The sequence below is a fragment of the Gardnerella sialicivorans subsp. sialicivorans genome (assembly GCF_056746795.1).
In genome coordinates, this window is sequence record NZ_JBWPXA010000003.1 from 57,672 (window position 1) to 115,342 (window position 57,671).

General features: G+C 46.6%; 44 protein-coding genes and 4 tRNA genes (1 of these 48 only partly in view). 34 read left to right on the plus strand and 14 right to left on the minus strand.

Annotation, left to right across the window (positions count from 1 at the left end; translation table 11 throughout):
• Window positions 1-125 precede the first annotated feature (125 nt).
• On the plus strand, window positions 126-917 hold the full coding sequence (locus tag AC1EKB_RS02525) for a DeoR/GlpR family DNA-binding transcription regulator (RefSeq protein ID WP_481248762.1): 792 nt from the start codon (window positions 126-128) through the stop codon (window positions 915-917).
• Window positions 918-1,526: 609 nt separating this feature from the next.
• Window positions 1,527-2,678, plus strand: coding sequence for a hypothetical protein (locus AC1EKB_RS02530; protein ID WP_481248763.1), 1,152 nt, complete (start codon window positions 1,527-1,529; stop codon window positions 2,676-2,678).
• Between the two features lie 474 nt (window positions 2,679-3,152).
• On the opposite strand, the gene AC1EKB_RS02535 is transcribed toward AC1EKB_RS02530, so the two are convergent.
• Window positions 3,153-4,406 (minus strand): ATP-binding protein, encoded by a 1,254-nt coding sequence (locus tag AC1EKB_RS02535; protein ID WP_481248764.1) that lies wholly within the window; start codon window positions 4,404-4,406, stop codon window positions 3,153-3,155.
• Window positions 4,407-4,868: 462 nt separating this feature from the next.
• On the opposite strand from AC1EKB_RS02535, the gene AC1EKB_RS02540 reads away from it, so the two are divergent.
• From AC1EKB_RS02540 to AC1EKB_RS02555, 4 genes are all read left to right on the plus strand, one after another.
• A tRNA-Gly gene (locus AC1EKB_RS02540) sits at window positions 4,869-4,941 on the plus strand.
• A gap of 27 nt (window positions 4,942-4,968) precedes the next feature.
• A tRNA-Cys gene (locus AC1EKB_RS02545) sits at window positions 4,969-5,039 on the plus strand.
• A 31-nt stretch (window positions 5,040-5,070) separates the two neighbouring features.
• Window positions 5,071-5,142 (plus strand) — tRNA-Val (locus tag AC1EKB_RS02550).
• A gap of 40 nt (window positions 5,143-5,182) precedes the next feature.
• Window positions 5,183-5,255: transfer RNA gene (locus AC1EKB_RS02555), tRNA-Val, on the plus strand.
• Window positions 5,256-5,499: 244 nt separating this feature from the next.
• Here AC1EKB_RS02555 and AC1EKB_RS02560 read toward each other — a convergent pair.
• The gene (locus AC1EKB_RS02560; RefSeq protein ID WP_481248765.1) at window positions 5,500-14,385 is read right to left on the minus strand and encodes a Rib/alpha-like domain-containing protein; all 8,886 of its coding nucleotides are present in this window, start codon (window positions 14,383-14,385) and stop codon (window positions 5,500-5,502) included.
• 585 nt (window positions 14,386-14,970) lie between these two features.
• Here AC1EKB_RS02560 and AC1EKB_RS02565 point away from each other — a divergent pair.
• The 14 genes from AC1EKB_RS02565 (at window position 14,971) to AC1EKB_RS02630 (ending at window position 31,212) form a co-directional block, all read left to right on the plus strand.
• Window positions 14,971-15,264, plus strand: coding sequence for an ACT domain-containing protein (locus AC1EKB_RS02565; RefSeq protein ID WP_415694127.1), 294 nt, complete (start codon window positions 14,971-14,973; stop codon window positions 15,262-15,264).
• 19 nt (window positions 15,265-15,283) lie between these two features.
• Window positions 15,284-16,648, plus strand: a complete 1,365-nt coding sequence (locus tag AC1EKB_RS02570) for a DUF711 family protein (RefSeq protein ID WP_481248766.1) — start codon at window positions 15,284-15,286, stop codon at window positions 16,646-16,648.
• A 98-nt stretch (window positions 16,649-16,746) separates the two neighbouring features.
• Window positions 16,747-17,769: a ribokinase gene (locus AC1EKB_RS02575; RefSeq protein WP_115794137.1), complete on the plus strand. Its 1,023-nt coding sequence runs from the start codon at window positions 16,747-16,749 to the stop codon at window positions 17,767-17,769.
• Window positions 17,770-17,836: 67 nt separating this feature from the next.
• Window positions 17,837-18,853 (plus strand): ribose-phosphate diphosphokinase, encoded by a 1,017-nt coding sequence (locus tag AC1EKB_RS02580; RefSeq protein ID WP_481248767.1) that lies wholly within the window; start codon window positions 17,837-17,839, stop codon window positions 18,851-18,853.
• Between the two features lie 196 nt (window positions 18,854-19,049).
• A complete protein-coding gene (rpsF, locus tag AC1EKB_RS02585; RefSeq protein WP_004131822.1) occupies window positions 19,050-19,346 on the plus strand; it encodes a 30S ribosomal protein S6 in 297 nt (98 codons plus the stop codon).
• Between the two features lie 154 nt (window positions 19,347-19,500).
• A complete protein-coding gene (gene ssb, locus AC1EKB_RS02590) occupies window positions 19,501-20,142 on the plus strand; it encodes a single-stranded DNA-binding protein (protein ID WP_016806626.1) in 642 nt (213 codons plus the stop codon).
• A gap of 190 nt (window positions 20,143-20,332) precedes the next feature.
• Complete coding sequence (rpsR, locus tag AC1EKB_RS02595; protein ID WP_004105399.1) at window positions 20,333-20,581, plus strand: 30S ribosomal protein S18; 249 nt, start codon at window positions 20,333-20,335, stop codon at window positions 20,579-20,581.
• A gap of 15 nt (window positions 20,582-20,596) precedes the next feature.
• On the plus strand, window positions 20,597-21,043 hold the full coding sequence (gene rplI, locus AC1EKB_RS02600) for a 50S ribosomal protein L9 (protein ID WP_004112972.1): 447 nt from the start codon (window positions 20,597-20,599) through the stop codon (window positions 21,041-21,043).
• A 761-nt stretch (window positions 21,044-21,804) separates the two neighbouring features.
• The gene (gene mvk / locus AC1EKB_RS02605; RefSeq protein WP_422112749.1) at window positions 21,805-22,950 is read left to right on the plus strand and encodes a mevalonate kinase; all 1,146 of its coding nucleotides are present in this window, start codon (window positions 21,805-21,807) and stop codon (window positions 22,948-22,950) included.
• A gap of 21 nt (window positions 22,951-22,971) precedes the next feature.
• Entirely contained in the window at window positions 22,972-24,102 is a 1,131-nt protein-coding gene (gene mvaD / locus AC1EKB_RS02610; RefSeq protein ID WP_119529206.1) for a diphosphomevalonate decarboxylase, read from the plus strand.
• On the plus strand, window positions 24,095-26,575 hold the full coding sequence (gene fni, locus AC1EKB_RS02615) for a type 2 isopentenyl-diphosphate Delta-isomerase (protein ID WP_481248768.1): 2,481 nt from the start codon (window positions 24,095-24,097) through the stop codon (window positions 26,573-26,575). Before mvaD ends, fni begins: the two co-directional genes overlap by 8 nt.
• A 212-nt stretch (window positions 26,576-26,787) precedes the next feature.
• A complete protein-coding gene (gene rpmB / locus AC1EKB_RS02620) occupies window positions 26,788-26,982 on the plus strand; it encodes a 50S ribosomal protein L28 (RefSeq protein ID WP_004128912.1) in 195 nt (64 codons plus the stop codon).
• A gap of 540 nt (window positions 26,983-27,522) precedes the next feature.
• Complete coding sequence (locus AC1EKB_RS02625; RefSeq protein ID WP_481248769.1) at window positions 27,523-29,955, plus strand: ATP-dependent DNA helicase RecG; 2,433 nt, start codon at window positions 27,523-27,525, stop codon at window positions 29,953-29,955.
• Window positions 29,956-30,063: 108 nt separating this feature from the next.
• Window positions 30,064-31,212 carry a PfkB family carbohydrate kinase gene (locus AC1EKB_RS02630; protein ID WP_004574712.1) on the plus strand — a complete coding sequence of 383 codons (1,149 nt, stop codon included), beginning with the start codon at window positions 30,064-30,066 and terminating at the stop codon, window positions 31,210-31,212.
• A 221-nt stretch (window positions 31,213-31,433) separates the two neighbouring features.
• On the opposite strand, the gene uriT is transcribed toward AC1EKB_RS02630, so the two are convergent.
• Together uriT and uriH are read right to left on the minus strand one after the other, a co-directional pair.
• Window positions 31,434-32,855 (minus strand): uridine transporter UriT, encoded by a 1,422-nt coding sequence (gene uriT / locus AC1EKB_RS02635; protein ID WP_481248770.1) that lies wholly within the window; start codon window positions 32,853-32,855, stop codon window positions 31,434-31,436.
• 123 nt (window positions 32,856-32,978) lie between these two features.
• Window positions 32,979-33,926 carry a uridine-preferring nucleoside hydrolase UriH gene (uriH, locus tag AC1EKB_RS02640; protein WP_004131838.1) on the minus strand — a complete coding sequence of 316 codons (948 nt, stop codon included), beginning with the start codon at window positions 33,924-33,926 and terminating at the stop codon, window positions 32,979-32,981.
• Between the two features lie 242 nt (window positions 33,927-34,168).
• Between uriH and AC1EKB_RS02645 the strand changes: the two genes are divergently transcribed.
• Window positions 34,169-34,750: an RsmD family RNA methyltransferase gene (locus AC1EKB_RS02645; protein ID WP_410294012.1), complete on the plus strand. Its 582-nt coding sequence runs from the start codon at window positions 34,169-34,171 to the stop codon at window positions 34,748-34,750.
• Between the two features lie 380 nt (window positions 34,751-35,130).
• Here the strand turns inward: AC1EKB_RS02645 and trmD are convergent, their stop codons facing one another.
• The 7 genes from trmD to cysS all read right to left on the minus strand — a co-directional run bounded on the left by trmD (window position 35,131) and on the right by cysS (window position 42,332).
• Window positions 35,131-35,991: a tRNA (guanosine(37)-N1)-methyltransferase TrmD gene (gene trmD, locus AC1EKB_RS02650; RefSeq protein WP_481248771.1), complete on the minus strand. Its 861-nt coding sequence runs from the start codon at window positions 35,989-35,991 to the stop codon at window positions 35,131-35,133.
• 31 nt (window positions 35,992-36,022) lie between these two features.
• Entirely contained in the window at window positions 36,023-36,607 is a 585-nt protein-coding gene (gene rimM, locus AC1EKB_RS02655) for a ribosome maturation factor RimM (protein ID WP_032816753.1), read from the minus strand.
• A gap of 8 nt (window positions 36,608-36,615) precedes the next feature.
• Entirely contained in the window at window positions 36,616-36,849 is a 234-nt protein-coding gene (locus AC1EKB_RS02660; RefSeq protein WP_016636230.1) for an RNA-binding protein, read from the minus strand.
• Window positions 36,850-36,851: 2 nt separating this feature from the next.
• Window positions 36,852-37,325 (minus strand): 30S ribosomal protein S16, encoded by a 474-nt coding sequence (gene rpsP / locus AC1EKB_RS02665; protein ID WP_016636229.1) that lies wholly within the window; start codon window positions 37,323-37,325, stop codon window positions 36,852-36,854.
• Window positions 37,326-37,858: 533 nt separating this feature from the next.
• Entirely contained in the window at window positions 37,859-38,956 is a 1,098-nt protein-coding gene (locus AC1EKB_RS02670) for an endonuclease/exonuclease/phosphatase family protein (RefSeq protein ID WP_473413049.1), read from the minus strand.
• Between the two features lie 34 nt (window positions 38,957-38,990).
• The gene (gene ffh, locus AC1EKB_RS02675; RefSeq protein ID WP_473413050.1) at window positions 38,991-40,694 is read right to left on the minus strand and encodes a signal recognition particle protein; all 1,704 of its coding nucleotides are present in this window, start codon (window positions 40,692-40,694) and stop codon (window positions 38,991-38,993) included.
• Between the two features lie 51 nt (window positions 40,695-40,745).
• Window positions 40,746-42,332, minus strand: coding sequence for a cysteine--tRNA ligase (cysS, locus tag AC1EKB_RS02680; RefSeq protein WP_481248772.1), 1,587 nt, complete (start codon window positions 42,330-42,332; stop codon window positions 40,746-40,748).
• 166 nt (window positions 42,333-42,498) lie between these two features.
• On the opposite strand from cysS, the gene AC1EKB_RS02685 reads away from it, so the two are divergent.
• On the plus strand, window positions 42,499-43,908 hold the full coding sequence (locus AC1EKB_RS02685; protein ID WP_481248773.1) for a nicotinate phosphoribosyltransferase: 1,410 nt from the start codon (window positions 42,499-42,501) through the stop codon (window positions 43,906-43,908).
• 107 nt (window positions 43,909-44,015) lie between these two features.
• On the opposite strand, the gene AC1EKB_RS02690 is transcribed toward AC1EKB_RS02685, so the two are convergent.
• Window positions 44,016-44,300 carry a DUF3039 domain-containing protein gene (locus AC1EKB_RS02690; protein ID WP_414101494.1) on the minus strand — a complete coding sequence of 95 codons (285 nt, stop codon included), beginning with the start codon at window positions 44,298-44,300 and terminating at the stop codon, window positions 44,016-44,018.
• A 397-nt stretch (window positions 44,301-44,697) separates the two neighbouring features.
• On the opposite strand from AC1EKB_RS02690, the gene coaD reads away from it, so the two are divergent.
• The 6 genes from coaD to AC1EKB_RS02720 all read left to right on the plus strand — a co-directional run bounded on the left by coaD (window position 44,698) and on the right by AC1EKB_RS02720 (window position 50,122).
• Window positions 44,698-45,252, plus strand: a complete 555-nt coding sequence (gene coaD / locus AC1EKB_RS02695; RefSeq protein WP_415694107.1) for a pantetheine-phosphate adenylyltransferase — start codon at window positions 44,698-44,700, stop codon at window positions 45,250-45,252.
• Between the two features lie 156 nt (window positions 45,253-45,408).
• Window positions 45,409-46,353 carry a hypothetical protein gene (locus tag AC1EKB_RS02700; protein ID WP_481248774.1) on the plus strand — a complete coding sequence of 315 codons (945 nt, stop codon included), beginning with the start codon at window positions 45,409-45,411 and terminating at the stop codon, window positions 46,351-46,353.
• A gap of 1 nt (window position 46,354) precedes the next feature.
• A complete protein-coding gene (locus AC1EKB_RS02705; RefSeq protein WP_481248775.1) occupies window positions 46,355-47,005 on the plus strand; it encodes a YceD family protein in 651 nt (216 codons plus the stop codon).
• A gap of 405 nt (window positions 47,006-47,410) precedes the next feature.
• Window positions 47,411-47,605, plus strand: coding sequence for a 50S ribosomal protein L32 (gene rpmF / locus AC1EKB_RS02710; RefSeq protein WP_004113441.1), 195 nt, complete (start codon window positions 47,411-47,413; stop codon window positions 47,603-47,605).
• A 396-nt stretch (window positions 47,606-48,001) separates the two neighbouring features.
• The gene (gene rnc / locus AC1EKB_RS02715; RefSeq protein WP_481248776.1) at window positions 48,002-48,946 is read left to right on the plus strand and encodes a ribonuclease III; all 945 of its coding nucleotides are present in this window, start codon (window positions 48,002-48,004) and stop codon (window positions 48,944-48,946) included.
• A gap of 42 nt (window positions 48,947-48,988) precedes the next feature.
• The gene (locus AC1EKB_RS02720) at window positions 48,989-50,122 is read left to right on the plus strand and encodes a tyrosine recombinase XerC (RefSeq protein WP_481248777.1); all 1,134 of its coding nucleotides are present in this window, start codon (window positions 48,989-48,991) and stop codon (window positions 50,120-50,122) included.
• Window positions 50,123-50,131: 9 nt separating this feature from the next.
• On the opposite strand, the gene AC1EKB_RS02725 is transcribed toward AC1EKB_RS02720, so the two are convergent.
• Together AC1EKB_RS02725 and AC1EKB_RS02730 are read right to left on the minus strand one after the other, a co-directional pair.
• A complete protein-coding gene (locus AC1EKB_RS02725; protein ID WP_004113436.1) occupies window positions 50,132-50,392 on the minus strand; it encodes a Txe/YoeB family addiction module toxin in 261 nt (86 codons plus the stop codon).
• Complete coding sequence (locus tag AC1EKB_RS02730) at window positions 50,385-50,648, minus strand: type II toxin-antitoxin system RelB/DinJ family antitoxin (protein WP_004113434.1); 264 nt, start codon at window positions 50,646-50,648, stop codon at window positions 50,385-50,387. Before AC1EKB_RS02730 ends, AC1EKB_RS02725 begins: the two co-directional genes overlap by 8 nt.
• Window positions 50,649-50,823: 175 nt before the next feature.
• Between AC1EKB_RS02730 and sufB the strand changes: the two genes are divergently transcribed.
• The 6 genes from sufB to AC1EKB_RS02760 all read left to right on the plus strand — a co-directional run.
• Window positions 50,824-52,398 carry a Fe-S cluster assembly protein SufB gene (gene sufB, locus AC1EKB_RS02735; RefSeq protein ID WP_481248778.1) on the plus strand — a complete coding sequence of 525 codons (1,575 nt, stop codon included), beginning with the start codon at window positions 50,824-50,826 and terminating at the stop codon, window positions 52,396-52,398.
• Window positions 52,398-53,711 carry a Fe-S cluster assembly protein SufD gene (sufD, locus tag AC1EKB_RS02740; protein WP_481248779.1) on the plus strand — a complete coding sequence of 438 codons (1,314 nt, stop codon included), beginning with the start codon at window positions 52,398-52,400 and terminating at the stop codon, window positions 53,709-53,711. Before sufB ends, sufD begins: the two co-directional genes overlap by 1 nt.
• Window positions 53,712-53,722: 11 nt before the next feature.
• Window positions 53,723-54,499, plus strand: a complete 777-nt coding sequence (gene sufC, locus AC1EKB_RS02745) for a Fe-S cluster assembly ATPase SufC (protein WP_004131884.1) — start codon at window positions 53,723-53,725, stop codon at window positions 54,497-54,499.
• A 244-nt stretch (window positions 54,500-54,743) separates the two neighbouring features.
• A complete protein-coding gene (gene typA / locus AC1EKB_RS02750) occupies window positions 54,744-56,669 on the plus strand; it encodes a translational GTPase TypA (protein ID WP_004574694.1) in 1,926 nt (641 codons plus the stop codon).
• A gap of 21 nt (window positions 56,670-56,690) precedes the next feature.
• Entirely contained in the window at window positions 56,691-57,125 is a 435-nt protein-coding gene (locus AC1EKB_RS02755) for an alcohol dehydrogenase (RefSeq protein WP_481248780.1), read from the plus strand.
• 84 nt (window positions 57,126-57,209) lie between these two features.
• A protein-coding gene (locus AC1EKB_RS02760) for a prephenate dehydratase (protein ID WP_481248781.1) crosses the window boundary here: on the plus strand, window positions 57,210-57,671 show its beginning. It continues 537 nt past the right edge of the window; 462 of the gene's 999 nt are visible here — the first part of the coding sequence; its start codon is at window positions 57,210-57,212; its stop codon lies off the right edge, out of view.

Below are 57,671 nucleotides of genomic sequence, written 5' to 3' on the forward strand. Positions count from 1 at the left end.
GCGTTTTACAAGCATTTGTTCGTTTTGCCAAATTTTATACGTTTTTTGTTAAATACCTAACGTTTTGAGCCTAGAAACGCTCATTTGCGTTTGTTTTTTGCGTTTACTTGTGCGATAATGTTCACATGATTTCTTCACAGCGTCAACAATTGATTTTGAGCCGCCTTCGCACCAGGGGGGCCGTGCGTATTACCGCTCTTTCTAAGGAACTCGCCGTTTCTGCAATGACAATTCGCAGGGATATTGCGGAGCTTTCGGATCGCGGTCTTCTAAAGCGCGTGCATGGTGGTGCTGTTACAACTAACACGCTTCTTTCGGAGCCGCTATTTTCCGTAAAGTCGCAGATGGATATGGGTCTTAAGGATGCAATCGCCACTAAGGCGGTGGATTATGTTCAGCCAGGAGATGTGATTGCAATCGGTGGTGGCACAACAGCGTACGTATTTGCGCAGCATCTGCTTGAGTCGCGCAGGGCGTCTGGAATCACGATTCTAACAAATTCGATTCCAGTTGCGGAGCTTGTTCAAGCGCTTGAATCCAAAGATATTGAGGTTATTGTTACGGGCGGTGTTATTACGCGTTCCAACTCGTTGGTTGGCCCTATTGCCGATAAAGTTGTTTCGTCTTTGCGCGTAAACACAGTATTTTTGGGCACGCATTCCGTTAGTTTGCCTCGCGGATTCCTTATGCCGAATTCGTTGGAAGCTGCTACAGATATGGCTTTGATGGATATTGCGGATCGCACGATTATATTAACGGATCACACAAAGTGGACTTGCACGTCGCTTTCGCTTTTTGCGCGATTTGATCAAGTTGACACGGTTATTACAGACGATTGCTTAGATGCGGATTCGCAGCTTCGCACTCGCGAGTTGGTTAAGAATTTGGTTCTTGCGTCAACAGTTACTGGTGAATAAGCTTGCGCGACGACCTGCCTTTTCGCTTAGAGCGTAGCGCGAAAAGGCAATTCGGAGCGCTGAGCCGCTCAGGGCAGAAGCACTGCTTATGCGTGGCAAAGCGCTTTGACTGAGCTTGAAATTGCATAACGCATTTCAAGCTCCTTCAAAGCGTGATTTGGCTCAAATGTAAAGTCCAGTGGACTTTACATGCCAAATCAGCCGAGCGGCTACTAATAGCCGCGAGGAATAGCGCGCTTAGACCGCGCTCACAATATTCTTGATTCTTTTCCCATCATTTGTTTTGCGACACACCCGAAAAGTCTTTCCTTAAAAAAACCTGGGAAAATTCTTCAAAAACCTTGAAATGCGTATTTTTACGGTTTAAGTGTTGTTTATCCACAAATTTTACGGCAAGTGTGGCCTAATTGTGGATTAGTTTGCGTATAACATCATTTTTTTCGGTTTAGCATGTGTGGCTGGTACTTGACTTTTTCAAACGGGGGGGGGGTATGTTAATAGCAAACATGGCCGCACCTAGTTTGGCTGTGTACCACGATCCGTTTTGGATTGTGGAGCAAATTTTTCTATGCGCCCCTAACGCATAGGAGAAGAAGAAAGGAAAATAAAATGATGAATAAGAAGGCTATCGCCGCTTTCGCTGCTGGCGCAACTTTGCTTGCCGGCTTCGCAATGGCCACCCCAGCATTCGCTGAGGCTCCTAAGGCTCCTGAGGCTGTAAAGACTCCAACAACTGCTGATTTGAAGAAGCAGTACGAGGATGCTAAGACGGCTTTTGAAGGAATGTCTGCTGGTAAGGATGCGCCAACTGAGCCAACTTCTGATGCTGTTAAGAAGCTTTATAAGGAAGTTGATGGCAAGCTTGAGCTGAAGCCTGCAACTGATCCTGATCGTAAAGATGCAAAAGAAGCGGATGTAAATTCTGCAACCGATTATGTCACGAAGTACAACGCTCATGCTGCTTATGTTGCTCAGGAAACCAAGGTCAATGATCTTCATGCTAAGTATCTTGCTTCCTTGGAGAAGGATGCTAACACTCCAAAGGCTGAGGATCCATCTGATGCTGATTACACTGCTGCTTTGCAGTCTGCGTCTACTAAGCTTCAGGCTGCCGATAAGAGCGTTCGCGACGCTTTTGCTAAGGCTAACAAGCTTGACGGTGAGTTGAAGGCTGCTAAGGCTAAGGCTTCTGCTGCTGCTAAGGCTGTTACCGATTTTAAGAATGAGCATGACGATATGTCTAAGCGTGATCAGGCTACCCTTGGTCGCTTAGAGAAGGCTCAAGCAGATGCTGACGCTGCTGTTACTAAGCTTGAAGGTAAGACTACTGAAGCAAAGGGCAAGTTTGATGATGCTTTCGGCAAGTATGAGTCTGCTTTCACTGCTTACTCGGATGCTTACGCTAAGGCTAAGGATCATAAGGAGGCTTTGGTTCTTGGTTTTGCTGCTCCAGAAGCTGTTAAGTTGCTTAAGACTGACTTCCAGTATGGTGTTGGTTTTGTAGGCTCTTCTGACCCATTCGTTGCTCCTGGTGCTCCAGCTGGTCAGCCAGGTGCTAAGCCAGGTCAGGCTGGTAAGGCTGGCCAGGCTGGCGCTAATGGCTCCGCTGCTGCTGGTGCTAAGACTGAGGTTGAGAACAAGAATGGCAAGGACAAGCGCGGTAACACCCACACTGGTACTGGTGTTGGCGTAACTTTGACTGCTTTGGCTGCCACCATGCTTGCTGGCATGGGTGCTGCTGTTCGCAAGGCTCGTCACTAAGCATTGCGCGCGCACTTATGCTAAGTGTGTGAGTGCGCGCTTGAAATAGGCTTGCGTTAGGCGGCGGCGCGTGTTTTGTGCTGCAGCTTGCATGCGGGGTTTAGAGTTTGCTCGGTTTGCCGAAATTTCCTTTTCTTACCGTGTAGGTTCTTTATTCTGCTTGCAGGTGCTTAATGCTTGTTGCTAGAGATGGTTTTCCGCTAGGGACGGGATTCTGTTCTTTAGTTTTAAAGGCTTGTTAGGTTTCTAACAAGCCTTTTTCTTTTCTCGCTCCGACCTGCCTTCGAGCTTTGGATGCGCTAGTGATATTCCTGCATAGGCTGTTTACGCTTTTTGTTGCTCAACACGCCGTGAATTGCTACAAAGTGCGGAAGCTTGTAGTGCTCATGATGATCGCTGCGCGGCTAGCAATTCAAACTAGCGCGCAAAAAAATGACCACTTTGCGAGCGTTTATCAAGACTTATCAAGACTTATCAAGACTTATCAATCAACCAATCAACCACATACTTAACATGAATGCCGTCTATTAAATCAACTCCCGCATATCTGCCTGTAATAAGGAATTTTTCGTAGTTATCGCGTAATTTAAGCAAATTATCGGTTTCATGCGTATTTTCTGGCAATTGCTGAGTAACTTGATAATATTCAACCAAATCGCCCTTGCGCGCAATAAAATCTACTTCACTACCCTCAACTCGAGCAACATCAACGTCATACCCACTTCGCAGCAACTCCAAAAATACAATATTTTCTAAGCGATTACCCATATTCCCAAGACGATGACTAACTGCCTGATTTCTCAAACCACTGTCAACAATAAAATACTTTGCATTCTGCCTTAAGTATGCTTTGCCGCGAATATCGTACGGGCGAACTTCAAAGAACAGATAAGCATTTTGCAAAAGCTCTAAATACCTAGAAATAGTATGATTCGAAACTTCTATCCGCTCGTTTTTTAAAAGACTCGTAATTTTGAAAGCATTAACTAGCTGACCAACATTATCAGCCAAAAATGCAACTATTCTTTTAAGAGTAAAACTATCTTTTATTTGCGCGCGAGCAGCAATATCGTTAAGAATAATGGAATCATATATTCCTGAAAGAATAGTGTATCTAAGCGGCTCATCCGCAAGCACAACACTAGGAAATCCGCCATATTGTTCGTATTCTTTATACGCCAAATCGACTTCTCTAGAATTAACGTCGATTTGCTTTGCTCCTAAGAATTCCTTGAAAGAGAACGGATATACTGGTATTTCAACGTACCTTCCACTTAAATTAGTTGCAAGCTCGCCAGAAAGAAGTTTTGCGTTAGAACCCGTTATAACAATATCGCAATTAAAACTAACTCTAAGTGCGTTAATGGCTTTTTGCCAACCATCTACAAACTGTATTTCGTCTATTAAAATGTACGTTTTTTGTTGATTTACATTTGTTTGTTGACTTTTGCCACTGTTCGGATTTTCGCCACTGCGATTTTTACCACTGTGCATTTTTGAACAGATAACATTCATAAGATTGGAATCTGTAAGCACGTCGCGATATTCAAAACTTTCAAGATTTATGTATATTATGTGCGAGTCTGGCACTCCAAGCTTGCGAAGAGAATCCATGTATTGTTTAAGGATTACCGATTTTCCGCAGCGCCGTACGCCTGTTATCACTTTTACAAAATCAGTGTCTTTAAAAGCAAGAAGCTTATTAAGATAATCAGTTCTGGAATACATACGTTTGCCTTTCGCAAGTTGGAAGTCTACTTCCAAGTTTAGTGCAAAATGGCAAAAGTTGGAAGTCTACTTCCAAATTACGCAAAACAGGCTCATACTTGGAAGCCTACTTCCAGTAACTCAATACCGCCGTAAGTATAGTGCGCTTGTACAGCGTGCGAGTCGACGATTTCGAGCTGCATAATGCGCGAGAAATCACCTCGACTCGCTGAGCCGCTTAGCGTAGAAGCACGGTGTGCTTCTACGGCGGCGAAGACGTTAGCGCGCTTAGACCGCGCTAACGATACGCTTCATCCGCTGCGAAAAATCTCGAATCTCTACCGCACTTGATGCAGTCAGCGAGAGCGATTTTTCCGCTTTTGTTGCACGACACGCCAACATGTGGCGGACTTGAATTTATAAATATTTCTGGTATAGTAGTTACTCGTGCTTCGGGCTGGCGTTAGTTAGTGAGAAAGCATTGCGGACATAGCTTAGTTGGTAAAGCGCAACCTTGCCAAGGTTGAGACCGCGGGTTCGAGTCCCGTTGTCCGCTCTAGGTCTGGTGAGTTATCGGCCTTGTGGTGGGTTAGCCAAGCGGTTAGGCAGCGGCCTGCAAAGCCGTATAGATGAGTTCGACTCTCGTACCCACCTCGATTGAGCGTGTTAGCTTAATAAACAACCTGGGCGGTTGGCGCAGTGGTAGCGCACTTCCCTGACACGGAAGGGGTCACAAGTTCGAACCTTGTATCGCCCACTCGAAAGGATTGCCTTTCACGCATAATTAAAAAAATTTTGGGTGATTGGCGCAGCGGCTAGCGCACTTCCTTCACACGGAAGGGGTCATAGGTTCGATTCCTATATCACCCACAATATGTTTGTTTTCGCGGTATTTTGCCGCGTTTTTTTTTACTCATTTACGAACGCGCGAGCGATATTCTCGAGTCATTTCCGCTTTTAGACTATAACCCCCCGCTTTTTGTAGTCGAACACGCCGTTTAGAGCTATAAAAAACGGAAGTCTACAAAAGCGGATGTCTACAAAAGCGGGCAATAAAAAGGCCCAGAGCAATCGCTCCAGGCCTTTTATGGGTTTTATTTATAGAGGCTACTAGCTAGTTGCGCTTCTTGCGGCGAGATACAGCCTTTCCTGCTGCTCCCATGCCAGCAAGCATCGCAGATGCAAGAGCACTTAATGCAACACCAACGCCAGTATTACCTAGCGCACCTTTATCTCTTCTAGATCCACTATTGTGAGATTGGTTTCCATGATTATTGCTGTCATTGTGGCTGCTAGCATCATTTTTGTTGCCATTATTCTTTGCATTGTTTGCGTTGTTTGCATTATTGGCGTGGCTTCCGCTATCGTGGCTTCCGCTATCGTGGCTTTCGCTATCGCTACTACCGCCGTTGTCATCGTCATCGCTTCCGCTATCGCCGCTTCCGCTATCGCTACTACCACTATCGCTACTACCACTATCGCTACTACCACCGTCTCCAGGCTGCGCAATCGTACCTGTAACGGTGCTAGACGAGTCGCCAGCATTGCTGCTATCTCCGCTATTCTTTGCAACAGCGGTGATCGTGCTTCCGTCTTTAACGTTTGCAGCTGGAATCGTAACAACGCCAGTCTTTGGATCAACAGTTACGCCGTTAGGAGCAGAACCATCAATCTTCCACACGCGCGTATCGCCCTCGGCGATAACGGTGATTGTAACAGTTTGCGGCGTGCTTCCGTCGCCTTCAGGCGTATACGTAATAACAACCTTATCTACGCGCGTATCCGTAAGATTTGGCGTTATTGTGGCGCTTCCGTCTGCAGGCGTGTCTATGCGTGGAACGGCAATATCTCCGCCAACAGTTACTTCAACAGTGTTTCCAGTCTTAGCAAAATCACCAGTGCCTTTTGTAGGCGTAAGGTTTACAATCGAGCCAGGCGTTTGCTTAGGAATTTCGATTCTAAACTTGCCGTCTTCGTCTGCAACCCCTGTTCCGATTTGATTGCCATTGTTATCGGTAACAGTGATAGTTGCGCCTGGAATATCGGTTTTACCAGTAATCACTTGTTTTTCGTGATTGCCACTGTCTCCGCTTCCGCCACCATTTGGAGCGCCTGCTATAGACTGTTCGGTAATCTGCGGAGTCTTAAAGCCGGTTACAGCAGTAGCAGGATCAGATGGTTTATCCGTATTGTTCTTAGCTACTGCAGTAATAGTGCTGCCGTCTTCCAAATTCTTTGCTGGAATCGTAACAACGCCAGTTTGCGGATCAACAATTACACCTTCTGGAGTGTCTCCGTCAATCTTCCACTTGCCGTCATCACCCTTCTTGACAATAATTGTCTGTTCTGGCTTTTCTGGACCGTTAAGCGGATTTGGCTTGTCGTTGATTTCAATCTTCACAACCGTAGCATCATTATTTGGCGGTGTTACAGTTACGTTTCCGCCGTTCTTGTGATCGTCGGTTGGTACCGTAATCGTTGGCTTTTGCGGTTTAGCAGTGACGGTTGTGTTTACTGGATCGCCATGTTCGCTACCCTTGCTTGGAACAAGCTCGAGAGCTGTACCAGGATCCTTCTTATCGATTTCGATAGTGAAGTTTCCGTCTTTGTTGGCAGTTCCAGTACCAACAGTCTTACCGTCTTTGTCTTTGACAGTTACGGTGTTTCCTGGCTGAGTTTTACCAGTAATAGTGGTCTTATCAGGCTTCGTTGGCGTGTTTTCAGCATTGCCATCATTAATAAATGGCTTGTTGGTCACGTTTACTGTTACTTGCACTTCTACTGGGTTATTTACGCCTGGAATCTTGACGAGCACAGTGCCGTTAGTGGTGCCTGGCTTGTCGGTCTTTGGAGCAGCATCTTTCTTCCACTCGAAGGTGGTTCCCTTAGGTAATTCATCCTTATTAGCAATGCTGTCTTCTGGCTTTGGCTTGGAGTTTACTGGCACGCTCACCGTCTTGTCTTTTGGATTTGGCACGACGAACACGTTTACAGGCACATCTACAGGAGTCATTCCTGGAACCTGAACAGTCACGACGCCTGGTTGGTTGCCAGTCTTTGACGTATCAGGCTTCTTCTTCCAAGAAACCTCAGCATTCTCAGGCAAATCGCTATTATTCTTAATAACATCCTGTGGCTTAGGAGTGGTATCCTTGCTGCCAGTCTTTTGCAACACGGTTACGTCTTTTCCTTCAGGAGATGCTGTAACAGTAATTTCTACAGGCACTTCTTGAGGATCTTGCCCTGGAACCTTTACAATCACAGTGCCAGTAGTAGGACCCGTCTTGTCGGTCTTTGGAGCAGCACCTTTCTTCCATTCGAAGGTGGTTCCCTTCGGGAGATCTTTGCTATTATCAATGCTGTTCTTAGGATCTGGATCGCTGTTCTGAATAACGGATGTTTCCTTCGCTGTAGGCTTAGGAGTTATGTTCACAGGAACTTCGACTTCCACTGGATTTTTCACACCTGGGATATGAACGAGCACAGTGCCAGTAGTAGGACCCGTCTTGTCGGTCTTTGGAGCAGCATCCTTCCAGTCGAAGGTGGTTCCCTTAGGGAACTTATCCTTATTAGCAATACCCTTCGATGCGTCTGGAAGTTTGTCGCCAACCTTCACGTTAACAACATTCGTTTCTGGATTTGGCGTAACGTTCACGGTTACAGGCACTTCCACAGGCTTTTGACCTGGAATAGTAACAATAATCACGCCATTCTGCGTGCCAGGATTGCTGGTATCCGGTGTATTCTCAGGTTTCCACTCGAACTGCGTGCCATCAGGGAACTTATTCTTAATAACATCTTCTGCCTTTGGCAAATCCGTGCCTTGTGGCACGTTAATTTGTGGAGCACCTGGATCAACAACGTTCACCTTTACAGGCACATCCACAGGATCTTGGCCTGGAACTGTTACAACAACAATTCCTGACTTGTCGTTGCCTTCCTTAGACGTGTCTGGCTTGCCGTTCTCTTTCTTCCACTCGAAGGTGGTTCCCTCAGGGAACTTATCCTTATTGGCAATGCTGTCCTCTGGCTTAGGCTCCACGCCCTTTGGCACAGTCACAACTTGCGGTTGTGGATTTGGAGCCTTAATAGTCACAGGCACGTTGATCACGGTTGTTGATCCATCCGGATACGTAACCGTTACAGGCACCTCAAACTTGCCAGCCTTATCTCCATTATGGATTTTAGACTTATCTCCCTCAGCAATAGAGTAAGTTGGCTTATCTTTTTCGCCTGCTGGCCAAGTAGGAACGCTTACGGCTTTCTTAATTTCGTCCTCAGTAGGTGCTGTGCCATTCTCCTTAGTGATTTCTTTGGATGTAGGTGGATAAAGTTCAGACTGCTTATTTTTAATAGTCACTGGAACTTCAACAACTTTTTCTGTTTTATCAGGATATGTAATCTTGACTTGAACGTTAGTTGTTCCAGGAGTCTTACCATCTGGCAAAGCTTTGTTATGATCGTTCAACTCAATCTTTAAGTCATTCTTTTTGTTTTCTGGCCAACCAGGAACAGTTACGTTCTTAGTTACATCTTCAGATGTAACCTTCTTGCCATACTGCTCAACAACAGGTGTTACCTTTGGCTCGAAAGTATCCGACTGCTTGTTCTTAATAGTCACATCAACAGTAACTTTATCAACAGTTTTGTCAGGATACTCAACATCTACATTTACATGATAGGTGCCAGGGGTCTTGCCGTCTGGAATATCCTCATCTTTGCTGGTGATAGTGACTTTTGGCTGTGGCTTAGTTTTATCATCTTTTTTATATGGCCAATCAGGAACAGTTACAGCAGCTGCAACAGCATCCTTGGTCGTTTTCTTATCAGTGTTATACGGCTCTTCCACAGGGTCAACGTTCGGAGTGTATTCGTCTGCGTTTGTATCCGTTACAATAACAGGAACCTGTACAGTTGTGGTAGTGCCGTCTTCATACTCAATAGTTACAGGTACGTTAGTTGTGCCAGTCTTGTCCGTATTTGGAATCTTATCGGCATCAACCTTTACTTTAGGCTGCTTATCGCTGTCGCTCACACCAGTACTAACATGCTTTTTAATGTCTTCTTCACTTGGCTTATTTTTCTTGGCATTATCGCGCTTCAACTCTATAGGAGTTGCAGAAGCCTTATGAGTAACGTTATCTGGATCGCCAACTGTTACAGGAACTTCCACGTGATTCTCAGAACCGTCAGGATACTTAACAGTAACCTTAACTTTTACGGTTCCAGGAGTCTTAGTGTCGATAGGTATTTGACCATCGTCAACCGTAATTGTTGTGTCACCTGTTGTTGGTTTATTAGGAACGGTGACTTTAGCAATGATGTCAGCTTTAGAAGGGCCATTTTCGCCATACTTCTTAGTGATTACGCCGTCAACCTTTGGCGTGTGAGTTTCACTCTGAGGCTTTCCTACAGTAACCTTTACCGTTGCATTACTCTTAGAACCATCCTTATACGTAATGGTTACAGGAATATTGAAATCGCCAGGCTGAGTGCCATTCGGAACGGTGTTATTATCGTCAACAGCAATACTTGCTCCGTCTGGGAGGTTTGTAAGATAGGTTGTTTCGCCATTCTTCTTTAGCTTAACGCCATTCGTCTCTACATTATTCTTTATGCTAGTGTTCGGCGTCTTATTGTAGGCAACATTAATTGTTTGACCTTCTGGCGTATAAGTTTCGCTTTGTGGATCCAAAACTTTAACAGTTACTGTTGCAACGTCACTAGAGCCATCCGAATACTTAACCTCGACTTGCACTTTGCTTTCGCCAGGCTTATCGGTGCTTGGAACGTCTTTCGCGTTGACGATTTCTACTGACTGGAGTTTATCTTTTCCAGATGTGCCATTCCACGTCAAGCCGCCGCCCTTATCAAATGACTTAATCTTATCAGTCAATTCTTCTGGCTTAGTGTTCCATGGAACTGTAATAGTTTTGCCAACAGGGTCGTAATTGTTGGACTCTTTAGTAACAACAATAGGCACTTCAATCTTGCTGGAAGATCCATCCGGATATTTAACAGTTACAGGAACAGTGTAATTTCCATCATTTGTAGGAATTTTTCCAACTTCAAATGTTATGCCATTCTTATCGATTGGCTTATTTGGATTGTCATATTTTGTTATGGTAATCGCGTTGGTAATTGCGTTGTTATCCTTAGGATTATCGACTTTATTGGCAGTAGCAGTGTGCTCTTCAGCATCCGTGTACACGGAGATCTGAACCTTTAGCGTGGATGTATTGCCGGCTTCGTCTGTAACAACAAGCTCACGAGACCACTTATTCGCATCAGGATTCGTATTATCTGCGCGCTGAGCAGTGCCTGTAATAGTAATTTTTGCAGGCTTTTCTGCAGAATTCTTATCGTTATTAGTGATACTAATCTTGCTGCCAGTTATGTTTGTAGGCAAATCCGAACCAAATTTTGCGCTACTGATCTTGCCGCTGTTATCGTAAGCGTTGATATCAATGCTGAACTGCTCGCCCTTATGCACCTTGAACTGGTAGTACATTTTGCCATCGTCATGCTGCACCTGATTTGTAGCAGGGTTCTCAATAACAGGCGCAATATCGTCCTTAACGGTAACTTTTGTCTCTACTTCCTTAGTTGAACCATCTGGGAACGTTATGAGAACTTTAGCAGTTGTATCTTTGCCAGGCTTATTCCAATCTGGTTCCTTAGCCCAAGAGTAGGTAGCATCCTTAGGTAGTTTCTTTAGATCATCTGCATTAATACCGCTCTTAGGATCTGGATGCGTCGTGCCGCTACTCATGTTGTACGTAACAGGCGCGCTTTTAACGTCATCATACTTCTCTGCCTGCGTCTTAACAACAAACTCCACAGCCACTTTTGTAGTGTTGCCCGAAGGATCCACCGCCGTGATAGTACGCCTATACTTGCCAGGCTCAGTGTTGAGCGGAGTAGTGCCATCAAGCATCAAAGTCTTAGGTTTTTTATCTGTGCCAGTTCCAGTAGGATCTTTTTCTGTCTCGCCTGGAGTTTTAGGCGTTAAAGTAAGAGTTGTAACTTCTCCGCTGTTGTCTTTTGCAGTAATCTTAATATCGTTCTTATCACCGCGGTATGTAGTAATAGTAAATACTGGTGCTTTTTTTGGACCATCTGGATGTCCAGCATCAATGGTGTTATATGTGCCACCTTCGCCCTTTTGCTGAATTGTAACTGTAGGCTCTTTGCTATCCTTAACAGTTACCTTAACATCAACAGTTTCAATGCGCGGATTCTTTGGATCGTTAGTAGGAATAGTTACAATAACTTTTCCAGACTTTTCGTTGCCAACAGTGGAAGTGTCTGGCTTACCATCCTTTGCCCAAGCAAACTTAGTCTTTTTTGGAAGCTTGCGACTATTGGCAATAGCTTTCTTTGCATCTTTGTCGTCTAGCTGGTGATGTAAGTCAACAGTAATATTCTTTGACTTAATGTCTTCTTTCTTCTTAACTGTTACCTTTACAGTTTTTTCTACTTTGTTACCAGCAGCATCAGTTGCGGAGAACGTAAGATTGTATGTGCCAACTTCTTCAGGCTTAAAGCCAGAGAATGTATAAGTAAGCTCTTTTTCTGTAGCAGTATCCTTCGTGTAAGCAGTTTTTGCACGCGACATGTTGGCAATAATTTTGCTGAAATCAGTTCCAGAAAATGCTGTAGTTGCTGTTGCTGTGTCAATAGACTCAATCTTTACATCATCTGTTGCTGTAAGCGTGATAGTTAAATCTTTGCCAACTTCGACTTCAACATTATCTTTATCAGTAGTAAGCGTTGGTGCTTTGTCGTCTTTAGTAGCATTCTTAGGGTCGCTTACTGGCGACTGGACCGACTGCTCCTTAGTTGGATCTGCAGGATTTGTAGACGTTACGGCAGTTACATTTCCAGCAGGAATGCCGTCTTTAACAGTAATCGTAACTTTGCCATCGGCTCCAACTTTTCCAGTGCCGATTACATTCTTACCGTTATCCTTAAGAGTTACAGTGCTTCCTTCGGTGCCAGGGCCTGCGTTAACTACAACTTCCTTGCCCGCTACGCCTGCAACGCCAGTCAAATCAGTTTCAATCTTAGGCTTTTGAGGGCGCACAGTGAAAGTGACCTTTTCTTCCGCTGTGCTGCCGTCATTAAACGTGACTTTAGCAGTGTAAGTTTTCTTTCCTGCAACATCTGTGGAAGGCTCGCCGTTCACCCACTCTGCGCTCTTGATGTTATTCTTAGTAGCGTCGTCAAGCTTGCCAAGATATTCCTTAGCGTCAACCTTGCTGCCGTCTTTGGTCATTGTGAGCTTATCTTTAACGCTCACTTCAACAGTGTGATCCTTAAGCTCGCTCTTATGTTGCAATGCGAGCGGCTTCTTAACATTCACCTGAACAGTCACATTGTGATACGAACCATCACTATACGTCACTTTTCCAGAAGCGTATGCAGGAGCAGTGTCTTTGCCATTAAAGGCGATGTCAGGAAGCTTAGTTTCTGGAATAGAGTCAAAAGTAAGAGTGCCGCCTTCGGCTCCAGAAACATGCTGCTTGAGCTCATCTGCATTTGGCTTATGACCCCAATCAACAGTAATTGGTGTGGTGGTTGGAGCCTTATGCTTAAGATTTTGGTTCTTAAGATGTACTGTAATCGTCTTCTCTGCCTTGTTTCCAGAAGCGTCGGTTGCAGAAACAGTAACCGTGTAGTCGGAGTTTACTGGCGTATTGCCGTTCTTGTGCTCAAACTTAACGCCATTAATTTCGTGTTTGTAAGGATTCTTTTCAGTTGCATCAAAACCGTCGGCTTTATCCCCTGTAAAGTTTGCACCATTTATGTTATTAGGGAATCCGCTTACAGAGAACTTCGTCACCTTTTCGCTATTATCGGACGTGCCGAAAGTAATCTTTGGCGACTCGCCCTGATACACGTCAATGCTGTTATTGGAGTTATCGCTAATCTCCTTGCCGTTCAAATACAGCTTTGGAGCAATGCTATCGCTTTTTGTAGGTGGCACATTTTCATCTTTTGTACGACCAGAAATAAAGGTGTAAGCAGAGTGTGTGGTTCTGCCATAAGAGCTGCTATTTGCCCAAGTAAAGGCATTTTTGATTTCTTCATCGGTTACGCCTGGTCGAAGCTTTAACTCGCAATGCATTCGTACAGCGTAATTAACGTGAGTTGTTGTTATACCAATGCCGTAGTTGTAGCCGTTATAAGGTCTTTGGTTTGGTGGGATAGCCTTTTTAATAGCAGAATCCAAATCATTTGGGTTAACATGGAAGTTATCTTTTATGTCTTGATAACCTGGTCTGCCAGGGCGTACGCCTATAGAGTAATGATATGTTGAGTTATTGTGATCCTGACTATCTTTCAAGAAGTCTTGACTGAACGATCTGCTTGCGTCGTATTCAAACAAGCCAATATCATGCGAAAGATTTGCATACGTCTGAGGCGATCTGTTATTGCGCTTGTAGAAGTCAAATCTAAGATTGCGCATAGTGTCATTCTTGTAGCCGCCGTTACTTAAATCGGCAATTGCATAAGGAATTTGCCACACGTATTGATGCTTTGTTGATGCAGAAACCATGGATTTGCCGTCGTTGTTAAAGAACACGTCGAAAACCATGTATCTGTTATTGCCTTCGCCTTGAACGTGCGCATACATGTCGGTTTTGTTGATGATTCTATCCCAGTCGCCAACTTTGTCGTCTCCAACGTAGCCAAATTCGCCTTTACTGTTTAAGTAACGGTAGCGCTGATACTCAAGAATGTTCGGCGTATGCAGCCAAGGATTAGGATCGTTCTTACGCACTTGATCCGCAAAGGCCGCTGTAGTTGGAGGAAGAAGAATATTAGAGGATGCGAGGATTGGTTGACCGCCCAAGCAAGTGGCTGCAGTAAGAACCGTTGTAAGTGCGCTAAGTGACAGTTTGCGTGCGGTTGATGCACTAAAATTGGCGCTTACATTTGCAAATGAGCGATACTCTTGAGTGCGAGCGTGCTTTTGGCGAGTGTTCTTTACCATAATAATCCCCATTCTTTTTGTGTTCTTCTTTTATTCGGCCGCTTTGTGGTACATGTGTTGCATTGCGTTTGCATTACATTTGTATCTACGCCGCAACACATACGTGCATTAAGCGCATGTACGTCTTTTGTACGTTTTATACGTTTGTGTGCAATCTTGTTTTTTTGGATATTGTGTTTACCTATTTGCGATTGCTTAATATGTGCCTAACGTGTATGCATTCAAGCTTTGCGCAATTACGTGAACAGATGAATATTCATTAATTCAAAATATTATATCGTATTTTTGTTTTTTGAGTGAAATTTTTTAAGTGTGACATTAGTTACAAGTGTAAATTTTACTGATGGGGGGGGGGGGTATTTGATGCATATTATGTTGTTATAACAATATATGGAGGATTTTATTATAAATTTTTAACCTTTTATGAAAATTTATTCAGATGCTACTTTGGCGTGTTGCACAAATCGTCGATTATACGAGGCGGGCAATAGTATAAATAGGGAGAAAAACGCGCGCGAATGGCAAGTAGAATATATAGAACAGCTGTTGCGCAGCAAAAATCGCATATAGCCAATAGGAGTGATTATGAACACCACTAATCATGATGAAAACAAAGCCGTAATCACCGTGGTGGGCAAAGACGCTGTAGGAATCATAGCAAAAGTTACGACTCACTTAGCAAATAGCAAGGCGAATATTTTAGACATATCTCAAACAATCGTCAACGGATTCTTTAACATGATGATGATTGTAGACGTAAACGAAATAAGCGTAGAATTTGGCGAATTAGCGGAAGAACTGGCAAAGCTAGGCGAAGAAATAGGCGTTAGCATACATTGCCAGCGCGCAGAAATCTTTACAAACATGCACAGAATATAGGGATTAGTAGGAGAAGCCCATGCTAAACATTATGGAAGTGAGCGAAACAAACTCCATGATCGAGCAAGAAAAGCTCGACGTTAGAACCATAACAATGGGAATAAACCTGCTAGACTGTGCAGACGCAAGCGTGCAAAAAGTATGCGAAAACGTGTACAACAAGATTACGCGCCTTGCAAAAGACTTAGTTAGCACGGGCTGTGCGATTGAGCGCGACTACGGAATTCCGATTGTAAACAAGCGCATAACCGTAACACCAATAAGCCTAGTTGGAGCAGCAGCGTGCAAAAGCCCAGACGACTTCGTACAAATCGCGCACGCGCTAGACAAAGCAGCAAAAAAAGTTGGAGTAGATTTGATTGGCGGCTACTCTGCGCTGCCTGCAAAATCCATGACAGCTGCCGACCGCATGCTTATAGAGTCGCTGCCAAAAGCCTTGAGCGAGACTGATATTGTGTGCTCGAGCGCAAACGTTGGGTCCACGCGCACTGGAATCGATATGGATTGCGTGGAGCTGCTTGGGCGAGTAGTTAAGCAAATTGCGCGCGCGACTGCAGACCGCGACTCGTACGGATGCGTAAAGTTCGTTGCATTTTGCAACGCTCCAGACGATAATCCATTTATGGCAGGCGGATTCCACGGCGTAACCGAAGGAGACGCTGTAATAAACGTTGGCGTATCTGGGCCAGGCGTGGTTTCGCGCGCGCTAGACGAGGCGCGTGGCAAGAATTTTGCGTTCTTGTGCGAGACGATTAAGCGCACAGCTTTTAAGATTACGCGAGTCGGCCAGTTGGTTGCGCAAGAGGCATCTAGAAGGCTTGGTGTGCCGTTTGGAATAATCGACTTGTCGCTTGCGCCAACACCAGCCGTGGGAGATTCCGTGGGCGAAGTCCTAGAGAAAATCGGACTTTCTACTGTTGGCGCGCCTGGCACAACCGCCGCTCTTGCAATGCTTAACGATCAAGTTAAAAAGGGCGGAATAATGGCCAGCAGCTACGTTGGCGGGCTTTCTGGCGCGTTTATACCTGTTTCGGAAGACGCAAACATGATTGCTGCTGCAAAGTCGGGATGCCTTAAAATAGAAAAGCTAGAAGCAATGACGTGCGTATGCTCCGTAGGCCTAGATATGATTGCGATTCCTGGAAGCACAACCGCTGCAACAATATCTGGAATGATTGCGGATGAGGCAGCAATTGGCATGATAAATCAAAAAACAACTGCTGTACGCATAATACCTGTGGAAGGCAAAAGCGTTGGGCAAATGGCTAATTTTGGCGGTTTAATGGGATATGCGCCGATTATGCCAGTAAATACCGAAAGCTGCGAGGAATTCGTTTCGCGCGGTGGAAGAATTCCAGCGCCTGTGCATAGCTTTAAGAATTAGGCGAGTTAATCGTAAGTTAAATTGTGATTTGATTGCGGCTTGAATTAATACTTAATCACGCTTAAATCACGAATTAATAGAGTTTTACGAAAGGATTTATTATGGAAAAGACTACGCCACTAAGTGGCGAAATGCTTGCTAGCGCGCTAAAAAAGATAGGCGAATCAAGCAATCGCGTTGCTGTAGTAGGCTCCATGAACGCAGACTACACAATAGTCGCAGATCGTCTCCCAAATCCTGGAGAAACTGTAAACGGAAGTGATTTGCGCGTTCTTCCAGGCGGAAAATCGGGGAATCAGGCCGTTTCTGCAGCAAAAATAGGTGCAAACGTGCAAATGTTTGGCGCGGTAGGCAGCGATGAAAATGCAAAATTCCTATTAAACACGCTAGAATCTGCTGGAGTAGACACGTCTAGAATTTTGCGTGTAGAAGGCGTAAAAAGTGGCGCAACAGTAATAACAGTAGACGCAAAAGGCGGCGAAAACACAATCGTTTACGCTCCAGGGTCTAATGCAAAAGTGAGCGTTGAATACATTAATCAAAACGATGTTAAGCAAGCAATTTGCGGCGCAAGCGTTTTAGGACTTTGCCTAGAAAGCCCAATGGAAACCGTAACTGCGGCGGCAAAAATTGCGCGTGCGGCTGGCGTAAAAGTTTTGCTAAATAATTCTCCTTTTGTAAGCGAGCTGCCACGCGAATTGATTGAAAACGCAAGCATACTTCTTGTAAACGAGCACGAGATGGCGCAATTGCTTAAAATTAGCGAGCCAGAAGACGGAAATTGGGATGATTTTGATTGGCATGATGCGGCGCGCATTATGCACGAGTACGGCTTTGATGAGGCAGTTGTAACGCTTGGTGCAGAAGGCTCGGTTGTTTTAGACTATGCTGCGCAAGATGGCAAGAAGGCTGTGCGCATTTGCCCTCAGCGTGTTAAAGCAGTAGATACAACGGGTTGCGGAGACGCGTTTATGGGAACTGTTTTAGCAGGACTTGCAGCTGGATTTAGTCTGGATCAAAGCGCGCAAGTTGCAACTTACGTTTCGGCGTATGCAGCAATGGGATTTGGAGCGCAAAGCTCGTACGGCAATGCGCAGCAGGTTGTTCGCGCGTTTGAATAGTGGCGCTGTATGCTGCTAGACTAGTCGCGTATGCGTTTTTACTGATTTTGCAAACGGGAAGGCAAATATGTCAACAATTCTTGAAGGCACTCCAAAAAAGCAAATGATGCTTGTAACGGGTAGAGCGTATCCGCAACTTGCGGAAGAAACCGCCAAATACCTTGGAATAGACGTGCTGGAAACAACTGCCTACGATTTTGCAAACGGTGAGATGTATGTGCGCTTTACGCAGCCAGTTCGAGGCGCAGACGTTTTTGTTTTGCAAGCGCACACAGATCCAATCAACAATTGGATTATGGAACAACTGCTTATGGTGGATTCTTTAAGGCGAGCATCCGCTAGAAGCATAAACGTTGTTGCGCCTTTCTTTGGGTATTCGCGTCAAGACAAAAAGCATCAAGGCCGCGAGCCAATTACAGCGCGACTTATGTTTGACTTGTTCCGATCTGCTGGAGCTACAAGAATTTTGACTGTAGATATGCATGCGGCTCAAGAGCAGGGATTCTTCGACGGGCCTGTGGATCACTTAACGGCTATGCCAGTGCTTATTGACTACGTTCGCAACACAATGAGCCTAGAAAACACTACGATTGTTTCGCCAGATGCAGGGCGAATCAAGGTTTCGGAGCAGTGGGCTGCAAAGCTTGGCGGATTGCCATTAGCGTTTATTCACAAAACGCGCGATATAACAAGGCCAAATCACGCGGAAGCGCATGGAATTATTGGAGACATTCAAGGCCGCGATTGCATTGTTGTAGACGATATGATCGATACTGCTGGCACGATTTGCGAAGCTGTGCGCACTCTTAAAGGCGCTGGCGCAAAATCCGTTACTTTGGTTGCAACTCATGCGCTGCTATCTGGCCCTGCAGTAGAGCGACTTAAGAGTTGCGGCGCGCGCGAAATCATTTTAACGGATACTGTTCCTGTTCCAGAAGAAAAGCGCTTAGAAAATATGACGGTTCTTTCGATTGCTCCTCTTTTGGCTGCGGGAATCAGGTCTGTGTTTAGGTCCGGGTCGCTTGTTTCGCTTAGAAACGCGCTTCCAGAAGACATGAAGCATAGGAATATTTACGCTCATTAGTGTGGTTGATTAGCTGTGCGGCGGTGAGTCGCAAGCATGATGTAGACTTAATAGGTTGTTCGTAAAATTAAATATGCAAAAATTATTGCGTAATAATCGCGTAATAAATTGTGTAATAACTTGATTTACGAACGATTTTGCAAACACACTCCTGCTGTGGAAAGCCCGCAGCCGAATAGTCCGAAGGAGGTGGGTGATGTCTGCACACAAGTATGAACTGATGTTCATTGCCGATCCAGAGCTTGACGAGCGCGGTCTTAAGAAGTTGACCGAGCAGTATCTTGAGCTTGTCACCAAAGAGGGCGGTTCCGTTGATGGTACCGACTATTGGGGTCGCCGTAAGCTTGCTTACGAGATTGATGGCAAGAACGAAGGTAACTACGTTGTAGTGAATTACACTGCCGAGCCAGCACTTAGCGACGAGCTTGACCGTGTTTTGAACCTTAACGAATCAGTAGTCCGCACGAAGATTCTTCGCAAGGACGCAAAGTAAAGCAAAGTAAAGCAAAGTAAAGTCAAAAGTTTAGGGACAATATCCAAAATTTTATTTAGATTAGTTTGATTAATTTATAGTCAAATAGTCAAATTGGATTTGCTCTAAATTGTTCCACGAAATTGTTCCAAGTCTTAATAGAAAAGAGGCTACGATGGCTGGAGAAACTGTTATAACCGTGATTGGTAATTTGGCTAAAGAGCCAGAAACTGCTACCAGTTCCAACGGTAGTGTTAGAACGTCTTTTACGATTGTTTCTAATTCCTCTACTTTTGACAGAAGAACAAACAGCTACGTTAACGGCACGCCATTATCGCTTAGATGCGTTGCATGGGGCGACTTAGCTGAGCATTGCGCACAAACACTTACTAAGGGAATGCGCGTTATTATTCAGGGTAGGTTGCGTGCAAATAACTACGTTGATAAAAACAGCAACGAAAAACGATACAGCATTGATTTGATGATTGATGAGATTGGGCCATCCTTGCGTTTTGCAACCGCTCAGGTTAATCGTTTGAGCTCGAAGGGCGGTTTTGCTGGGAACAATGGCGGATTCAATCAGGGCGCTGGTGCTGGAGCTGGTATGAATGCTGGTGGATACACTGGCGGTTATGCTGGCGGCGCGAATTATGCAAATAGTGCGGCTGCTGGTGCTGGAATGAATGCGCAAAATGGCGCTAATCAGGGCGTAAACGTTGAAGACCCGTGGAGTGCTTCTGCTCCATCAAACGGCGGATTTGCAACGTTTGGAGCTAGCTCCGATTTTGGTGGAACAGACGAAGAGCCAGAGTTCTAGTTTTTCTAGTTTTATGCGCGCGCTAATGGCGTCTAGTCGCCGCTGCTTTAGGGCAGATAGTTTAGCGAATATGACTTATTGCTTGTAAAACTAATGCTGGTAAAAATCTAAATACGACTTTACAATTAAAAACATCAGTTTAGCGTATAAACAAAAACAAAAGTTTAACGCATTTAAGAGAGGACATCCTATGTCACGTAAGAGGCCGCAACCACCGGTCAAGCCTTTTAAGAAGAAGCCAAATCCTTTGAAGGCTGCCAAGATTACTGAAATTGATTACAAGGACGTTGCTTTGTTGCGTAAGTTCGTTTCGGACCGCGGCAAGATTCGTTCCCGTCGTATTACTGGTGTAACCGTACAGGAACAGCGCAAGATCGCGAAGGCCGTTAAGAACGCTCGCGAGATGGCTTTGCTCCCATACGCCACTACTGGTCGCTGATTGAGAGGATAGAACATGGCAGAAACCAAGGTTATTCTCACCAAGACCGTTGCAAACTTGGGTCACTCGGGTGACGTTATTACTGTTAAGGCTGGTTACGCACGTAACTACTTGATTCCACAGGGCTTGGCCTTTGCGTGGAATAAGGGCGCTGCTTCCCAGATTGAAGCGATGCGTCGCGCACGCTTGGCTAAGGCTGTTGCCACTCGCGAAGAGGCCGTTGCAGCTAAAGCCGCAATCGAAGGCACTGTTGTAGAAATCGCTGCTAAGGTGAGCGAGTCTGGCAAGCTCTTCGGTGGTATTTCCGCCGATAAGATTGCTGCTGCTTTGGCACCAAAGGCCGCCGTTGAAGCACGCGCTATTAGCGTTGCTGCAATCAAGACCACTGGCGAATTCCCAGCAACTGTGGCTCTTCACCCAGAAATCAGCGCTTCCTTTACTGTTAAGGTTGTAGCTGAGTAGTTAAACGTGTTCCAGCTTCCCACGTGGGTTTTGTGAGTTCTTGCAAGTTTTCTTGCGAATTTTTGCGGAATTTGCGATGGGAGGCAATCCATTTGGATTGATCTTAAGCATTGGCTCTGTGCGAATTGTGGTGAGTTTTACTTGCTGCGACTTGCGCGGAGCTTTTTTCGTTGCGAATCGACTTGCATGGGCGCTTTGACTGAGCTTGAAATTGCATAACGCATTTCAAGCTCCTTCAAAGCGTGATTTGGCTCAAATGTAAAGTCCAGTGGACTTTACATGCCAAATCAGCCGAACGGCTACTAATAGCCGTGAGGAATAGCGTAGCGCGCGAATGCACTTCGATTCGCTGAGCCGCTCAAACGTAAAGTCCAGTGGACTTTACGTGCGGCGAAGACGTGAGCGCAGCTAATCTGCGCGAGCGATATTTCCGCTTTTTGTACGTGATTTGGGTCAAATTTGGTACAAAGTGCGGAAATGGTTGACGCTTTTTGTACGTGATTTAGGTCAAATTTGGTACAAAATGCGGAGTTGTTTTCCGTGTTTTGTTGTTGAACACGCTAATTAGAGAAACAAAATTCGGGAAATGTGAATGTGTTGTGTGCGTATTGCGTAAATCGTGGTGTTGAATCGTTTTAGCTACTAAATTATAAAAGTTGATAAATAGACTTAACATGCAAAAGCGAGCATTTGCGCAATTATGCAATGCTAATAATTAAGCAATGCCAATAAGTGAACCAGTGCGTCGCAAAGGAGGATTAGTGACTGAGTGCAACACTTTAGCGAATCGCCACGCGTCTAATCCGTGCGATTGCAATAATGAGCGCACAAAAAATCGCGTACATAATCGCATTGGCGTTGGGCAGACTTGCGCAAAAGTAATTCTTTTTGGTGAGCATTCGGTTGTTTATGGCCACAGTGCAGTGGCTCTTCCGCTGAAAAATCTTAAGATGCGCGCAACAGTTAGTAGCGCAATCGCAGAAAAGGCATCAATCGCAGAAAACGCATACAATGCATTAAACACAGGTGCGCAAAAGTCGCAAGCAACCGACGAGCTAGTTGCACAAATCGAAAATAATCCTAATAAAAACAGCTTGCAAGAGCTTGCTCAAAGTTACGTAACGCTTAAAGCGTTGGATTTTTGCGGGCCATTAAAAAATGCGCCAAAGCGTTTGAACTCCATTAAAACCGCGATTTATAAGGCTTTGCAATTTGCGAATTGGCGCGGCGAAGCGTTACAAGTGGAAACAGCTTGCGATTTTCCGCCAGAGCGAGGATTGGGGTCGTCGGCTGCAGCTGCAGGTGCTGTAATTCGCGCGATTCTAGGCTATTATGCGATTGAAGCCAGCGAGGATCAGCTTTTTGCGCTTACGCAGGAGGCGGAAAATGTTGCTCATGGAAAGGCATCGGGATTAGACGCTAAGGCTACTGCTTCGGCGCGCGCGGTGCGATTTTTGTGCGGAGAATTTAGCAACATAAATATACGATTGCACGCGTGGCTTGTTTTGGCTGATTCGGGGTGCAAGGGTCAAACGCGCGATACGGTTGAAGCATTGCGCAAAAAGCGCGATTTGAATCCGCATGCGGTTGATGCGATGCTGGAGCAGCTTGGGAAAATTGCTATTAGCGCGCAAGATGATTTAGAGCTTGGGCAGCCGCTGGAAATTGGGCTTAAGATGAGCCTCGCGCACAAGATTCTTGCGCAATTAGGCGTGAGCACGCCACTATTAGACGAGTTGGTTAGTGCTGCGTGCAAAAGTGGTGCTTTGGGAGCAAAGCTGACTGGAGGAGGCGGTGGCGGATGCGTTATCGCGCTTGCGCAAAACTACGATAATGCGCTTAAAGTGGCGCTGGCTTTAGAGCGTGCAGGTGCTGCCAAAACGTGGATTGTGGAAATCGGCAGTTAGAAAGGTTATAGAAAGGTTATTGTGGAAAACGTTGAAATTGAGCCAAAAATAGCGTTTGACGAGTCGATGCAAACGCATTGCGCAATCGCGGAAGCAAACGCAAATATTGCGCTAATTAAGTATTGGGGAAAGCGCGACGAGCAGTTTATTTTGCCGTATTCTTCCTCGCTATCTTTGACTTTAGGTGGATTTTTCACAAAAACTAGCGTGCATTTTGACGATTTTCTAAAAGAAGACTCCGTTTGCTTAAACAACACAGAGCTTAGTGGCGATTTATTGCAAAGCGAAGAGCGCGCGCGAATTGTAAGAATGCTAGACATGGTGCGGAAGATGGCTGGAATCGAAAGCCATGCGCGAGTCGTAAGCAAAAACACGGTTCCAACGGCAGCGGGCCTTGCGTCTAGTGCCTCGGGTTTTGCAGCGCTGGCGGCGGCTGCAGCGTATGCGGCTGGTCTTAGGTTAAACGCGCGCGAACTTTCGATTTTAGCGCGCAAAGGGTCGGGGTCGGCATGCAGGTCGATTTATGGCGGATTGGTGTTGTGGAACGCGGGCGTGAGTAGCGAAACAAGTTGCGCGGAGCCAATTGAATCGCCAAAAGATTTGAATCTTGCAATGGTGGCTGTTGTTTTGAATCCAAGCAAAAAGAAGATTTCGAGCCGCAAAGCAATGCGTCAAACGGTTGAAACGTCGCCGCTTTATAAAAGTTGGATCGAAAGTTGTAAAGATGACATTACAGCGGCTTTGCAAGCGATTAAAAACTGCGATTTAGAGGCGTTGGGCGAGGTTTCGGAGAGAAATGCTTTAGGAATGCATGCTGCAATGCGCGCGGCCAATCCTAGCGTTGACTACCTTAGCGAAGAATCGCACGCCGTGCTTAGAGTCGTGCTGCAAATGCGCGGCGAGGGGTGGCCTGTTTGGGCTACAATGGACGCAGGTCCAAATGTTAAGGTTTTAACTAGTGCGGAGCAAGTTTTGCGCGTTAAAAACGAGTTGAGGCTGCGCGTGTTGAGTGAGATTAAGAGTTTGCGCGAGTCGCAGAAATCGGCGGATTTTGCGGAATCTGTTGAATCAGCGCAATCCAATCCGCAGTTTATTATTGCGCGCCCAGGCGATGCGGTTAGCGTAACGGCGTACGGAGAAAATCATGACTAAGTTTCAAGCGGAAGCTCCTGGAAAGCTTTATATAGCAGGCGAATACGCTGTTGTGGATGGAAGAGCGGCAATCGTAGCAGCTGTGAATCGTTATGTTAAAGTTACGGTTGACGCGGCTGGAGCTTGCGATTTTTCTGAAGATGCCGACTGTGGCAGGAATTTTTACGGCAGGAATTTTTACGGAAAAATTGCGTGTGAGGATAAAAACTTTGAGCCATTATATTGGAAGTTTGGCGGCGCGCGTTTTGGCAATAACAGGGAATTTATTTTAGATAAAAGTTGTGGATGCGGATGCGGTGTTCGCGCGGCTGCTTGCGATTTGCCAGCGGAAGAATCGCCAGCAACCAACGATTTGCTAGAACAAACTAATGTAGAAAAAATTAAAAAATACTACGCGTACGTAATTTCCGCAATGAACGTTGTAGATGAATATGCGCGCGAGATGGGCGTGTTGTGCGCGGCGGAAGCACTGGGCGAAACGCGCGAATACAACGTACGCATTGAAAGCGATTTAGACGATAAAAAAAGTGGCAAAAAATACGGGCTTGGATCATCTGCAGCCGTAACGGTGGCGGCTGTGCGAGCGCTGTGCAAATGGTACGGATTAACGCTTGCAACGCCAGAATTGTGCAAATTGGCCATAATCGCGTCTTCGCTAGTAAAAAAGTCGGGAAGCGGCGGAGACGTGGCTGCAAGCGCATACGGTGGGTGGGTAATGTACCGCGCATACAATCGCGAATGGCTTAAAGCAGAAGTGGAAATGATTGAAAGCAGCGACTCAAGCCTACACGAGTTGTTGCAGAAAAAGTGGCCGCGATTTGAGGTAAAACGCTTAAAAGTGGGCGCAAGCTTGCGACTTTTAGTTGGCTGGACGGGCAGCCCTGCCAGTAGCGCGGAGCTTGTTGGAAGCGTAAAAGCTGGAGTGAAATCTGGAGTGAAATCTGAGGCAAGCGGCACTTTAAGCGTGAATAATATTGCTAAAACATACGCTAAAACATACGCTAAAAATTACGAAGATTTTTGCGTGCAAAGCGAAAAATGCGTGCAAAAAATCGCAAATGCACTAGAAAATGGGGATTTTAACGAGTTATTAAGCGGATTCGCGCAAAATCGTGTGCTGCTAAAAGATCTTGGCGAAATCACGGGAACGCTAATCGAAACACCAAAACTTACGCAGCTAATCGAAGTTGCCAACAGTGCAGGATTGCCATCCAAAACAAGCGGAGCAGGCGGAGGAGATTGCGGAATCGCGATTGCGCGCGCACAAGATTTTGATGCAGTGGCTAATCGCATTAAAGACGAATGGCAAAAAAGTGGGATTGAAGCGCTTAATCTGAAAGTCGCAGAATTTGATGAAAATCGCGACTCTTCGCTTATTGAACAGCGTAAAGACGATCACATAAAACTTGCGTGCGAACAATACAAAGCGCACGCGGAATCTGGTTTTGAACAAGTGCGATTTATTCCAAATGCGTTGCCGCAATTGGCGCTAAGCGACGTAGATACAAGCGTGAGTGTGCTTGGTGCCGCCGAAAAATGGGACGTTCCGCTGTACATTAACGCAATGACGGGTGGCAGCAAGAATGGCGAAAATATAAACGCGTCGCTAGCTAGAGTGGCAGCAAAAACTGGTGTAGCAATGGCGTGTGGCTCTCTAAGCGCAGCGCTTAAAAATCCGCATCTTGCAGAAACCTTTAGCGTGATTCGGCGCTTTAATCCGCGCGGATTTGTTATGGCAAATGTGAGCGCAGGAGCGAGCGTTGAGCAGGCGATTAAAGCTGTTGAAATTTTGCAAGCAAACGCGTTGCAAATCCACCTTAATGCAGCGCAAGAGCTTGTTATGAGCGAAGGCGACCGCGATTTTAGCGCGTGGCTTAGCAATATTGAGGCTGTTGTGCGCGCGCTTGATTCAATGAAAGTGCCAGTTGTTGTTAAGGAAACTGGATGCGGAATGAGCGCTGGGGATGTTCTGCGGTTGCAAAATGTGGGCGTGCGCGCTGTGGACGTTGGTGGGCGCGGCGGCACGAATTTTGTTGCGATTGAAAATGCAAGGCGTGGGGGTGTGCGCGGCTACGAGTTCCTTGATTCTTGGGGGCTTACCACTGTTGAGTCGTTGCTGGATATAGCGCAATGCGATGAGATTTTGCGCGATTCTTGCGATTCTTGCGATTGTGCGGCTGCTTGCGATTCAGCGGCAGCTTGCGATAGTGCGCAAATGCAAGTGTTTGCAAGCGGAGGAGTGCGTACGCCGCTTGATGTTGTGCGCGCGCTGAAGCTTGGGGCGAGTGCAGTTGGAGTCGCTGGCGAGTTCTTGCATACGCTAACTTGCGAAGGAGAAGATGCACTTGTTGAGCAGATTGAGGATTGGAAGACGCAAATTCGCGTAATAATGGCGTTGCTTGGATGCAAGAATATTGCCGACTTGCGCAAAAATGCGCGCATCTTGATTGATGGCAAGCCGTTCGCGCTGTAACGCGCGAACGATATTTCCTTGTTCAACGTTGCGCGAGGTTTGAGTATTTCTCTCCTCGCGTATGTTGTAATGTCGGGCGTAGTGATATACTTGTGTAGTTGTGCGTTCAAGCATGCTTATTTGTTTATGCGATTTAGCATTGGTTAGTCGCGTTTGGATTTGCGTGATTGGGCGACGCAAGACTTGCAAGTCAAAGAAAATAGGAGTCCATTATGGCAGCTCGTTGCGCATTATGTGGCAAGGGACCGCAGACCGGTTTCAGTGTTTCACATTCGCACATTCGCAATAAGCGCACCTTCCGCCCGAACCTTCAGCCAGTTCGCACCACCATTGATGGCGAAAATGTTCGCCTTCGCGTGTGCGTAAAATGCATTAAGGCAGGCAAGGTTCAGCGTGTTGAAGCGTGAATCGCGTGTTAAATGTAAGGCCCTGAGCAGTGCTCGGGGCTTTTTTATTTCCCCATTTTTCGCTTAAATCGTAGCGCACTAATTCCTTACTTAATGTTGCGCGAAGTTTGAGTATTTCTCTCCTCGCAAGTGACGCGCACCTTTACGGATATCTTATGAACGTTAATATTCTAAGGCTTTAGGATGGCGCTATTTATTGCTCGTAGAGAAATACATCAAACCTTCTGAATATCTAGGACTTTTGCGTGGTTTTCATCACCGAGATTCTCGATTTTTCTTGCTCTCTCGGCGAGTCACCACCTTCGGCGCTGAGGCTCGCCTCGATAGCGGCGAAAAATCTCGAATCTCTACCTAGCTTAGTGAAATCTGCGTAATCATGTAGTGCGATTGTACTTAAAATACGGCGTGTCGTCATACAAACGCACTACACAAACACATAAAACTGTAGTGTGTTTGTACTGAATTTCCGTGTTTTTTGATACAAACGCACTACATAAAGCGTCGTTTTCCCAGAGTTTACGCAACGATTATAATCGAAGTATGGCAGCACGCATAACACTAAACACAGCAATATCGTCAATCGTAAGCAACAAGCGCCGCGCGTCTGCCTTAAAATCGCTAGGCGTAGTCACAGTAAAAGACGCATTAACCTACTACCCGTTTAGAGTCACAAATCCGCTAAAACGCACGCATTTAAGCCAAATTTTGCCAGGTCAAGAAGTGGCATTTTGCGCGATTATACAGTCCATAAACATAGTGCAAATGAATGCGCGAAGAGGGTACCGCCTAGACGTAAACGTTTCGCAAGATGTCTCGCGCGCTCAAATCGTCTATTTTTCAAAAAGCAAGCAATACGCTCAATGGGTTAGCAGCCGCATGAACATTGGCCAAACCGTTGTTGTTGGCGGCACGAGCGGCGCTTTTAATGGCGTTTTGCAATTTACGCATCCGCAAGTTATAAGCGTTTTAGCGCCTTCTAGCAATGATGAGAAGTCTAGCAACGATGAGAAGTCTAGTAACGATGAGAAGTCGAGCAATGATGAGAGATCCAGCGCGTCTGTCGATTTTGTTGCACAAAGTGTTGAAGAAGCGTTTGAAAAGTTATGCGCTCCTCGGCCGATTTACCACGCAAATTCGCGAATTTCTAGCGACCACATTCACGAGACGATTTTAGGATTATTGCGACTTTTTAAGAGTTGTGATAGTGGCGATTTTGCGCCTGAATCCTTGCCAGAATCCCTGCCAGACATTCTTCCACAATCCGTAATCGCAAGTAAAAATCTTATGCACCGCACGGATGCGTTTGAATCAATCCACAATCCGCAAAGCAAAGAGGATTTTGCGCGTGCAATTAACACAATGCGTTTTGAAGAGGCGTTTATATCTCAAATTGCTGTTTTGCAATCGCGCGAGAATTCGCGTCTTGGCTCTGCTTATAAATGCAACAATGGCGCTTTAAGGCAGCAGTTTGAAGAAAGTTTGCCATTTGCGTTGACGGAAGGTCAAAAAAACGTTATTAGCGAGATTGCTGAAGATATGCAAGGCAATTCGCTCAAACACTTGCAAGATGCGCAGGGCGAATCGCAAGCAGCCGCAGAGTCCCCATTAAAACCAATGCGTCGTCTTTTGCAAGGAGAAGTCGGATCTGGAAAGACGGTTGTTGCAATGAGCGCAATGCTTCAAGCTGTTGGTTCGGGCCATCAAGCGGTTCTTGTTGCGCCAACTCAAGTGCTGGCTCATCAACACGCCGAAAATTTGCGCCAGATGATTGCGCGCGCGCATATAAACGTTGAAATTACGCTTGTAACAGGCGGAATGAAGCTGGCGGATCGAAGAAGTGCTTTGGCAAAAGTAGCAAGCGGCGAGCCAGCGATTATTGTGGCCACTCATGCCGCATTTTCCGCCAGTTTTAAGCCAACAAACCTTGCGCTTGCGATTATAGACGAGCAACACAGATTTGGCGTTGAGCAGCGCGATTCGCTTATACGAAAAATGAGCAATAATGCGGATGTTCATCTTCTTGTTATGACGGCTACGCCAATCCCTAGGAGTGCTGCAATGACTTGGTTTGGCGATTTAGACGCGTCTTACTTAACGGAGCTTCCAGGCGGCCGTAAGCCGATTCGCACGTTTGTTATAAACGAGCTGGACTTTGCAAAAATGGCCGCAATGTTTAGTCACATTCGTTCCAGAATTGACGCGGGGGAGCGCGCGTACATTGTTTGTGCGCGAATAGACGATGGCGATAATGGCGATAATGGCGATAATGGTGATAATCGCGATTGCGCGGTTGCTGGCGATTTTGGCGCATACGCATCTAATCCACTAAACGATTCGCAAGAAAATTCGCAAGTAAACTCACAAATTCACACGGTATCGCAAATTTTAACCCGCCTTAAAAACCTCGCTCAATTTAGTGGCGTCAATTTTGCTGAGCTTACAGGCCGCACAAGCGACGACGAGAAGCGCAAAATTATGAGCGACTTTGAAAGCGGAAAAGTGCAAATCTTGGTTTCTACAACCGTAATCGAAGTTGGCGTAGACGTTGCAAAAGCAAGTTGCATAGTGATTTTTAACGCAGAGCGATTCGGGCTTGCGCAGCTTCATCAACTTAGGGGACGAGTGGGGCGTTCTGGCACGCAATCATGGGCTTTTTTGGTATCGGCAGCTCAAGACAACGAGTTGGCAGCAGAGCGTTTGCAAGTTGTAGAAGAATCGCTAGATGGCTTTGTAATAGCGCAAAAAGACTTGGAGCTTAGAAACGCTGGAGATGTTTTAGGAGATAGTCAATCTGGCGGAAAATCAAGCTTAAAGTTGCTTCGAGTTGTTAAAGACGCGCATATTATTGCAGACGCAAGGCAATACGCAACTTCGATTCTTGCAAGCGACCCGACTTTGCAAAATCACACGCAACTCGCTGGAGCTGTTTTAGACTTTACTCGTGGAAGCAGCACTGCGATTTTGAGCAATTAGAAGAAAATCGAGAAGAAAATCGCACAATTTTTTACAATTTACGTGCGAAAAAGACAATTTTTGAATATTCTAGAGATATAAGGTAAAAACGCGAGAGACGAGGCAAAGATGACTGAACGCGAACAACAAATATTGTCGTGGATTCAGCAGAATCCTATGATTAGTCAGCAGGAGCTTGCAGATTTAGCTGGTATTACAAGATCGGGCGTGGCCGCGCACATTTCTAATTTGATTCGCAAGGGATACCTTAGAGGAAAAGGTTACATTGTTACTCCACCAAGCTACGTAACAGTAATTGGTGGAATAAGCATGGACGTTTTGGGAATTGCGTGCGGAGACCTTATGGACTACACGTCGAACGCTGCAAAAGTGCGGTATGCGCTTGGCGGAGTTGGGCGAAATATCGCAGTTGCTTTAGAGAGGATGAACACGCGCGCAAGTCTGGTCTCTGTGTACGGAGGCGACCATAATGGCGAACTGTTCAAAATCGACGCATCTGTAAACGGACTAGACATAGGCTACTCAAAGCAGCTGCCAGACGCAATGACAGCATCTTACATGTACGTTGGAGACGCTTCTGGTCAAAGGCTTTTGGCGCTAGATGACATGAGTATCTACGATTACATGACGCCAGACTTTTTGCGTGAAAGAATATCAATCATAGAAAACGCAGATATTGTTGCGCTCGACACCAACATTTCGCAAAAGTCGTTTGAATGGGTGTGCGATAACTACAAGAAGCCGATTATGGTGCGCGCAATAACGGATGCAAAAGCGCCGAGAATACTTTCGCGCCTAAATTGCATTGATACTCTTGTCTTAGACACTGCAGAATCGCAAGCGCTTACTGGAATTTGCGCTGTAGACGAAAGGTCAGCCGTTCAATGCGCAAAGGCGCTGCTTAAGCGCGGAGTAAAGCGCGTGTTTGTTAATTCTGGGCGAGAAGGCGTTGCGTATGGAATTCTTGGGGAAGGAATTGCATTTTACCCTGTTCCTTTGCGGCGCGTTCAAAGAATGATTGTTTCTAGAGGAAACGGATCCGAAGGCGCTAAGGCTGTTGGCAACGACAACGGTTCTAGCGATACTGCGACTGCTGCTTTGATTTACGCGCGATACAACCACTTTGACAATTCTAAGACTGGGCGATTTGCGGTTGCTGCTGCTGCGCTTAACATGGAGTCTGTTGAAGCGGTGCACGAGGCGATGACGCCAGAGCTTGTTGAGGAGCGTATGCAAAGCATTCATGAGCGTGCGTGATACTCGCTCCGACCTGCATTCGCTTAGAGCGCGCGAACGATGTGACGCTTTTTGTACCACATTCCACCAAAAAATGGTACAAACTCGGGAAAAATCTTCCGCATTTTGTACCAAATTTGACCTAAAACACGTACAAAAAGCGGAAAATCGCTCGCGCGCTACACTGTGCTGTAACTCGCGAGCGATTTTACCTGCCTGAGCAAGCGCAGTCTAAGCGCTTATCAGTCGCAATCTTCTGGCTTAGGAATCAAGAACGAGCATGCAAACGCGAGAGCAAGCAGCACGATTCCAGCAATCATCGAAGCAACGTAGCCAGTTGTGGCTCCAGCGTTCTGCGCAAAATTGGTCATAACAGCGTAAAGAATCGCAAAGCTCAATCCTGCACCAAGGTTAAACGCGCCAGCATTCATGCCAGGCAAATATCCAGGATTATCTTTAGGAGAAAGCACAATTCCAAGGCCGTTAAGCATAATGTTTGCAACACCTGCGTAGCTAATTCCAAGCCACAAAGAAAGCACTACAAGAGCGCAAACAGAAGGCATTTCAGCAACGTACATTCCAAATACAACGCCAAGAACGCTTACAAGGATTCCAGCGCGCAAAACGAGTTGGTATCCAAACTTTGCAGCAAGCATGCCAGCAACAGGACCAAACACAAAGCCAATGATTGCGTAAGGTGTAAGAGTTGCAAAGCTAACCACACTTGCGCTCATTGCAGCTCCAGACTTAACATCTTGTGCAAGCTGTGGAACAACGCCATTCATGATTGCAAAAACGCCCGTCATTGTAAGAAGCGTGCAAGAAAGCAATCCCCAAGTGCGGCGTTGGCTCATATATTTTGTAGAAACAAGCGGAGCGGAGTTTTTGCCCTCTACGTTCCAGAAGATTACAAAGAAAACGATTGCAAGAACTACAAGAACTGCAACAAGAGTCAAGTTGGCGCTAGCAAGCTTGCCGATTTCGTTAATCGCAAGATATGCAGCCAAGAACGCGATGCCAAGCGTTACAACACCAACCCAATCCATCTTAGGAGTGTCTTGCGCGTGCGATTCTTCAGTCTGGAATATAACCAAAAGAACTGCAATCACGCCGATTACAGCCATTGTACAAAACACGGATCTAAATCCAAAGTTGCCTGCGAGCCAGCCGCCTGCAAGTGCGTCAACGCCTGCAATTCCGCCATTTACAGACGTTAAAATTGCCATCAACTTTGCGTAACGCTTTTCTTCGCTAACGCGCACGCGCAGCATAATCAAGCACATTGGCACAACTGGACCGCTTGCGCCTTGAAGGATTCGGCCAATCATAAGAACCGTAACATTTGGTGCAATGGCGCTAATCACGCATCCTAAAATGGTTGAAATCAGAATGCCTGTAAGTACTTTTTTGCGGCCAACAAGGTCTGCCAAGCGAGGTAGGAATAGCGAAAACAGCGCTGCTGCAGTAAAGAACACGGTTTGTGTTAGCGCGATTTGCGTATCCGTTGTTTTAAGCTCGTGTGTCATAGTGGCGAGTGCTGGGGAGAGCATGGATGCGTTTAGCTGGAACGCAAAAATGGCCACTAGAAGTGCGGTCATAAGTGCTACGATTGAGCGTCCGCCCTTGTCTAACATGTGTGGAGCTGGAGATGAAACCTCAGTCATAATAACTCCTATATATTGTTTGGTTATTAGGGATCTTCTCTTGTTAGGGATTTTCTCTATTATCTTTTATTTATTTGTTTGATGTATATTGTTTGACTATTTGGTTTATTTGACTTACTTGACTTATTTGATTCCATCGATTCGCTTTAGAGCGTCGATAATCAAATCCCAGAACTTGTTAAAGTCAAGCTTAGTGGCCACTTGCGTGTGGCATTCGCTTGCGGATGGCTCTGGTCCGCGCAAGTCTGCAACCGTCATTCCAAGTGTTAAATCGCCTTTAATTTCAACGTCTAGAGGGCATCTGCGAGTTTGTACAACACTGTGGTCAATCAAGTACGCAACCGTGCAAGGATCGTGCACAGGTGGGTCAATAAAATCTTGATTGTTTTGGTATGTTTTGCGGAAGAAGTCCATCAAGCCGCTTGCAAACGCAGAAAGAGGTGTGCCGATTGCGTCGATTTTAGCTTGTACTTGCGGTGTGCAAAGTGCTTGGTGCGTTAAATCAAGACCAACCATTGTAATAGGCCAATCTTCATTAAACACAACGTGAGCGGCTTCAGGATCTACCTTAATGTTAAATTCTGCGACCGCGCTCCAATTTCCAACGTGGTAGCCGCCGCCCATAAGCACAACTTCCTTAACGCGGCTAACGATTCGCGGCTCCATTCGCGCAGCCATTGCAATGTTTGTAAGTGGGCCAGTTGGAACAAGTGTAATCGTGCCTGGCTCGCTGTTCATAATCGTGTTGATAATCCAGTTTACTGCGTGGCCTTCGTCTAATGGGCGAGTTGGCTTTGGGAGAGTTACTCCGTCTAGGCCAGTTTCGCCATGAATGGATGCAGCCACTTCTAGCGGGCGAATCATTGGGCGATCGCATCCTGCGTGAACTGGAATGTTTGTTGCGTGAGCCATTTCTAGCGTTGCTCGCGCGTTGTACGTAACTTTTTCGAGGCTTTGATTACCGCCGACTGTTGTTACGCCAATCAAATCAATGTTTGGGTTGCCAAGCGCTAGAAGAATTGCCATCGCGTCGTCGTGGCCAGGGTCGCAATCTAAAATGATTGAAGTCATTGCTGCTCCTTAGTTGTTTAGTTGTATGTCAGTTGTATTTGGGATTTAGATATTTTATGCTTAGGCTTTTTAGCAAACTTCATTGTTTAGCGTAGTTTGGGATAAATCGCCAGAAACCAGTGCTAAGCAACATTTGTTGATGTTAATAAACAAATGACCAATACAATTTTAACAAGGATAAAATTTGACACAAGTAAAAAAGATGCATAAGGCAAAATAAATTAAAATGATATGCTTAAAATATGCACGTAATTGCAGGAAGATTTAAAGGCACGCCATTATGCGCCGCAAAGTCATGTACAAGACCAACAACAGACCGCACAAAAGAGGCGATTTTTTCTAGACTTGACTCGTGGGGAGTGTGCGGGGGAGCGCGCGTACTCGACTTATTTGCTGGAACCGCGGCGTTGGGTGTAGAGGCGATTTCTAGGGGTGCAAACGAGCTGGTGTGTGTAGAGGCTAACGCGGCTGCGGCGGCACTAATTGCAAAAACCGTTAAAGTGCTAGAAAGTCAAAGCGCGTGGAGCCAGGATTTAAGCGTGCGCGTAAATAAAAAGCGTGCGGAGCAGTTTGTGCAAGACTACAGCGGCGAGGCTTTCGATTTGGTGTTTATAGATCCGCCGTACGCGTTGGAGACGGCACAAGTTGAGCTTTTGATTGAAAACATGGTTAATAGGGGAGTTGTGAGCGCTGCTGCAGATACGTTGATTGTTTTGGAGCGTAGCGCGCGCAGCGTTGCTCCTAAGATTTGCGCGGGGTGGGAGATTTTCGACACGCGAAACTATGGCGAGACTGCCGTTATGTTTATTCAAGCTACGCGTTGACCTTTATTTGCGTTTAAAGATTTGCCAAGCTAGGTAGAGATTCGAGATTTTTCGCCGCGAAAGAGGTGAGCCTCAGCGCCGAAGGTGGTGACTCGCCGAGAGAGCAAGAAAAATCGAGAATCTCAGGCGACTAGCGATACGCAAAAGTTTTAGCATGCAAGAGGGCTGGGTGATTCTTGGTCGAACAGTATAAGAGCGGCAGCCGATACCAAACAATCCAATGACTCACCCTACAAACAAACTTCAACCAAAAACAAAATCAAAGCCAAATCGGAACAACCGCAACAACAGACTACACGTAAGAGGCGGAGCGTTGTGAGACAAGAAACACCCAGCCCTCCTACACACCAAACAAGGAAATGCGCTAGCGATAGCTAGATTTATAGGCGCTTTGGCGAATCGCCAGAAACCTCCCATCCAAGGCTAATCAGCGTTTTTCTATCCTGCTTACTAAGCGACTTGCAATCAAGTTTTTCAATCAAATCTGGTCTAATTTGACTTGTGCGCTCCAATGCATCGTCTCTACGGAATCGATCCACTTTAGCGTGGTCGCCCGAAGTAAGAATCGCAGGCACACTAATGCCGCGCCAAGTTGTTGGACGCGTGTACTGGTGATGCTCAAGAATCGCGTCCGCGCCCGTATACGACTCTTCCACAATCGACTCAGGGTTACCCATAAAGCCTGGAATCAAGCGCGTAATGGCCTCTACCATAACGCTAACAGCAACTTCGCCGCCGTTAAGAACGTAGTCGCCAATAGAGTACTCGCGCACATCTAAGCCGCGCGATTTGTAGTATTCTGGGATTCGCGCGTCGTAGCCTTCGTAGCGGCCACATCCAAACACGAGTCGCTTTGCGTTTGCTAATTGCGTTGCGTCTTTTTGCGAAAACAGTGGTGCAGAAGGATTTGGGAAGATTAGAATTGTGCCGTTATCAACGCTATTATTTGCGATGCAGTTATTGTCGTCGCAGACGTTGCAGCCATCGCCGCTGTTATCTGCGATATTATTGCCACTAAAAAGCAGCTCATCCAGGCACTCCGACCACACTTCGGGCTTCATCACCATTCCAGCGCCGCCGCCAACTGGTGTATCGTCAACCGATTGATGAACGTCGTGCGTCCATCTTCTAAGATTGTACGCGTTGATTTTAAGCAGGCCATTATCTTGCGCTTTGCCGAGCAAGCTTAAATCAAGCATGCGAAAATATTCTGGAAATACGGAGATTATGTCGATTTGCATTTTTATAAGCCTTAAGCTTAAATCCTGCGCATTAAAGCCCAGGGATTAAGCCGCCTGGAGGGTCTAAAGTTAAATATTCGTCTTTAAGATTTACTTCTGGAACAAGCGCTTGAACAAAAGGAACTAGCGCAATTTTATCATCGCCAACTGGCTCCAAAAGGCGGATTTTAAGCAGCGACTGAGCGCCGTCCACAACGTCTACGACTTTGCCGATTTCGCGAGGAGCAACACCAAGTGAATTATTCTTACAAATGCGCGCGCTAAGGCCTACTAAATCCTTAATGTACCAGGCGTTTTCTTGCTCTAATTCTTCCGCGCTTTGAGCTTTAGTGTAAAGCTCAAAGCCGTTTAATGCCTCTGCGTCGTTACGGTTTAGGCTTTGTTCAAAAAGTAGAATCCAGCGGTTTTTGAAAGTGCGAGAAGCTTCGATTGTAAACTCGCGCTCGCCATCTTGCGTGTAAAGCACATTGCCTGGTTCAAAGCGATTATAAGGTTCGTCGGTAAAGATTTGAACCGTGACTTCGCCTTTTAATCCTTGCGCTTTTCCAATACGACAAACCCTCAGTAGGGTGTTTGCACCTTGCTGAGGGTTGTCAAAAAGTTGGTTTTTAGCCACGTTCAATCTCACTTACGTACGTCCATAATGTCTACGCGCACGTTGCGATGGCTTAGAGCCTGCACAACAATACGAATAGCATTGGCGGTACGACCGTTTCTTCCAATAACGCGACCGATGTCTTCTGGATTTACGCGCACGCGCAAAAGTTCGCCGCGAGCGTTTGAATGAGAACGCACGGATACGTCATCTGGAAAATCCACAATGTTTTTAATGAGATGTTCCACAGCTTGAGCCAGCATAATTACTCAGCCTTTTCCTCGGCTTCAGCATCTGCTGCTGGAGCTTCTTCAGTGGCTTCTTCGGCTTCGTTCTTAGCGGCTTCTGCAGCAGCCTGAGCCTTTGCAGCGGCCTCGCTCTTAGCGGCCTTAAGCTTCTGAGCTTCGGCTTCTACAGCCTCAACGCGAGCCTGAGCATCTGGGCCAGCCTCAGAAGTCTTCAACGTGCCTTCTGCACCGTCAAGACCCTTAAACTTCTGCCAATCGCCAGTAATCTTTAGCAGCTTCAACACTGGTTCGGTTGGCTGTGCGCCAACGCCAAGCCAGTACTGTGCGCGATCAGACTTAATCTGAATCAAAGATGGCTGCTTGTTTGGATCGTAGATGCCGATCTCTTCGATGGACTTGCCGTTACGCTTGTTGCGCGAATCAGAAATTACAACGCGATAGAAGGCGTAGAACTTCTTGCCCAATCTCTTAAGACGAATCTTGGTTGCCAAAATGGCTCTCCTTATAACTAGAGTCGTAGAATTTCGCTCGGGTGTGGGGCACTCCTTGCGAGTTCCACTGTTCCTCGCGTGGTCGATAAGAGGGCTTCGATTCACGCGAATAACTTTTCTATTATGACTGATTGCGTGGACTAAGCATTTTGCCAATAATGTTGCTCAAACTGGCGTGTTGAGCTACAAACTCGGGCTAAGAGGCTGGCGTCTTTTCCCTACTTAGCGTTGCGCGAGGTTTGAGTATTTCTCTCCTCGCAGGCGCGCCAATCTGCCTTCGAGCTTAAAGCGTAGCGCGAGAAGGCAATTTGGAGCGCTGAGCTTGCTTAAGGTTGAAAGCACGGTGTGCTTTCAACGCAAGCGAAGACGTTCGCGCGCTTAGACCGCGCGAACGGCAGGACCTGCCATGTAGTGCGTTTGTACCGAATTTCGGTGTTTTTTGATACAAACGCACTACATAAAGCGTAAGGTTTTCCCGAGTTTGTAGCTCTACATGCTGTTTAGAGCTACAAAGTGCGGAAGATTACGCTGAGCTAGAGGGGGAGCGAAACGCAAACGATTAGCGCAAAGTGGTCGCTGCCGTCCACGCGAATCGCGCGTTGCTCTGTGGCTATAGCGTTGCATCCTGTTGACTTTACTAGCACATGGTCAAGCGCAAGATTCGGCCATTTTTGCCACGTTGGCCATGTTTTTAGTCGCTTTCCAATTTGCATTGATGCGTCTAAAAATCCTGATTTTAGTAGCGCTCTAAAGCTTGGGTGGTCTGGAGTAGAGTTTAAGTCTCCGCCGATTATTGTGACTTTTTTGACGTTGCTTTTATTGTGATTCTCGCCGATTTTTGCAAGCGCCATTATTCCGCTGCTCCAAGCCGCACATCCGCGCATAGGCGATTTTGGATGCGCTGAGGCGAATGTTATTAGAAGATTTTCCGCGGATGAGTCGAAATCCGCCAAAGACGAGTCGCAAGCAACCGCCGTAACAATTGGCACGTTTGCTGCATCAATCTTAATCGACTTGCCAAAAGATTCCTTAATATTGCTTAGTCGCGTATAAATCGCGTTAAATCCGCCATTTTCGTGGTTGTTTGTATTTCCCAATTGCATATTCGCAAAATCGCGCCTAATCCCAAGTTTTTCAAGGTTTTTTACAAGTTTTTCGCTCACTTCTTGTAAAAGAATCGTGTCGATTTTATGCGTTTTTGCGAGTTTTATTATTTGACTTGCGTTTGCGCGGCCATATCTGCAATTAAGCGTCATAACGCGGATTTCTAGTGATTTTTCCTGCGATTTTTCTGGTGATGATTCTGGCGATTTTTCCTGTTTTATTCGCATCAATCTTCTTGCAAAATACGGCGTATACGATTTCAAAGAGATTAATAATAACAGTGCATATGCAACGCACAAAAATACGTAATATTTATAAAATTCATTTTGCGAGCGTGTTGCAACTGCAGCCACAGCGCTGGCGATTAGCCCAAAACCTGCGCAAAACGGAGTAGTCGGCAGCAGCGCAATAACATAGGGCAGCGGTTTTAGCTTATCCGCTCCAGCTGGCAGCCACCTAAGCAGCTGCCAAACTAGAAGCAAAACAAGCGAAATAAGTAAAATCGCAAGTAAAATCGAGTAAATCATCTACTGGTTATCTGCATTATTCGCATTATTTGCATTATCTGCCGAAAAGTCCTGCGAGTCCGCCACCCAAATTAGGCGGCAAATCAGGCATTCCGCCAGCAAAATCACCTTCGCCACTCATAAGATTTTGAAGATTTTCTTGCAAATTATTAGGCAAATCCTGCTTCTTCTTCATAAAGGCAGACTCGCCAGCGTCATCGCCATCATTCGCACTACTTGCAGAAGAATTTCCAGACAAGCGGTCTCTGAGAGCGCGCTCTTCGGCCTCGCGGCGCATAGGATTGCCAGACTTTCCGCTCTTCTTCTTGCTCTTTTTGTCTTTACGCTTGGACTTTCCAGCGCCGCCGCCAAACCCAGGAATTCCGCCCATTCCAGGCATTCCTGCGCCGCCGCCATTGCTCATGCGCTTCATCATCTTAGCTGCTTGCTCAAAGCGTTGCAAAAGCGCATTCACCGCGGAAACTGAAACGCCCGCGCCAGCTGCGATTCGCGCGCGCCTAGAACCATCAATAATCTTGGTGTCTTTGCGCTCCTTAGGCGTCATCGAGCGAATAATCGCCTCTGTGCGGTCTATCTCGCGGTCGTCAAACTGCTCAAGCTCCTGCCTGTGCGCCGCCATTCCAGGCATCATACCAAGAATTTTCTTCATAGAACCAAGCTTTTTAACCTGCTGAAGCTGATCCAAAAAGTCATCTAGTCCAAAAGTTCCTTCAGATATTTTGGCGGCCGCTTTTCTAGACTCTTCCTCGTCAAACTGCTTTTGCGCATTCTCAATAAGCGTTAGAATATCGCCCATGTCGAGGATTCTGGAGGCCATTCTATCTGGGTGGAAAATCTCAAAATCCTTCAAACCTTCGCCAGTAGAAGCGAACAAAATCGGCTTGCCTGTAACGCTTGCAACAGATAGTGCAGCGCCGCCTCGCGCATCGCCATCTAACTTAGAAAGCACAACGCCCGTAAAGTCAACGCCCTCATTAAACGCTTGAGCCGTGCGAACAGCATCCTGACCAATCATGGCGTCTATAACAAACAGGATTTCTTGCGGATTAACAGCATCGCGAATTTCGCGCGCCTGCTGCATAAGAGCATCGTCCACGCCAAGGCGACCAGCGGTATCGATAATAACCGTGTCGTACATTTTTGCGCGCGCGTAGTCGATGGAATCTCGTGCAACCTTAACAGGGTCTCCAGTTGCTAAACCAGCCGAAACAACTTCGCTGCCGCCATCACTTTGCACGCCTCGCTCTGGCGCAAAAATCGCCACGCCTGCGCGCTCTGCAACAACCTCAAGCTGAGTAACGGCGTTAGGGCGCTGCAAATCCGCCGCAACAAGCAAAGGCGTATGCCCAGAATCCTTAAGCCAGTAGCCCAATTTTCCTGCGAGCGTTGTTTTACCAGCGCCTTGCAAACCAGCAAGCATGATTACGGTTGGGGGGTATTTTGCAAAATTCAGCGGTCGCTCAACGCCTGCGCCCAAAACGTTTGTAAGCTCGTCGTTTACAATTCGCACAACCTGTTGTGCAGGATTTAGTGCGCTAGAAACTTCTTCGCCAAGTGCGCGCTCGCGGATTTTAGCTGTAAAAGATCGCACAACGTCTAGAGCTACGTCTGCGTCTAAAAGCGCGCGGCGTATTTCGCGAATTGTGCCGTCTATGTCGGAATCGGAGAGTTTGCCTTTTCTGCGCAAGTGCTTGAATGCGCCAGAAAGTCTTTCTGTTAACGAACTAAATGCTGCCATAATTGCTCTATTCTACAGGTTGTTTGGAACGTTTTGTTATGTTGCTTTTGTTTAAGACAAATGCCACGATGACCCTTGTGCGGAATCTTCGATTACAACTCCAGCGGCAGTTAAAGAGTCGCGAATCGCGTCTGCTCGTGCAAAATCCTTAGCCGCGCGCGCAATCGCTCTTTGTTCCAGCTGATTTGTAATCAAAGATTCAAGAGCCTTGTGTTCTGCGCTTGCGCCATCATTCGCATTCGTACCCAAATCTTGCGATTTTTGCGCGTTGCTGCGCCATTGTGGAGAGTAAGGGTCTAATCCAAGCGTGTCTAGCATTGCACGAACTTGCAAAACACAAGTCTTAAGAAGGCTTTTAATGCTATCGTTTTGACTGTTATCTTGATTTTGCGCATAGTCGTCCAAAAGCGCGTTACCAGAGCGAATCGCAGTAAAAATCGCAGCCAACGCGCCCGAAACGTTAATATCGTCGTTCATAGCTTTAGTAAAATCTTCTGGAAGATTATCCGCATCAACACTTTGAACTTCCGCATAATCTGGCTGATTTTCGATTACGCGGCCAGCGCGCTCGAGGAAGTTAGATATGCGATCATAAGCAGATTGCGCTTCGTTCAAAGATTGATCCGACCACTCAAGCATTGCGCGATATTGCACGCCGCCTAGCGCGTATCGCACAACCCACGCGGATTTTTGAGCCAAAACAGATGGAACCGAAAGGCCATTTCCAAGGGATTTGCTCATTTTTTCGCCTTTAGATGTAACCCAAGCGGAATGCATCCACACGTTTGCGCTTTTCCAGCCGGCAGCAAGTGTTTGTGCCATCTCATTCTCGTGGTGTGGGAAGCGCAAGTCTAGTCCGCCGCCATGAATGTCGAAAGAATCACCAAGATAGCGGTGACTCATTGCGGAGCATTCAATGTGCCATCCTGGTCGGCCTGCTCCAAACGGCGTATTCCAGCGCGCGTCTTTTTGGTCAAAATCGCAAGGTGCTTTCCAAAGTGCAAAATCGCGAGCATCGTGCTTATCTGGGCTTGCGTCGGCAGGGTCAATCGGATTGTATTTGTCGGCTTTGCTGGCTTCATTGCTGCTATCTGAATTGCCATTTTGATGCGTTAGCGCGCCGTAATCTTTCCAACTTGGAACACTAAAATACACGTTTCCAGTAGGATTGCCATTTGCGTCTGTTATTGCGTAAGCGTGTCCGCGATCAATAAGGCGCTGTATAAGTTCCACCATGTCGTTTATGTGACCAGTTGCGCGCGGCTCCACAGTTGGCGGCATAACGCCAAGCGTATCGTAAGCTTTAGTGAATTCGCGCTCGTAAATGTACGCGCGCTGCCACCATGTTTGGCCATTTTCACTAGCTTTTTTGATGATTTTATCGTCTATATCTGTAACGTTTCTAACAAAAGTAACACTGTAGCCAAGGCGTAAAAGCCATCGTCTTACAATATCAAAGGCGATTGCTGCGCGAATATGGCCTATGTGCGGCGAGCTTTGCACAGTTGCACCACACACGTACATTCCAACGTGACCAGGAGTAACGGTTGTAAACTCGCTAGTGTTGTGCGTTGCTGTGTTATATAAGCGCAATCGCGCGGCTGCGGATGTAAGAGTTCTGTTCGTATTTTCAAGCATAATCTCAATTATATGTTTAGCTAATAACTCCGCGCTAACGTTTTCGTCGCGCAAAATGCGTAGATAGGCATAGGACTATGATTGTCTGCAGGTAAAAGTCGCAGATAGAAGTCGCAAGTAACCGCGCTTTAATTTTGATTACTAAAATCGCAAGAAAGGATTGAAAATGATTGATTCTTTTGATTTCTCAAAGTCTGAAGTAAAGTCTGACGTAAAATCCTACGCAAGCTCTTCCGTACTCATGACCGACATGTACGAGTACACAATGCTCGACGCGGCGCTAAAAGACGGAACAGCAGACCGAAAATGCGTTTTTGAGATTTTTGCGCGACACCTTCCGCAAGGTCGCCGCTACGGAGTGGTGGCAGGCACAGGCAGAATTTTAGAGGAGCTAGCGCGATTCCACTTTAGCGACGAGGATTTGCGATTTTTACAAGACCGCAAAATCGTAAGCAAAGACACCATTAAATGGCTAGAAAACTACCACTTTAGCGGCAAAATTCGCGGTTACAGGGAAGGTGAAATGTTCTTCCCAGATTCGCCGATTCTGCAAGTTGAAGGCACTTTTGGCGAATGCACATTGCTAGAAACGCTGCTGCTTTCCGTGCTTAACTACGATTGCGCAGTGGCGAGCGCCGCCGCACGCATGGTTTCCGCATCTGCTGGAAGGCCGTGTATGGATATGGGCGGCAGGCGCACAAACGAGTGGTCGGCAGTGGCTGCCTCTCGCGCGGCGGTAATTGGCGGTTTTAAGGGCACTGCAAACTTGCTTGCGGCAAAGCTTTACGGGCTTAAGGCGATTGGAACGGCTGCGCATTGCTTTACTCTTGTGCATGATTCGGAGCGCGCAGCCTTTGAGTCGCAAATTGAAGCGCTCGGCAAAGGCACAACGCTGCTTGTAGACACGTACAACGTGGAAGAGGCTGTTAAAACCGCCGTTCAAGTTGCTGGCGCAGATCTTGGCGGCGTGCGCATTGATTCGGGAGATTTGTGCGTTATGGCTCGTCGCGTGCGCGCGCAGCTCGATGCGTTGGGCGCTAAAAACACTAAAATCACGGTTACTAACGATTTGGACGAGTATGCTCTTGCATCTTTGCAAAACGCGCCAGTCGATTCCTACGGCATTGGCACAATGCTTGTTACAGGTTCGGGTGCGCCTACTTGCGCAATGGTTTATAAGCTTACAGAGCGCGAGGGCGCGGATGGCGTTATGCAACCTGTTGCTAAGAAGTCTAAAAATAAGGCGACTGTTCCAGGGCGCAAGCTTGCATATCGTTCCTACGATTTTAGTGGCGGTGCGAATGGCGGTGCTGCTGGCAATGGCGTGGCTGACTGCGAACACGTAATTTCTGGTTCGGAGAGCGCGCTAGCGACGTTTAAGCCGCAAGATTCTTGGGAAGATTTGCTAGTTGACTATGTGCAAAATGGCGAATTTAACACGGAGTTTATGGGGCATGACGCGATTATGCGAGCACAAGATTATTGTGCCAAAGCGCTTAGCCGACTTCCGATTTCTGCTCAAAGTCTAATGCGTGGCGATCCTGCGATTCCTACAGAAATCAACGTTTTAGGCTAGTTAGGTTAGTTAGGCTAGTTAGGCTGGCTTAGGCTGGCTTAGGCTGGCTTAGGCTAGCTTAGGCTAGCTTAGGCTAGCTTCTAAAATCAGCTTTGATTTGAGTTACTCTAAAAGCCCAGATTGTTCATCTCTTCGTAGATTTTTTTGCACTCTGGGCAAACAGGGTAGTCGTTTGCTTCGCGCTTTGGAATCCACACTTTTCCGCACAGCGCCACAACAGGGCGGCCAGTCAAGCGCGATTCGATTACGCGATCTTTGGAAACGTAGTGTGCAAAGCGGTCTGCGTCGCCGCCATCGTCCATTTTTGCGGATTCGTCTACTTCTGGCTTTTCGAGCACGCTTGTGCTTGTGCTAGACCCAGAATCTGGGAGGCTTTGTGAATCGTCTTCCATAACAGTGTTCAAATTAGCATTGTTTGAAGTTTCGCTATATTTTGAATCATTTGAAAACGAATCATTTGAAAACGTCATTGCGTCCCTTTCGTACAAATCCTTTTCACATAAATCATGTTGCATAAATCATGTTTTATTGCTTGCGATTTATGTTTATACAAGCATAAGCCATAATCGCAACAATTGCGCGAGAGATACATCTGCCAAGTGCTTCATCTCAGATTTGTTAGATTTGTCTCATCAATGATGCAAATATAACGAATTTAGGTTAAAAATGTTACAAATGTCTCATGAGCGAGACAAATATAACGAATCTGTAGTGTGATTGTGTCGGCTCGTGACCGATTCCTGTATAGATAGTGTCTAGCTCGTGGCAGATTCGTGGTAACCTAAAAGCATGACTATAGCTGTTTGCCCAGGCTCCTACGATCCCGTTACAGCCGGACACTTAGACGTGATACAACGTTGTACGCATCTTTTTAACGAAGTGCATGTTTTAGTGGCGGTTAATGCGGCCAAAACGCCCATGTTTTCCGAGTCGGAGCGCGTGGATATTATTCGCAAAGCGTTGGAAGACTTAAAAGACGATTCGCCAATCGGAGAGTTTGCGCCACCTTTGCGCGGTGCTGCTAAATCGCCAGCGTGTAAAATAGTTGTTTCTTCTACAGATGGTCTTATTACAGATTATTGCAAAAAAGTCGGAGCAACCGTAATCGTTAAGGGATTGCGCCAAAATGGCGACTACGAGGCGGAGCTTGGAATGGCGCTGGTTAATCGCAAGCTGGCTGGCATTGAAACCATGTTTTTGCCAGCGGATCCTATTTTGGAGCATGTTTCTAGCTCTGTTGTAAAAGATGTGGCTCGTCATGGTGGCGATGTTTCGGGAATGGTGCCCAATAATGTGATTCCACTTTTGCAAAGCGTTTTTTCTAAAACAAATGCAATATCGTAATCATAAAATTAGCGAAATATTATAATGGCAAGTTAAATATCACCGAAATAAGTACAATATTACTAAAATAAATACGTACTAAATAAATACGTACTAAAATACGTACAATAAGATTGTTAAGAGATAAGAGAGCAGCTACTTAGCGAAGGAGCGAAAATGAGCGAAAACGAAGACGACACAATGGAAAGCCAAGTATCGGCAAATCGCAGCCAAAAGTTGCCATTAAATCCAGTGATTGCAAACAACGACGATTCGCCTAGTGCTGCTTTTGAAGCTTACGATGCTGTGCCTGCGGCAAGTAAGGATAATGATGATGCGGCTGTCGATTCTGCGGTTGCTGGCGATGAGGCTGCCAATTCTGCGGTTGCTGGCGATAGTGCGCAAAACTTGTTCCCAATGCCAGATTTGCGCGAGCGCGAAGACGGCGGTGCAATAGCGTTTGACGACGAAGAAGAAAACGTGTTTAAGGCAGCGGATCCGCAAACTGTTAGTGAAGAAGTACGCACAAAGTCGCGCGAAGAGTTCACTACCGTGTACGACATAATCGACACGATGGAAACGGCGTTAAATAGCGCAAAGGGAGTGCTTTTTGCTGCTGGAATGGCAAAGGTGGATCGCGAAGAGTTTGGCGATTATTTGTCTAGGCTAAAAGACATGCTTCCAGTTCAGCTGGAGCGCGCTAGTGCGTTAATGCGAGAGGCAGAGAGGCGTTTGCGAACGGCTCAAGCTCAAGCAAATTCTGTTGTAAGTTCGGCTCAAAGTCAGGCTGCGCAAATGGTTGAGGAAGCTCAGGAGCGAGCCAGATTCTTGGCAGGTCAAGAAAATGTTGTTGCGATTGCAAAGAATCAAGCGCGCGAGATTGTAAGCAATGCGCAAGCAAAGGCCGAAAAGCTTACTCGCGGTGCGGATCAGTACAGTTCCACAGTTATGGAAGGCTTAAAGCAGCAATTAGATAAGCTTGAGCAAGACGTTCAAGCGGGTCAGCGTGTTTTGGAAGAGCGTAGACGCGCAGCTGCACATGTGCAAAATCAGGCTGCGAGTAAGATAGATGACGAATTTAACAGCGAAAGCAGTGAAAGAAGCGACGACGAAAGGAATTAAAATGACATCGCATCCCTCCCAGTCTTTGTGGGCGGTTCCAGTTGCGCAAATGGCGGCGCGTGCAGGAAGTAGCATGCAGTTGCATCGCGCTTTTCCAGCGCCAGAGGGCATTGGAGACAGCGTTATTGGCGTGCAGCCAGGGAGCGATGTTACGGTAGACGGCAGCTTTGATTCCGTAGTGGACGGGCTTATGTTCCAGGGCACGATTACGGCGCGAGTGCATGCAGAGTGCTCGCGATGCTTGATGCCGTTGCATAGGGATTGGCCTGTTGATGTGTGCGCGTTTTTTGCGCGCGTGGAAAGCGGCAAAGGCGGCAAGAGTGCAAATGGCGGCGCGCGTTTCAATAACTCTAATAACTCTAATGATGATTTAGAAGATGCTGATATTTGGGACGAAGGCGACGATTCTGGAAATGTGTATCCGCTGGTTGGTGGTGGCGATTTTGCCGACATTGAGGCGCTGATTCGAGACACAATGGTTAGCGAGTTGCCACTTAAGCCTTTGTGTGAGCCAAATTGCAAGGGTCTTTGCTCTCAGTGCGGAGAGAATCTGAATGAGCATCCAGAGCATCATCACGACGTTACGGATATTCGTTTTGCGGCGCTTGAAGGTCTTAAGGAAAAGCTTGAAAACTCGCAAAATCGCGGCTGATTTGCGCTTTGACTGAGCTTGAAATTGCATAACGCATTTCAAGCTCCTTCAAAGCGTGATTTGGCTCAAATGTAAAGTCCAGTGGACTTTACATGCCAAATCAGCCGAGCGGCTACTAATAGCTGCGCGCGCCAACCTGCAGGAGCGCTTGAAGCGTAGCGCGCGAAGGCAATTTGGCGCGCTGAGCAGCTCAAGGCAGAAGCACTGCTTCTGCGCTGCGAAGACGTTAGCGCGCTTAGACCGCGCTAACGATACGCTTCATTCAGTGCGAAAAACCTTGAATCTCCACTGCATTCGGCGTAATTTATGTGAGTTTATGTAGCTCGTTTTTACATAATGTATGGCGCTTGCTGTAATATACAGAACGCTTAAGCTCAATCGGTTGAACGAAATAGAGGAAAGATTATGGCACTGCCAAAGTACAAGACCTCGCGCGCTAATACTCATTCGCGTCGCGCCAATTGGAAGGCTTCTGCCGTGCAGACTATTACCTGCCCGAACTGCGGTTCGCCAGCGTTGTCTCACATGGCTTGCCCAACCTGCGGTAACTTCCGCGGTCGCGTGTATCGCGAAGCAATTCGCTCTGCGCACACCAAGTAGGTTGTATTTTAAGAGAACCCTGCCATCGACGGGTGGCAGGGTTTTTGTTTTTGCGTTTTGTTTTTCCCGTGTTTGTTCCCATTTTTGGTGTTTTGGTAAACAAATGTGGGCGCGACGACCTGCCTTCGCATTCAAAGCGTAGCGCGCGAAGGCAATTCGGAGTGCTGAGCCGCTCGAGGCAGAAGCACTGCTTCTGCGCGGCGAAGACGTGAGCGCGCTGTAACGCGCGAGCGATTTCCCCGCGTTTGTTCCCTTTTAGTGCTATTTGGTAAACAAATGTGGGAATTTACTCATTTCCTTATTTGGCATTGCGTTGTTTTCATCACCGCACTTAGCGTAATCTACATAAACTTGTAGTATTTTGTGGCAAATAGCGCAAATCAACGACTTCAATGTATGCGGTATAATGTTGAAAATATGAGTGGGAACAATACAAAAGATCACTATGACGTTCAGAATGATGTAAAAAGTGACGTCAAAAGTAATGATAAAAATGACGTTCAAAGTGGCGTCAAAAATGACGTTCAAAATAGCGCATACAATAACACAAATCATCTAGAAAATGCTAGAACTGGCAGCATTGGCGTTGCGCGCACTCAAGATGGGCATACGCAAAATGGTGACCCCACTCAGGAGCTTTTGCGCGCGCTCGGCACTACGATTTCGCCAGATTTGCTTGTTGAGGCTCTAACTCATCGATCTTTTTCGCACGAGCATCCAGGCACTAAAAACTACGAGCGCCTAGAGTTTTTGGGAGACGCTGTTTTGGAGCTTGTTTCTACGGAAACGCTGTTTTCTGCTCACCCAGATATGACGGAAGGCCAGTTGGCTAAGCTCCGCGCTAAGGCTGTTTCGGAGTGGGCTTTGAGCGCTGTTGCGCGAGATAAGTTGCACGTTGGACCGTATATTCTTTTGGGTCATGGCGAGATGGAGCATGGCGGCGCTCAAAAAGACTCGATTTTGTGCGATATTGTTGAGGCGCTTATTGGCGCGACTTTTGTTGAGCATGGCATTGACGAGGCGCGCGCTGTAGTACATCGCTTGATTGACGACACTTTGGCGGAGGTTCTTACGGAAGGCCCTGCGCTGGATTGGAAGACTTCGCTTACGGTTTTGGCGCACGAGATGGGGCTTGACGAGCCGCAATATAGGATGTCGGTTTCTGGCCCAGATTATGCGCCTGTGTTCCATGCGCGTGCGGTTTTGGCGCACGAAAGTGGCGATGAGCTGCTTGGTGAGGCGGATGGTTCTAGCAAGCGTAAGGCTCAGCTTGCTGCTGCAGATAAAGCGTGGCATATGTTGGATAGAAGGCGTAAGTCGAGCGGAGAAAGCGGTAATTAGATCTTTCTGATTGCTGTAATATAGGCGATTCGAGGCGGTTCTATGGCTAGCAGTCGTAATAATAATGATTTATTATTTGACGATGATTTGGCATTGTCAACGGCTGCTGGCGACTTTTGCGACTTACGCTACCACTGTGCGCGTTACGTTGACTATTTGCGCGCAAACAAAGGCCTTGGAAGTGCCACCTTGCGCGCGTATAGCGCTGATGTTTTGCAATGCTTAGAGTGGTGCAATCGCAATGGTTTTTGCGATTTGCGCGCGGTTTCTACGAGTGTTTTGCGCCAATGGATGTATTGGCTTAACAAGAATCACGCGCGCTCGAGTTTGGCGCGCAAAGTGGTAGCTGTGCGCGGCTTTTTTGCGTGGGCTACGCACGTTGGTTTGATTAGCGCGAATCCTGCGCAAATTCTTGCAACTCCTAAGATTGCTAATGAGCTTCCTACGGTTTTAGACGAAGCGCAAGCGCAAAAGTTGCTTGATTGTGCGGATGAATTTGCAGATGATTGTGCGGATGAATTTGCGCAGGATTCAACTGAGCATGATTCAACTGAGCAAAGCAGCACGAAAAAAAAGCCGCGCGCGCAAAAGTCGCCAGCAACCGATCATCAAGAAAATACGCCACTAAAGTCACCACTAAAGTCACCTCAAGAACATGCAATCGCCCTTAGAAACGCTGCGATTTTAGAGCTTTTATACGCAACTGGCATGCGCGTGGGGGAGCTTACAAGTCTTAATGTGCAAGATGTGGATTTTGAAAATCACACTGTAAAAGTTACAGGTAAAGGAAACAAGCAGCGCGTGGTGCCGTTTGGCGTTCCTGCTGCAAGCGCGTGCAAAGAGTGGCTTGAGCATGGGCGAAATGTGCTTCTAGAAAAGCAAGCTGCAAGCTCAACAAGCTCGCAAGCGCTGTTTTTGGGAGCACGCGCAAAGCGCATTGACCAGCGCATTGTTAGGAGTATTGTTCATGCGGCTGCAGCGGCTGCAAACGTGCCAGATGTAGCTCCGCACGCACTTCGACACAGTGCTGCAACGCATATGCTTAACGGGGGAGCGGACCTTCGCGAGGTTCAAGAGCTTTTAGGGCATTCTTCGTTGAATACAACCCAACGCTACACGCATGTTTCTATTCAGGCTCTTAAGCAGCGCTACTCGCAAGCCTTCCCTCGTGCGTAGATTTTACAATCATCTATCGTAATGTGAACCACACTGAACTATTCTCATTATGTTTCCATCTATTCGGTAAACTATTCTGTTACAGTCATCAATGCGCCTGCTCCAGTATCCAGAAAAATCACCTTTCAGGGGTTCTGGTTTGCCTATGCCGTTGTACCCATTGCGATCAATGTCTTTAAGAAGCTGAAGGATTCTCTTAAGAGTTTTCTTATCTTGCTTAGACCAGTACTCAAAGTCTTCCCACGCTTCATCTGTCCAGGCTTTAATCATCGAGCGGAACCTCGTGTATAGTTCCGCCTGTTTCTTCCATGTGTGCTATGGATTTTTTTAGACGACTTATATTCTCTGGATTGTAAAACGGATCTGCTGAAACTTCGAATGGTATTCTGTGTTCTCTTCCAACTTTCTTAGCAAATATTGTGAATGCTGCACTCATTGAAAGCCCTAGCTCTCGGCAAACATTTTCCATAAGTCGTTTATCGTCTGCATTTAGCTTGAAATTAATGTTCACTGTATTTGTTGTCATCTAAATTACCACCTTTCTAAATAAGATTTTAATAAAAATGCAATAAAAAATAAAGTATTTTTCTTTGTGTTTAATTGATATATGGAGAAAATGAAAAGATGTGATTTGAATCACGTAATGTCAACGCGTGGCTAAATGTATAATCGATTTATAAGCTTGATAGGAGGGTAAAACAGTGGTTGATGATTCAAATAAGCCTGAATCAAGCGCATTGATGAATAGCGTATCGACGAATAGCGTATCGACGAATAAGAATGTAGCGAATCAAAACGAATCCAGCGCCGCAGACGTTGAAATGAGCCAGTATGTGGCAGATCGCGCTCGCGTAAACGAAGAGAAAATTCGTCAAGACGAGCAGATTGTTGCTGAATTTGGTGAGTACAATTACGGATGGCACGATTCGGATGCTGCGGGCGAAGCCGCTAAGAAGGGTATTGATGAGTCGGTTGTTCGCGCAATTTCTGCCGACAAACACGAGCCAGAGTGGATGCTAAACCTTCGTTTGCAAGGTTATCGCGCGTTTCTGCAAAAGCCGATGCCTGATTGGGGTGTGGATTTAAGCGGTTTTGACGCAGACGATTTTAAATACTACGTGCGCCCAGTTCACGATCAAGCGAAAACTTGGGATGATTTGCCAGAAGATATTCGCAAAACTTACGATAGGCTTGGCATTCCAGAAGCGGAGAAAAAGCGCTTAGTTTCAGGTGTTGCAGCACAGTACGAGTCGGAAGTTATTTACAATTCGATTCGCGAGGACTTAGCGGCTCAAGGCGTGATTTTTGTGGATACGGATACAGCAGTTCAAAAGTATCCGGAGCTTGTAAAAAAGTATTTTGCAACTGTGATTCCAGTTGACGACAACAAGTTTGCGGCTCTTAACACAGCGGCTTGGAGTGGCGGCTCGTTCGTATACGTGCCAAAAGGCGTGCATGTGGATATTCCTCTTCAGGCTTACTTCCGCATTAACACGCCAAACATGGGTCAGTTTGAGCGCACTTTGATTATTGCAGACGAAGGATCGTACGTGCATTACGTTGAAGGTTGCACAGCTCCGATTTATTCCACGGATTCGCTTCACGCTGCAAACGTTGAAATCGTTGTAGAAAAGCATGCGCGCGTGCGCTACACAACCGTGCAAAACTGGTCAAATAACGTGTACAACTTGGTAACTCAGCGAGCCTACGTGCGCGAAGGTGGCACAATGGAGTGGGTTGATGGAAATATTGGCTCCAAGGCAACCATGAAGTATCCTGCTTGTATTCTCGCCGAGCCGTACGCAAAAGCGGAGACTATGTCTTTGAGCTTTGCTGGCCGCGGTCAGTACCAAGATACTGGTGCGAAGATGATTCATTTGGCTCCGCACACAAGTTCTACGATTGTTGCTAAGTCGATTTCGCGCGGAGGTGGACGCTCTGCCTACCGCGGTCTTGTGAAGATTGTTAAGGGAGCGAGCGGCTCTAGCTCTTCGGTTGTGTGCGACGCTTTGCTTGTTGACGATTTTTCTAGGTCCGACACTTATCCGCACGTTGACGTGCGCGAAGATAACGTTTCGATGGCTCACGAGGCCACTGTTTCCAAGGTTTCCGAGGATCAGCTTTTCTACTTGATGAGTCGAGGGCTTGAAGAAAAAGAGGCTATGGGAATGATTGTGCGCGGCTTTGTGGAGCCGATTAGTCGCCAGTTGCCTATGGAGTATGCTTTGGAGCTTAATCGTCTTGTGGAATTGCAAATGGAAGGATCCGTGGGGTGATGAGCGAAGATTTGAAAAAGAATTTGAGCGATAATTTGAGCGATAATTTAGGCAATAAAATGACGGAAAAAGAAATTAATATTCCTGTAGCAGACCCTAACGATCCTTATGCTGTTCCTGCTGCGATGCCTTCTAGTGCAGATAAATCCGTGCGCTCTTTTAACGTGCAAGATTTTGCGATTCCAACTAGAAAGCAGGAAGATTGGCGATATACGCCAGTTGAGCGAATCTCCGAGTTTTTTGAGAGCTTTGAGCCGTCTAATAACGTTACAGTAGCGCTAAAAGGCGTTGATGGTGACTCGCAGGCAACGTTGCAAATTTTGCCGAAAAGTGAGGCTCCACACACCGAAATGAAGCCTTCGGATCGCGTGGCTGCTGTTGCGTGGAATTCTGCAAAGTCGACGTACGTTTTGCATGTTTGTGGCGAAGTTACAAAGCCAGTAATATTGCAAATTCACGGGAATAACTTGCAATCATTAGACTCTGCGAAATCATTAGACGCTTTGCACTTAGTGATTGAAGCTGATCCCAGAACAAACGCGGATATTATCGTAGAACACACGGGAGTTGCAAAGCTTGCAGAAGGCGTGGAAATAATTCTTGGAAAGCATGCGCATGTTTCTACAACGTTCATTCAAGAGTGGGATTCAGGCAGCAAGCACGTTGGAAATCATAGGATTCACGTGGGTGAGGGTGCTTCTTTGCGCCACACGATGGTCACTCTTGGCGGAGACGTTGTGCGAATCCGCATGGATCAGGATTTTGGCGGCGAAAAGGGCGATTTGAACATGCTTGGCATGTATTTTGTGGACCCAGGCGAGCATGTTGAGCATCGCACGATGGTTGTGCACAATCACCCAGAATGCAAGTCGCGAGTAGTGTATAAGGGCGCGCTTTACGGCAAAGGAGCGCATTCTACGTGGGTTGGAAACGCGCTGATTAAGCCAGAAGCTCCTGGCACGGATTCGTACGAGTTGAACCGAAATTTGGTGCTAACTCCTGGCGCGATTGCTGATTCGGAGCCGAATTTGGAAATCGAAAACGGCAATATTATTGGCGCAGGTCACGCAAGTTCTGTAGGCAGATTCGACGACGAGGAGCTGTTTTACTTGCAATCTCGCGGAGTGAGTGAAGCGGATGCTAGAAAGCTTGTTGTGCGCGGATTCTTTAACGAGCTTATTGAGGAGATTGGCGTTCCGCAAATCGTAGATCATTTGATGGCTGCGATTGAGCGTCGTTTAGCTAAGACGGAAGATCCAGTAAAGACGGAAGATTGCGCGAATGCGGAAGAATCGCCAGCAACCGAAGAATAGGAGATAGAAACATGTCAACTTTAGAAATTAAGGATTTGTACGCGTCTGTAGAAACAAAAGAAGGCAAGAAGCAAATCTTAAAAGGCGTAAATCTTACAGTTAATTCTGGCGAAACGCACGCGATTATGGGTCCGAATGGCTCTGGAAAGTCTACTCTCGCATACACTTTGGCAGGTCACCCAAAGTACGAAGTGGATTCGGGTCAAGTGCTTCTCGACGGCGAAGATATTTTGAAGATGACTCCAGACGAGCGCGCAAAAGCTGGTCTGTTCCTTGCGATGCAATACCCAGTGGAAGTACCAGGCGTGTCGATGACGAACTTTTTGCGCACAGCAAAAACAGAAGTGAGTGGCGAGGCTCCGACTTTGCGCGCGTGGGTTAAAGAACTTAACGAGGCAATGAAGCGCTTAAGAATGGACCCAAAGTTTGCGTCTCGCTCTGTAAACGAGGGATTTTCTGGCGGCGAGAAAAAGCGCGCGGAAGTTTTGCAACTAGAAATTTTAAAACCAAAGTTCGCGATTTTAGACGAAACTGATTCTGGACTAGATGTGGATGCTTTGCGAATTGTTTCGGAAGGCGTAAATCGTGCCAAAGAAAGCACTGGTTTAGGCATTATGATGGTTACGCATTACACGCGAATCTTAAAGTATATTAAGCCAGATATTGTGCACGTTTTTGCGCAAGGTCACTTTGTAAAGACGGCAGGACCAGAGCTTGCGGACGAGCTGGAAGAAGAAGGATACGACAAGTATTTGCCAGAAGGCGCCAGCGAGTCTGCTATTGCTTGAATCGACCTGCATGAGCGCTTAAAGCGTAGCGCGCGAATGCACTTCGATTCGCTGAGCTTGCTCAAAGTTGAAAGCACAGTGTGCTTTCAACGCAAGCGAAGACGTTAGCGCGCTTAGACCGCGCTAACGATGCAAAACGATGTTTCGAGCTACAAAATGCGTCAACATCTCTCATGTAATGGCGTGTCTAAAGTCGCGAGTAAACTCGTTTAGGTTTGGCTAAATCAAATGGAAGAGGTTTGTAATGACTGTTCGCGGTGATATTAGAAATGTGGCAATCGTAGCGCACGTTGACCATGGTAAAACAACGCTCGTAAATGCCATGCTTCAGCAGTCGCACGTATTCTCCGAGCGAGAAGAAGTGCCAGACCGCGTAATGGACTCCAACGACCTCGAGCGCGAAAAAGGCATCACCATTCTTGCCAAGAACACGGCCGTGCAATACACTGGCCCTCTTGCAGAAAAGTACGGTCATCCAGAGGGAATTACAATTAACGTAATCGATACCCCAGGTCACGCCGACTTTGGCGGCGAGGTGGAGCGCGGCATCTCTATGGTTGATGGCGTTGTGCTTCTTGTTGACGCTTCCGAAGGCCCACTTCCGCAAACTCGATTCGTTCTACGCAAGGCGCTTGAGGCAAAGCTGCCAGTGATTTTGTGCGTTAACAAAACGGATCGTCCAGATGCGCGTATTGACGAGGTTGTTAGCGAAGCTACAGATTTGCTTCTAGGCCTTGCACAAGACGTTGTAGAAGAAGGAATTGACCTCGATATTGATTCGCTTCTTGATTTGCCTGTGATTTATTGCGCTGCAAAAGCTGGCTATGCATCCTTGAATCAGCCAGAAAACGGCGGTTTGCCAGACAATGATAATTTGGAGCCTCTTTTTGACTCCATTATTTCCAACATTCCAGCGCCAGAATACGAGGAAGGCGCGCCTCTTCAGGCACATGTTGCAAACATCGATTCCTCCGACTTCCTTGGCCGCTTAGGTTTGGTGCGAATCTACAATGGCATTTTGGAAAAGGGCAAGACTTACGGGCTTTCTCGCGTAGACGGCTCGATTGAAAACTTCCGTGTTTCCGAGCTTTTGCGCACTCAAGGCTTGGAGCGCACTCCTGTTGCATCTGCAGGCCCTGGCGATATTGTTGCAGTTGCAGGCGTTAACGACATTATGATTGGCGAGACGATTGTGGATCAGAACGATCCAAAGCCTCTTCCATTGATTCACGTTGACGACCCAGCTATCTCCATGACTTTCGGAATTAACGATTCGCCGCTTGCTGGCACAGAAGGCAAGGATCACAAGCTTACAGCGCGCATGATTAAGGATAGGCTTGATCGCGAGCTTATTGGTAACGTGTCTATTAAGGTTCTTCCAACAGACCGCCCAGATGCTTGGGAAGTTCAGGGTCGTGGCGAGTTGGCGTTGGCAGTTTTGGCTGAGCAAATGCGTCGCGAAGGCTACGAGCTTACAGTTGGTCGTCCTCAAGTTGTTACTAAGACGATTGACGGCCAAATTAACGAGCCTATGGAAAACACTACGATTGACGTTCCAGAAGAATACATGGGCACTGTTACGCAGCTTATGGCGGATCGTAAGGGTCGCATGGATTCTATGAGCAATCACGGATCTGGCTGGATTCGCTTGCAATTTACTGTTCCTTCTCGCGGTCTTATTGGTTTCCGTACAGCTTTGCTTTCTGCAACTCGCGGAACGGGTATCGCAAGCTCTATTTCTGCAGGCTACGCGCCTTGGGCTGGTCAGATTGTAACTCGTCAAAATGGCTCTATGGTTTGCGATCGTAAGGGTGTTGCTACTCCTTATGCTATGCAGCGTTTGCAAGCGCGTGGCGTGTTCTTTGTTGATCCGCAAAGCCCTGTTTATGAAGGCCAAATCGTTGGTATTAACAATAAGCCAGACGAGTTGGATGTTAATATTACGCTTGCTAAGCATATGACTAATATGCGTTCTTCTACAGCAGATGTGCTTGAGACTTTGACGCCACCAATTAAGATGAGCTTGGAAGAGTCGCTTGACTTTGCTAACGAAGACGAGTGCGTGGAAGTTACACCTGAGTCGATTCGCGTGCGCAAGATTATTTTGAGCCGTGATGAATGGTATAAGTGGCGTGCTAAGCAGCGTAGACAGAACAACAACGCTGCGTGATTGCTTAAAATATTCCTCAAAATGATGTTTAACATAAAGTCGCATTCTGTGCTATTTGCTAGCAAGTGTGCGGCTTTATGCGTTTTAGCGGCATTTTGCGCGGTTTTGGGCACTTTTGCGCACCGAATGGGAGCTATGTACGGCTTTCCGTACGGTCTTGTAATCGCGCTTTTGCTTGTTACTTTGAGCGCGTGTTTTGCTCGTATGCTTTGTGGCATGTTTGGCTTGATTTTGCACGCAATTGTGTGTTGCTCGGTTGTGTGGATGATTGCGCTTGGATGGTTTAGGATTTTTGGAGCGTTTCGAGGCGTGCTTGTTGCCGTTGGTTTTGGCGTGGATAATCTTCCGTGGATTGCACAAAATGCTGGATATTTTTGGCTTTATGGCATTATTGTTGCTCACGTAGTTTTGCTTTGTATGCCGAATAAATTCTTCATTATTTCTGGCGCTAAATAAGTGGCGCTAAATCAATGTAAGGTAGTCTTACTTATAGTCTTAGTCTTAAAATCTTACAATCTTAAAGTAGTTTGAGGAATAGTCATGAATAGCAATAAGAATAGCAGTAGTGACCGCAAATTATGTTATTTAGGGCCAGAAGGTTCTTTTACTCATCAAGCGGCTTTAAAAGTTAAAGAGCACTGTAAATCGTTAGGTGCTTTGCGTCTTATTTCAACTGCGTGTGAGAATATTTGTAATATCGCTAGCAAAATTGAAGATTGTCACGATTTAGGCATTATTGCGTGGGAAAACAATATTGAAGGCGTAGTAATACCTAATTTAGATTTATTAATTGATGCAAAAAATATGGTTGGCATTGCGCTCGTGGGTGTTGATATAAGTTTTGATGCTGTTGTTTGCAAGTCGGATTCAATCGATAACTGTTCGACTATTGTTGCTCATCCTCACGCGTTGGCACAATGCCGTAAGTTTACTCAAAAGCACGGCTTGAAAGAAAAAACTGCGTCTTCAAACGCTGCTGCTTGTAGGGATTTAGCACCTGGC

Coding starts and splice junctions, on each gene's coding strand:
- sufD (WP_481248779.1), top strand. CDS start 52,398: ATGAGCGAAGATTTGAAAAAGAATTTGAGCGATAATTTGAGCGATAAT.
- AC1EKB_RS02660 (WP_016636230.1), bottom strand. CDS start 36,849: ATGCTGGCTCAAGCTGTGGAACATCTCATTAAAAACATTGTGGATTTT.
- AC1EKB_RS02725 (WP_004113436.1), bottom strand. CDS start 50,392: ATGATTAAAGCCTGGACAGATGAAGCGTGGGAAGACTTTGAGTACTGG.
- AC1EKB_RS02580 (WP_481248767.1), top strand. CDS start 17,837: ATGTCAACAATTCTTGAAGGCACTCCAAAAAAGCAAATGATGCTTGTA.
- trmD (WP_481248771.1), bottom strand. CDS start 35,991: ATGCAAATCGACATAATCTCCGTATTTCCAGAATATTTTCGCATGCTT.
- AC1EKB_RS02670 (WP_473413049.1), bottom strand. CDS start 38,956: ATGATTTACTCGATTTTACTTGCGATTTTACTTATTTCGCTTGTTTTG.
- AC1EKB_RS02535 (WP_481248764.1), bottom strand. CDS start 4,406: ATGTATTCCAGAACTGATTATCTTAATAAGCTTCTTGCTTTTAAAGAC.
- cysS (WP_481248772.1), bottom strand. CDS start 42,332: ATGCTTGAAAATACGAACAGAACTCTTACATCCGCAGCCGCGCGATTG.
- AC1EKB_RS02720 (WP_481248777.1), top strand. CDS start 48,989: ATGGCTAGCAGTCGTAATAATAATGATTTATTATTTGACGATGATTTG.
- AC1EKB_RS02565 (WP_415694127.1), top strand. CDS start 14,971: ATGAACACCACTAATCATGATGAAAACAAAGCCGTAATCACCGTGGTG.
- uriH (WP_004131838.1), bottom strand. CDS start 33,926: ATGACTTCAATCATTTTAGATTGCGACCCTGGCCACGACGACGCGATG.
- AC1EKB_RS02685 (WP_481248773.1), top strand. CDS start 42,499: ATGATTGATTCTTTTGATTTCTCAAAGTCTGAAGTAAAGTCTGACGTA.
- AC1EKB_RS02625 (WP_481248769.1), top strand. CDS start 27,523: ATGGCAGCACGCATAACACTAAACACAGCAATATCGTCAATCGTAAGC.
- rpsF (WP_004131822.1), top strand. CDS start 19,050: ATGTCTGCACACAAGTATGAACTGATGTTCATTGCCGATCCAGAGCTT.
- ssb (WP_016806626.1), top strand. CDS start 19,501: ATGGCTGGAGAAACTGTTATAACCGTGATTGGTAATTTGGCTAAAGAG.
- AC1EKB_RS02700 (WP_481248774.1), top strand. CDS start 45,409: ATGAGCGAAAACGAAGACGACACAATGGAAAGCCAAGTATCGGCAAAT.
- AC1EKB_RS02730 (WP_004113434.1), bottom strand. CDS start 50,648: ATGACAACAAATACAGTGAACATTAATTTCAAGCTAAATGCAGACGAT.
- typA (WP_004574694.1), top strand. CDS start 54,744: ATGACTGTTCGCGGTGATATTAGAAATGTGGCAATCGTAGCGCACGTT.
- rpmF (WP_004113441.1), top strand. CDS start 47,411: ATGGCACTGCCAAAGTACAAGACCTCGCGCGCTAATACTCATTCGCGT.
- rpmB (WP_004128912.1), top strand. CDS start 26,788: ATGGCAGCTCGTTGCGCATTATGTGGCAAGGGACCGCAGACCGGTTTC.
- sufC (WP_004131884.1), top strand. CDS start 53,723: ATGTCAACTTTAGAAATTAAGGATTTGTACGCGTCTGTAGAAACAAAA.
- AC1EKB_RS02630 (WP_004574712.1), top strand. CDS start 30,064: ATGACTGAACGCGAACAACAAATATTGTCGTGGATTCAGCAGAATCCT.
- AC1EKB_RS02705 (WP_481248775.1), top strand. CDS start 46,355: ATGACATCGCATCCCTCCCAGTCTTTGTGGGCGGTTCCAGTTGCGCAA.
- AC1EKB_RS02525 (WP_481248762.1), top strand. CDS start 126: ATGATTTCTTCACAGCGTCAACAATTGATTTTGAGCCGCCTTCGCACC.
- AC1EKB_RS02755 (WP_481248780.1), top strand. CDS start 56,691: ATGATGTTTAACATAAAGTCGCATTCTGTGCTATTTGCTAGCAAGTGT.
- ffh (WP_473413050.1), bottom strand. CDS start 40,694: ATGGCAGCATTTAGTTCGTTAACAGAAAGACTTTCTGGCGCATTCAAG.
- rpsR (WP_004105399.1), top strand. CDS start 20,333: ATGTCACGTAAGAGGCCGCAACCACCGGTCAAGCCTTTTAAGAAGAAG.
- AC1EKB_RS02645 (WP_410294012.1), top strand. CDS start 34,169: ATGCACGTAATTGCAGGAAGATTTAAAGGCACGCCATTATGCGCCGCA.
- coaD (WP_415694107.1), top strand. CDS start 44,698: ATGACTATAGCTGTTTGCCCAGGCTCCTACGATCCCGTTACAGCCGGA.
- AC1EKB_RS02690 (WP_414101494.1), bottom strand. CDS start 44,300: ATGGAAGACGATTCACAAAGCCTCCCAGATTCTGGGTCTAGCACAAGC.
- rnc (WP_481248776.1), top strand. CDS start 48,002: ATGCGGTATAATGTTGAAAATATGAGTGGGAACAATACAAAAGATCAC.
- AC1EKB_RS02570 (WP_481248766.1), top strand. CDS start 15,284: ATGCTAAACATTATGGAAGTGAGCGAAACAAACTCCATGATCGAGCAA.
- rplI (WP_004112972.1), top strand. CDS start 20,597: ATGGCAGAAACCAAGGTTATTCTCACCAAGACCGTTGCAAACTTGGGT.
- fni (WP_481248768.1), top strand. CDS start 24,095: ATGACTAAGTTTCAAGCGGAAGCTCCTGGAAAGCTTTATATAGCAGGC.
- AC1EKB_RS02530 (WP_481248763.1), top strand. CDS start 1,527: ATGATGAATAAGAAGGCTATCGCCGCTTTCGCTGCTGGCGCAACTTTG.
- uriT (WP_481248770.1), bottom strand. CDS start 32,855: ATGACTGAGGTTTCATCTCCAGCTCCACACATGTTAGACAAGGGCGGA.
- AC1EKB_RS02560 (WP_481248765.1), bottom strand. CDS start 14,385: ATGGTAAAGAACACTCGCCAAAAGCACGCTCGCACTCAAGAGTATCGC.